The 57,671-nt window shown below is 39.4% G+C and carries 51 protein-coding genes and 6 pseudogenes (2 of these 57 running past the window's edge); 39 read left to right on the forward strand and 18 right to left on the reverse strand.

The annotated features are described in order from the left end of the window. From V8V91_RS17835 to V8V91_RS17865, 7 genes and pseudogenes are all read left to right on the forward strand, one after another. A protein-coding gene (locus V8V91_RS17835; protein WP_373400743.1) for a gliding motility-associated C-terminal domain-containing protein crosses the window boundary here: on the forward strand, nt 1-1,540 show its 3' portion. 302 nt of this gene lie to the left of the window's left edge; the window shows 1,540 of its 1,842 coding nt (coding positions 303-1,842); its start codon lies beyond the left edge, outside the window; the stop codon is at nt 1,538-1,540. Between the two features lie 63 nt (nt 1,541-1,603). Then, nucleotides 1,604-2,580: pseudogene (locus tag V8V91_RS17840) on the forward strand (type IX secretion system membrane protein PorP/SprF). A gap of 126 nt (nt 2,581-2,706) precedes the next feature. After that, the gene (locus V8V91_RS17845; protein WP_373396618.1) at nt 2,707-2,991 is read left to right on the forward strand and encodes a hypothetical protein; all 285 of its coding nucleotides are present in this window, start codon (nt 2,707-2,709) and stop codon (nt 2,989-2,991) included. A 132-nt stretch (nt 2,992-3,123) separates the two neighbouring features. Next, nucleotides 3,124-3,408 carry a hypothetical protein gene (locus V8V91_RS17850; protein ID WP_373396619.1) on the forward strand — a complete coding sequence of 95 codons (285 nt, stop codon included), beginning with the start codon at nt 3,124-3,126 and terminating at the stop codon, nt 3,406-3,408. A 71-nt stretch (nt 3,409-3,479) separates the two neighbouring features. Beyond that, entirely contained in the window at nt 3,480-3,989 is a 510-nt protein-coding gene (locus V8V91_RS17855; protein ID WP_373396620.1) for a hypothetical protein, read from the forward strand. A 292-nt stretch (nt 3,990-4,281) separates the two neighbouring features. Beyond that, on the forward strand, nt 4,282-4,470 hold the full coding sequence (locus V8V91_RS17860; protein ID WP_373396621.1) for an OmpA family protein: 189 nt from the start codon (nt 4,282-4,284) through the stop codon (nt 4,468-4,470). A gap of 176 nt (nt 4,471-4,646) precedes the next feature. Further along, nucleotides 4,647-5,030 carry an OmpA family protein gene (locus tag V8V91_RS17865; protein WP_373396622.1) on the forward strand — a complete coding sequence of 128 codons (384 nt, stop codon included), beginning with the start codon at nt 4,647-4,649 and terminating at the stop codon, nt 5,028-5,030. Nucleotides 5,031-5,188: 158 nt separating this feature from the next. Here the strand turns inward: V8V91_RS17865 and V8V91_RS17870 are convergent, their stop codons facing one another. After that, complete coding sequence (locus V8V91_RS17870; protein WP_373396623.1) at nt 5,189-6,496, reverse strand: peptidoglycan DD-metalloendopeptidase family protein; 1,308 nt, start codon at nt 6,494-6,496, stop codon at nt 5,189-5,191. A 328-nt stretch (nt 6,497-6,824) separates the two neighbouring features. Here V8V91_RS17870 and aspS point away from each other — a divergent pair. The 6 genes and pseudogenes from aspS (at nt 6,825) to V8V91_RS17900 (ending at nt 14,758) form a co-directional block, all read left to right on the forward strand. Further along, nucleotides 6,825-8,623 (forward strand): annotated as a pseudogene (gene aspS, locus V8V91_RS17875) (aspartate--tRNA ligase). Nucleotides 8,624-8,821: 198 nt separating this feature from the next. Continuing rightward, nucleotides 8,822-10,770: pseudogene (locus V8V91_RS17880) on the forward strand (glycoside hydrolase N-terminal domain-containing protein); the annotation flags it as partial. A gap of 54 nt (nt 10,771-10,824) precedes the next feature. Beyond that, nucleotides 10,825-11,145, forward strand: coding sequence for a glycoside hydrolase family 95-like protein (locus V8V91_RS17885; RefSeq protein ID WP_373400744.1), 321 nt, complete (start codon nt 10,825-10,827; stop codon nt 11,143-11,145). Between the two features lie 207 nt (nt 11,146-11,352). Continuing rightward, on the forward strand, nt 11,353-12,123 hold the full coding sequence (locus V8V91_RS17890) for a glucosamine-6-phosphate deaminase (RefSeq protein ID WP_373396624.1): 771 nt from the start codon (nt 11,353-11,355) through the stop codon (nt 12,121-12,123). 3 nt (nt 12,124-12,126) lie between these two features. Further along, the gene (locus V8V91_RS17895) at nt 12,127-13,599 is read left to right on the forward strand and encodes a sodium:solute symporter family protein (protein ID WP_373396625.1); all 1,473 of its coding nucleotides are present in this window, start codon (nt 12,127-12,129) and stop codon (nt 13,597-13,599) included. A gap of 10 nt (nt 13,600-13,609) precedes the next feature. Beyond that, nucleotides 13,610-14,758 carry an N-acetylglucosamine-6-phosphate deacetylase gene (locus tag V8V91_RS17900; protein ID WP_373396626.1) on the forward strand — a complete coding sequence of 383 codons (1,149 nt, stop codon included), beginning with the start codon at nt 13,610-13,612 and terminating at the stop codon, nt 14,756-14,758. Between the two features lie 18 nt (nt 14,759-14,776). On the opposite strand, the gene V8V91_RS17905 is transcribed toward V8V91_RS17900, so the two are convergent. Continuing rightward, nucleotides 14,777-14,998, reverse strand: a complete 222-nt coding sequence (locus V8V91_RS17905) for a DUF3820 family protein (protein WP_373396627.1) — start codon at nt 14,996-14,998, stop codon at nt 14,777-14,779. A 21-nt stretch (nt 14,999-15,019) separates the two neighbouring features. After that, nucleotides 15,020-15,709 (reverse strand): lysoplasmalogenase, encoded by a 690-nt coding sequence (locus V8V91_RS17910; protein WP_373396628.1) that lies wholly within the window; start codon nt 15,707-15,709, stop codon nt 15,020-15,022. Between the two features lie 334 nt (nt 15,710-16,043). Between V8V91_RS17910 and V8V91_RS17915 the strand changes: the two genes are divergently transcribed. The 11 genes and pseudogenes from V8V91_RS17915 to V8V91_RS17965 all read left to right on the forward strand — a co-directional run bounded on the left by V8V91_RS17915 (nt 16,044) and on the right by V8V91_RS17965 (nt 29,499). Then, a complete protein-coding gene (locus tag V8V91_RS17915) occupies nt 16,044-17,447 on the forward strand; it encodes a carboxypeptidase regulatory-like domain-containing protein (RefSeq protein ID WP_373396629.1) in 1,404 nt (467 codons plus the stop codon). Next, nucleotides 17,377-19,314, forward strand: a complete 1,938-nt coding sequence (locus V8V91_RS17920) for a TonB-dependent receptor domain-containing protein (protein WP_373396630.1) — start codon at nt 17,377-17,379, stop codon at nt 19,312-19,314. The genes V8V91_RS17915 and V8V91_RS17920 overlap by 71 nt, the downstream gene beginning before the upstream one ends. A gap of 86 nt (nt 19,315-19,400) precedes the next feature. Then, nucleotides 19,401-20,471, forward strand: a complete 1,071-nt coding sequence (locus V8V91_RS17925) for a DUF481 domain-containing protein (protein WP_373396631.1) — start codon at nt 19,401-19,403, stop codon at nt 20,469-20,471. 37 nt (nt 20,472-20,508) lie between these two features. Further along, entirely contained in the window at nt 20,509-21,531 is a 1,023-nt protein-coding gene (locus V8V91_RS17930) for a DUF481 domain-containing protein (protein WP_373396632.1), read from the forward strand. 148 nt (nt 21,532-21,679) lie between these two features. Further along, nucleotides 21,680-22,462 carry an alpha/beta fold hydrolase gene (locus tag V8V91_RS17935; protein ID WP_373396633.1) on the forward strand — a complete coding sequence of 261 codons (783 nt, stop codon included), beginning with the start codon at nt 21,680-21,682 and terminating at the stop codon, nt 22,460-22,462. Between the two features lie 21 nt (nt 22,463-22,483). Continuing rightward, nucleotides 22,484-23,566, forward strand: coding sequence for an efflux RND transporter periplasmic adaptor subunit (locus tag V8V91_RS17940; protein ID WP_373396634.1), 1,083 nt, complete (start codon nt 22,484-22,486; stop codon nt 23,564-23,566). A 1-nt stretch (nt 23,567) separates the two neighbouring features. Continuing rightward, nucleotides 23,568-26,629, forward strand: a pseudogene (locus V8V91_RS17945) (efflux RND transporter permease subunit). Next, a complete protein-coding gene (locus V8V91_RS17950) occupies nt 26,629-26,751 on the forward strand; it encodes a hypothetical protein (RefSeq protein ID WP_373396635.1) in 123 nt (40 codons plus the stop codon). The pseudogene V8V91_RS17945 and the gene V8V91_RS17950 overlap by 1 nt, the downstream one beginning before the upstream one ends. A 44-nt stretch (nt 26,752-26,795) precedes the next feature. Continuing rightward, complete coding sequence (locus V8V91_RS17955) at nt 26,796-27,575, forward strand: TolC family protein (RefSeq protein WP_373400746.1); 780 nt, start codon at nt 26,796-26,798, stop codon at nt 27,573-27,575. After that, a complete protein-coding gene (locus tag V8V91_RS17960; protein WP_373396636.1) occupies nt 27,572-27,973 on the forward strand; it encodes a TolC family protein in 402 nt (133 codons plus the stop codon). The genes V8V91_RS17955 and V8V91_RS17960 overlap by 4 nt, the downstream gene beginning before the upstream one ends. Before the next feature lie 131 nt (nt 27,974-28,104). Next, nucleotides 28,105-29,499, forward strand: coding sequence for a transglycosylase SLT domain-containing protein (locus V8V91_RS17965; protein WP_373396637.1), 1,395 nt, complete (start codon nt 28,105-28,107; stop codon nt 29,497-29,499). Here the strand turns inward: V8V91_RS17965 and V8V91_RS17970 are convergent. The 3 genes from V8V91_RS17970 to V8V91_RS17980 form a co-directional block, all read right to left on the reverse strand. Further along, nucleotides 29,496-29,969, reverse strand: a complete 474-nt coding sequence (locus V8V91_RS17970) for a RidA family protein (RefSeq protein ID WP_373400747.1) — start codon at nt 29,967-29,969, stop codon at nt 29,496-29,498. The genes V8V91_RS17965 and V8V91_RS17970 overlap by 4 nt on opposite strands. A 19-nt stretch (nt 29,970-29,988) precedes the next feature. Then, nucleotides 29,989-31,302: a gluconate:H+ symporter gene (locus tag V8V91_RS17975; RefSeq protein WP_373396638.1), complete on the reverse strand. Its 1,314-nt coding sequence runs from the start codon at nt 31,300-31,302 to the stop codon at nt 29,989-29,991. A 79-nt stretch (nt 31,303-31,381) separates the two neighbouring features. Next, nucleotides 31,382-33,385, reverse strand: a complete 2,004-nt coding sequence (locus V8V91_RS17980) for a T9SS type A sorting domain-containing protein (RefSeq protein ID WP_373396639.1) — start codon at nt 33,383-33,385, stop codon at nt 31,382-31,384. Between the two features lie 301 nt (nt 33,386-33,686). Here V8V91_RS17980 and V8V91_RS17985 point away from each other — a divergent pair, with 301 nt between their 5' ends. From V8V91_RS17985 to V8V91_RS18015, 7 genes and pseudogenes are all read left to right on the forward strand, one after another. Continuing rightward, nucleotides 33,687-34,574, forward strand: coding sequence for a DUF4105 domain-containing protein (locus V8V91_RS17985; RefSeq protein ID WP_373396640.1), 888 nt, complete (start codon nt 33,687-33,689; stop codon nt 34,572-34,574). A gap of 17 nt (nt 34,575-34,591) precedes the next feature. Beyond that, nucleotides 34,592-34,885, forward strand: a complete 294-nt coding sequence (locus V8V91_RS17990; RefSeq protein WP_373396641.1) for a hypothetical protein — start codon at nt 34,592-34,594, stop codon at nt 34,883-34,885. Nucleotides 34,886-34,946: 61 nt separating this feature from the next. Next, nucleotides 34,947-35,306 carry a DEAD/DEAH box helicase family protein gene (locus V8V91_RS17995; protein ID WP_373396642.1) on the forward strand — a complete coding sequence of 120 codons (360 nt, stop codon included), beginning with the start codon at nt 34,947-34,949 and terminating at the stop codon, nt 35,304-35,306. Nucleotides 35,307-35,470: 164 nt separating this feature from the next. After that, a pseudogene (locus V8V91_RS18000) lies at nt 35,471-35,625 on the forward strand (hypothetical protein); the annotation flags it as partial. 60 nt (nt 35,626-35,685) lie between these two features. Beyond that, nucleotides 35,686-36,525, forward strand: coding sequence for a helicase-related protein (locus tag V8V91_RS18005; RefSeq protein WP_373400748.1), 840 nt, complete (start codon nt 35,686-35,688; stop codon nt 36,523-36,525). Continuing rightward, nucleotides 36,522-36,986, forward strand: a complete 465-nt coding sequence (locus V8V91_RS18010) for a UvrB/UvrC motif-containing protein (protein WP_373396643.1) — start codon at nt 36,522-36,524, stop codon at nt 36,984-36,986. The genes V8V91_RS18005 and V8V91_RS18010 overlap by 4 nt, the downstream gene beginning before the upstream one ends. 18 nt (nt 36,987-37,004) lie before the next feature. Then, entirely contained in the window at nt 37,005-37,640 is a 636-nt protein-coding gene (locus V8V91_RS18015; protein WP_373400749.1) for a helix-turn-helix domain-containing protein, read from the forward strand. Here the strand turns inward: V8V91_RS18015 and V8V91_RS18020 are convergent. Continuing rightward, the gene (locus V8V91_RS18020) at nt 37,624-38,166 is read right to left on the reverse strand and encodes a 1-aminocyclopropane-1-carboxylate deaminase/D-cysteine desulfhydrase (RefSeq protein WP_373396644.1); all 543 of its coding nucleotides are present in this window, start codon (nt 38,164-38,166) and stop codon (nt 37,624-37,626) included. The two genes, V8V91_RS18015 and V8V91_RS18020, sit on opposite strands and share 17 nt — an antisense overlap. Beyond that, nucleotides 38,157-38,546, reverse strand: a complete 390-nt coding sequence (locus V8V91_RS18025) for a hypothetical protein (protein ID WP_373396645.1) — start codon at nt 38,544-38,546, stop codon at nt 38,157-38,159. The genes V8V91_RS18020 and V8V91_RS18025 overlap by 10 nt, the downstream gene beginning before the upstream one ends. A gap of 56 nt (nt 38,547-38,602) precedes the next feature. On the opposite strand from V8V91_RS18025, the gene V8V91_RS18030 reads away from it, so the two are divergent. The 7 genes from V8V91_RS18030 to V8V91_RS18060 all read left to right on the forward strand — a co-directional run bounded on the left by V8V91_RS18030 (nt 38,603) and on the right by V8V91_RS18060 (nt 45,059). Then, a complete protein-coding gene (locus V8V91_RS18030) occupies nt 38,603-39,637 on the forward strand; it encodes an RluA family pseudouridine synthase (RefSeq protein WP_373396646.1) in 1,035 nt (344 codons plus the stop codon). Nucleotides 39,638-40,975: 1,338 nt separating this feature from the next. Further along, nucleotides 40,976-41,284, forward strand: a complete 309-nt coding sequence (locus V8V91_RS18035; protein ID WP_373396647.1) for a hypothetical protein — start codon at nt 40,976-40,978, stop codon at nt 41,282-41,284. A 62-nt stretch (nt 41,285-41,346) separates the two neighbouring features. Further along, on the forward strand, nt 41,347-41,658 hold the full coding sequence (locus V8V91_RS18040; protein WP_373396648.1) for a hypothetical protein: 312 nt from the start codon (nt 41,347-41,349) through the stop codon (nt 41,656-41,658). A gap of 8 nt (nt 41,659-41,666) precedes the next feature. Further along, nucleotides 41,667-43,058: a hypothetical protein gene (locus tag V8V91_RS18045; RefSeq protein WP_373396649.1), complete on the forward strand. Its 1,392-nt coding sequence runs from the start codon at nt 41,667-41,669 to the stop codon at nt 43,056-43,058. 62 nt (nt 43,059-43,120) lie between these two features. Beyond that, nucleotides 43,121-43,330 (forward strand): hypothetical protein, encoded by a 210-nt coding sequence (locus V8V91_RS18050; protein ID WP_373396650.1) that lies wholly within the window; start codon nt 43,121-43,123, stop codon nt 43,328-43,330. Nucleotides 43,331-43,353: 23 nt separating this feature from the next. Then, a complete protein-coding gene (locus tag V8V91_RS18055; protein WP_373396651.1) occupies nt 43,354-44,664 on the forward strand; it encodes a hypothetical protein in 1,311 nt (436 codons plus the stop codon). Further along, complete coding sequence (locus V8V91_RS18060) at nt 44,628-45,059, forward strand: hypothetical protein (RefSeq protein ID WP_373396652.1); 432 nt, start codon at nt 44,628-44,630, stop codon at nt 45,057-45,059. The genes V8V91_RS18055 and V8V91_RS18060 overlap by 37 nt, the downstream gene beginning before the upstream one ends. Before the next feature lie 69 nt (nt 45,060-45,128). On the opposite strand, the gene V8V91_RS18065 is transcribed toward V8V91_RS18060, so the two are convergent. The 10 genes and pseudogenes from V8V91_RS18065 to V8V91_RS18110 form a co-directional block, all read right to left on the reverse strand. Further along, nucleotides 45,129-45,461, reverse strand: a complete 333-nt coding sequence (locus tag V8V91_RS18065) for a T9SS type A sorting domain-containing protein (RefSeq protein ID WP_373396653.1) — start codon at nt 45,459-45,461, stop codon at nt 45,129-45,131. 500 nt (nt 45,462-45,961) lie between these two features. Then, entirely contained in the window at nt 45,962-48,493 is a 2,532-nt protein-coding gene (locus V8V91_RS18070) for a glycine-rich domain-containing protein (RefSeq protein WP_373396654.1), read from the reverse strand. 1,644 nt (nt 48,494-50,137) lie between these two features. Continuing rightward, nucleotides 50,138-50,779, reverse strand: a complete 642-nt coding sequence (locus V8V91_RS18075; protein ID WP_373396655.1) for a hypothetical protein — start codon at nt 50,777-50,779, stop codon at nt 50,138-50,140. A gap of 842 nt (nt 50,780-51,621) precedes the next feature. After that, nucleotides 51,622-52,914 (reverse strand): T9SS type A sorting domain-containing protein, encoded by a 1,293-nt coding sequence (locus V8V91_RS18080; RefSeq protein WP_373396656.1) that lies wholly within the window; start codon nt 52,912-52,914, stop codon nt 51,622-51,624. Then, nucleotides 52,902-53,093, reverse strand: coding sequence for a hypothetical protein (locus tag V8V91_RS18085; protein ID WP_373396657.1), 192 nt, complete (start codon nt 53,091-53,093; stop codon nt 52,902-52,904). The genes V8V91_RS18080 and V8V91_RS18085 overlap by 13 nt, the downstream gene beginning before the upstream one ends. 375 nt (nt 53,094-53,468) lie before the next feature. Beyond that, nucleotides 53,469-55,222, reverse strand: a pseudogene (rho, locus tag V8V91_RS18090) (transcription termination factor Rho). Between the two features lie 205 nt (nt 55,223-55,427). Beyond that, nucleotides 55,428-55,709, reverse strand: coding sequence for a hypothetical protein (locus tag V8V91_RS18095; RefSeq protein ID WP_373396658.1), 282 nt, complete (start codon nt 55,707-55,709; stop codon nt 55,428-55,430). Nucleotides 55,710-55,836: 127 nt separating this feature from the next. Continuing rightward, nucleotides 55,837-56,115, reverse strand: a complete 279-nt coding sequence (locus V8V91_RS18100; RefSeq protein WP_373396659.1) for a recombination protein O N-terminal domain-containing protein — start codon at nt 56,113-56,115, stop codon at nt 55,837-55,839. Next, nucleotides 56,115-56,699 (reverse strand): thymidine kinase, encoded by a 585-nt coding sequence (locus V8V91_RS18105; protein ID WP_373396660.1) that lies wholly within the window; start codon nt 56,697-56,699, stop codon nt 56,115-56,117. Before V8V91_RS18105 ends, V8V91_RS18100 begins: the two co-directional genes overlap by 1 nt. A 4-nt stretch (nt 56,700-56,703) precedes the next feature. After that, nucleotides 56,704-57,030: a 2Fe-2S iron-sulfur cluster-binding protein gene (locus tag V8V91_RS18110; protein WP_373396661.1), complete on the reverse strand. Its 327-nt coding sequence runs from the start codon at nt 57,028-57,030 to the stop codon at nt 56,704-56,706. Between the two features lie 32 nt (nt 57,031-57,062). On the opposite strand from V8V91_RS18110, the gene V8V91_RS18115 reads away from it, so the two are divergent. Beyond that, nucleotides 57,063-57,671: the 5' portion of a hypothetical protein gene (locus V8V91_RS18115; protein ID WP_373396662.1), read on the forward strand. 123 nt of this gene lie beyond the right edge of the window; the window shows 609 of its 732 coding nt (coding positions 1-609); its start codon is at nt 57,063-57,065; its stop codon lies off the right edge, out of view.

Genomic DNA, 57,671 nt, shown 5'->3' on the forward strand with positions numbered 1-57,671 from the left:
AGTTTCTTGTAATGGAGAGACATTAGTTACTGGTCTCCTTTACAATATCGTTGGTCTGGAAGGTCTTCCTAACGTTCCAGTAATCCTTCTTCCGGGAGAAAACACCCAAGGAGATACCTTGATTGTCATTACGAATGCATCAGGCAGATATGAATTTAAAGGCATTGGGATTGGTGACTATACGATCAAAGTATTGGATGAAAATCTAGAAGTCACCAAAGGTCTGCGGGCTATTGATGGAGATTTGGCTTCAATCACTGTTGAGCCATGCGTTTATAATCCTGTTGACTTTAGATATGCAAGAGCAGGTTCTGCAACTGCTGTAGAAAATCCATCATTGAGAGGATTTATATGGTATGATCTCAATGGAGATGGAAAGGAAAATGAGTGGTTTGATGCCAATGATGATGGAGAGGTTACTAAAAACACTATTACATCAGGGCAATCTATAAGCATTTCCAATTGGGAATGGATTGATCTCAATGGAGATGGAAGCTATGAAGGAGATGAAAACCAAGGCGAGTTGAATAAAGCTGGCTTTGGAAATCCTGGAGGGGAAAATATCCTGATCAAAGGACCGAACGGATATGAGGCAAGAGAATCAGTTAATCAGTTTGGATACTGGAGACATATTCTGACCCAACCTCTTCCATACGGGGAATACGAAGTGACCTTGGTTCCTGATCCGGTATTCGATAGTGAGGCCTTGGCATTTGGTGCTTCTGGATTGGTGAAAGTTCTACCGGATCCATCTGGTAGAGTATTGGATACCCAAGATTTAGCTGCCTTGGTATGTGAAGTAACGACTCCTTTGGTTCAGACTGGTTCTGTGAGCAGAGAGAATCCAACCAAATTCAATTTTGATTATGGAGTAAGATGCTTCACTGTTCCTGATGATGTAGACCTATCAGTAGAAAAGACATCTTTTGAGGCAGAGATCTTCGAAGGAGATGAATTTGGATACCAGATAACGATTAAGAATATTGGTGGAGTGAATGCAACTGATGTTGTCGTGATAGATAATCTACCACAAAATGTTACTTATTTGAGTTACGAGGTAGTTTCCAATATCGGAAATACAGAGTTTACGTTTGATGCCATTGGTAGCCAATTGACTTGGAATATTCCAGCATTTGCAGCAGACAGTGAATTGGTTATTTCAGTTCAAGTGAGAGCTGGAGATGCTGGTTTGATAACAAACTTGGTTGAAGTCAATTCTTCTGAAACTGATACAGATGATTCAAATAACCAAGACGATGATGTAAATGAGATTTTACCATTCCGTATTCCAAATGTGATCACTCCGAACAAAGACGGGGACAATGACACTTTTGAGGTCCAGGGACTTGGCAAGTTTGTTAGCAACGAGATTGTTATCTTCAACAGGAACGGTGATCATGTTTTCGAAACGGAAAATTATCAAAATGATTGGGATGCCGAGGGTCAAACAGCAGGGACTTATTTCTACATATTGACCACGGTAGACAGAAACGGTGATACCCATGAGTATAAAGGATGGATCCAGGTCATAAAAAACTGAGACCTGTGAGCTGTCCTGTTATGGGTTTAACAAATGTTAAACTGGCCTTATGAGCTAATTGATATGAAAATGAATTTTAGAATCATATACATCTCTTTCCTTCTCACCTTAATATTTGGTGTGAGGGAGGTTATGTGCCAGCAGCTTCCCCAGTTCAGTCAATATATGTTCAATGGGTTGCATATCAATCCGGGGTATGCTGGATATAAGGGAGAACCCTATATACAGAGCACTTATCGAAGCCAGTGGATAAATTTTCCCGGAGCACCTGAGACATTTACAGTAACCGCTGACTTTGCAGCCAATGAAGGGACAATGGGATTTGGGGTTTCCTTTCTGAGTGACAATTTGGGTCCTGCCCGTACCACCGGAGGGCTTCTGACTTATGCCTACAGAATCCAGACCGGGCAAAAGAGTTGGTTGGGATTGGGTGCCAGCGCAGGATTTTCCCAGTATTCCATAGACGGGAGTTTATTGGATCCCAATGATTATCCCGATAGTGAGATTCCGGATGGCCGGATCAATTTGTTTGCCCCTAATTTAAATACGGGATTGTTTTTTCATAACGAGCGATTCTACGCAGGTTTTAGTATATACAATATGATAGGAAAGAAGTCTTTGGAGAAAGAGGATGTTGCTTTAGCATATCATGATTTTCACTATTATTTGACAGCAGGTTATTTGTTTGATCTAAGTACTGTGGTAAAATTAAAGCCCAGCTTTTTGATCAGGGAAGTCAAAGGGGCTCCGATGAATTATGACCTGAACGCAATGTTTCTATTCTATGATAGAATTTGGCTTGGAGGAGTTATCGATCGAACTTAAAAATTTGGACGGACAACCTTCCGGAAAACCTGAACAACCGAAATGCAGTTGCGGCGATAATTGAAATCTTTGCCACGGACAGGCTCAGACTGGGCTATGCTTATGACCATAACCTGAACGTGTTGAACAGCTACAACAATAACTCCCACGAGTTATCCGTAGGCTTTTATATGATACCGAGGAAAGCAATAATGAATAATCAAAGATGGTTCTGATGATGAAATCGAGCCAACATGAGCAAGGCAGCCCCAATATCATAGCTACACAAGAAAAGCTTATTTTGGATACGATTTTTGGTAGGCGAGATTCCATGTGGCCAATAAAAATCAACAGCAATCACAATGAAAAAGACATTGACGATATTGAGTATTGCCTCGGCAATGATATTTGGCACGATAGGGACCGTAGAGGCACAGAAGCGGAAGGTGCGATATGCCGATGAGCAGATGGACCTGATAGACTTCCAGCATGCCGTAGAGGTGTACCAGGAAGCCTACGCGAAGAAGCCGAACTACGAGACGGCAAAGAAGACGGCTCAGGCCTATGAGGTGCTGCGGGACTATGACAACACATTTGACTGGTGGAAGACGACGGTAGGGAGAATACGAGGAGGCGACACCGGGTGATTATATGCAGCTGTTGCGCTATGCGCAGCTGACCGACCGGATGTCCGAGGCCCGTGCGGTACTGGAATCGAAGGGCGTTGGAGCGGACAGCATCCAGGTCGCTGCCCTGCTGAAGCTACAGGAAAGCGGAAGGTGAAAGTGGAAGGCGTGGAAGGTCTGAACAGTTCGGGCTCTGACTTCACGCTGGCCAAGGACGGGAACGGGAACAGGTACTTCACCTCCGACCGTGGGGGGACGTATCCGAGCAAGATGCCGGGCATCCGTATCGACGGGAGGAACAAGATCTTCGGTGAGGAGAAACAGGACTATACGGACCGGGAGTACTTCAGTGTGTACAGACAGGACGGGGATGGGAACGTGAGCGAAGTGGTATCGAACGTTCCTGACACCTATAGTGCCGGATCGAGCCCGCGGTGAACAGGGACTGCTGTTCTATTCGGTGACCCGCGGGATCACCAAGGTGAGGAAGAGACTTTCGTGAGATCACAGTGCAGCCTGAGATCTACTACAGCAAGGTGAACGAAGACGGAACGCTGGAAGGGTTTACCCCGGTGCCGTTCAGCGACTCGATCGGCTATGCGGTGATGAACCCGTATGTGGACGAGGCGGCCAAGCGGCTGTACTTCACCTCTGATATGCCGGGCGGCCTTGGTGGCACGGACCTGTATTATTCGGAATACGACGAGAACATGAACTTCGGGACTCCTGTGAACCTGGGGGCGACGGTGAACACGCCGGGCAACGAGTCCCATGCGTTCCGTAACGGGGATAAATTCTACTTCAGTTCCACGGGCCACCGTGGGTTAGAGAGCATGGACATCTTCATGGCGGACTACAGTGCTACGGGGATGACGAACGTGGAGAACATGGGCTCCCCGATCAACTCGATGGCCGATGACTTCGGCTACCGTGAAGTGGAGCAGGAAGAGGGCAGACCGGAGGTCTACTATCCTCGAACCGAAAGGGAGGAATGGGACTGGATGACATCTACAGTGTGAAGGGTGTACAAGCAGTTTGTGGCGCGTGTGATCGACTGCGAGGGAGTGGTGATCAGCGACAGCTACCTGGCCACGCTCCGGGACAAGACCCATAACGGGAACGTGCAGACCCAAAGAAACCCCAAGGGGAACTGACTGGAACTGGAGCCGGACAGCAGCGATTTTGGGATCAAGATCAGCAAGCCGGGCTACTTCAGCATCACCGACGAGGAGATCACCACAAAAGGCTTTGGGGGGACACGCTGAAGCGAGAATACCAGCTGATCCGATCCATTACCAGTTGCCGGTATACGTGGACATCGTGTACTACGACCTGGACAGGTATGTGATCCGTGAGGATGCCAAGCCGGTGCTGGACAAGCTGGCCGAACTGATGGGCCGCTATCCGTTCCTGGACCTGTTGGTGGGCAGCCACACGGATTCCAGGGCGAGTGAGGAATACAACATCAAGCTGTCGAACAGCCGTGCGGAACAGCGGTGACCAATACATGGCACAGTACGAGATCCCTGCCGGGCGTGCCAGTGGATGGGACAAGGGGGCAGGAGCTGATCAACGACTGTGGGGACAGGGGTTCCCGTGTGCGGGTCAGCCCACCAGCTGAACCGAAGATCGGAACTGGTACTGGAGGCATTCCGGATCCGAGCAAGCAATATGAGATGCCCGAGGAGCTGAAGGGCAAGGACTTCTGTGATCCGGAGGACCTGTTCAGCCAGATCCAGGATGAGATCGCTCAGATCCCGACGATCTATTTTGACTTTGACAAGAGCATGCTGAGAAACGTGCACAAGAAGGAGCTGGAACGTACGGCGATCATGCTGAAGCGCATGCCGAACCTGATGCTGTACATCGAGGGTCATACTGACCAGCGGGGAGAGGATGCCTACAACCAGAAGCTGTCAGAAAGAAGGGCGGATGCGGTGAAGGCCTACCTGACCAACCGTGGGATCGAGGAGAACGGATGGAAGAGGCCTGGTTCGGGGAGACACGACCGGTTCAGGACTGCAGTGACGGGACCTGTACCCCTGCGATGCACCAGCTGAACAGAAGGACTGAGCTGAGGGTCGGAAAATCCCAGTTCACCTACTCAGGTAGACGAAAAAAGTGGATGTGCTGTAGCCTATGAACATAAAAAATGGGTTTCAGATAGCTGAAACCCATTTTTTAAAGGAAGAATGTAATAATCAATCCGTTTTGGCTTTTAAAGTAGTCTGATTTGGATTTCCTCAACTCCAGCTACTAATTTTGGAGTTTCTCCAGGGTAGGTAATGTTGGCCAATACTTTCAAAGCCTCGAATTTTGTGGATTCAAAAGCTGCTTTATTAGCCGCTAATATTGGTTCGGAAGGTGGTATTTTTTCTCTTAGCCAATCCACTTGCTTTCCATTTTTCCAGAACCTAAAACATAAATGTGGGCCTGTAGCAAGTCCTGTACTGCCTACATATCCGATTACTTGACCTTGTTTAATTCGAGTCCCTGGTTTCACGCCACTAGCAATCTTCGACATATGAAGATATTGCGTGGTATACGTTCCGTTATGTTTGATCTTTACATAATTACCATTGGCAGAAGTGTAGGTAGCATGGGTAACTACTCCATCTCCTACCGAACGAATTTCTGTGCCCCTACTTGCTGCATAATCAGTTCCTAAATGCGCTTTGTATCTTTTTTGCACAGGATGGAATCTTCTCAGGTTATAACGAGAACTGATTCTAGTGTATTTTACAGGATCCCGGAGGAATGCTTTCTTCAAGCTGTTTCCTTCCTGATCAAAGAAATTCATTTCTCCATTTTGCTCAAAAGGAATCGCATGGAAAGGTTCTCCCCTGTGTTCCATGTATGCCAATTTGATTTCACCAGCACCGATTACATTTCCATCAATCATTTTGACATCAAAAACTACTTTGAATTTGTCACCTGGCTGAAGTGCTCCAAAATCCACGGACCAGCCATATAAATCTGCAAATTGATCGACAATGTCGTAGCTAACATCCTGCTTCAACATTTCCACAGCCAAATTACTTCGATCTTCTATTACCCCGGCTATTTCCTTTTCAACATATTCTACTGGCTTTTCTGCCTTATAAATATCTACCGAATCCAAGTTAAAAACCACGTATTCAGCAGGATTAGGCTCATAGATAAAAAATTGAGCTTGGGCAGAATCGGAAGGGGTAATTACAGTAAATTTTTTGTTGGTAGCGATTCCTCTAACATCAAAGACCTCTTTTGACTTTTTGGCAATTTCATCAATGATTTGATAAGGAACATTGAAAGGAGCCAAAATGGTGGCCAATGTTTGGTTTTTACTGACTGTTCCTTCCACTATATTAAGACCTGTCACATTGATACCATACAAATAGACCTCATTGGAGACCTCCTCTACAGGAACCTCATCTAAAGGTTCTTGCATGATATTAGATTCAGGCGAATTGCCATACTGCTGGAAAATAGCTGCTGCACCAAGTGTTAAAACCACAGATGCGACAACGATCCATCTTTTGTTCATTTATTTTGAAATCTTATGGGATGATTGAATAACCTTAAAGCAAGGAAAAAAGAGCCTTTAATCCAAGTTTTGAGGGAACTTCCTTAAGTTAAAACAAATCCAACTTTAATGCCAACGCTGATAGGAGTTGAAAAATTTTATCAAGAAATCTGAAAGTTTTTTGGAAGGAATGGAAAAAACGCTCTTCTCAATTAAGGATAATTTAATGATTACTGCAATTTGAAGTAAAATCTACAAAGTTTTATTCAATATGGTAAGGAATCTTAAAAAGAGGGTGGTGTTCTAGAACTCAATTCTTTATCTTTGACCTCCCAAAAAAACTAATATCATGCTGAGGACGCATACTTGTGGCGAATTACGCCTAGACCATACTGACCAAGAAGTAACACTAGCTGGCTGGGTTCAGCGAGTTCGAAATAAAGGAGGGTTGATCTGGGTTGACTTGAGAGATAGATACGGAATTACCCAATTGATTTTTGAAGAGGAATCTTCCGAAAAGGAATTGTTGGAAAAAGCTGCTGAATTAGGAAGAGAATTTGTCGTTCAAGCTTCAGGTAAAGTGATCGAAAGAACTTCCAAAAATGATAAAATCCCAACTGGATCCATTGAAATCAAAGTGAGCAAGTTGGAGGTTTTAAATGCCGCAAAAGTTCCCCCTTTTATTATAGAGGATGAGACTGATGGAGGAGAAGAACTTCGAATGAAATATCGATACCTTGATTTGAGAAGAAATGTGGTAAGGGAGAAGCTTCAATTGCGTCACAAAATGATGCAGGAGACCAGAAAATACATGGATGCTCAGCACTTCATGGAAGTGGAGACTCCTGTTTTAATCAAATCTACTCCTGAAGGAGCCCGTGATTTTGTGGTACCAAGCAGAGTGAACCCAGGAGAATTTTATGCACTTCTCAATCCCCTCAAACCTTTAAGCAATTATTGATGGTATCTGGTTTTGACAGATACTTCCAAATTGTAAAATGTTTTAGGGATGAAGATTTGAGAGCAGATCGCCAACCGGAATTTACACAGATAGATTGCGAAATGGCCTTTGTGGAGCAAGAAGATATTTTGTCCACTTTCGAAGGTCTTACCAAACATTTGTTCGCAAATGTTAAGGGGGTGGATCTGGAGGAAGTTCAAAGAATGACTTTTGCAGATGCCATGAAATATTTTGGCAATGACAAGCCTGACCTTCGATTTGATATGAAGTTTGTGGAGTTGAATGAGGTAGCTCAAGGAAAAGGGTTTGGAATCTTTGATAGTGCTGAACTAGTAGTAGGAATCTGTGCCAAAGGAGCAGCTGAGTATACCAGAAAGCAGTTGGATGCCTTGACAGAATGGGTAAAAAGGCCTCAAATTGGAGCTAAAGGCATGGTTTATGCCAAATACAATGAAGATGGCAGCATCAAGTCAACGGTAGATAAGTTTTATACACAAGAAGATCTTCAAGCTTGGGCCACTGAATTCGGTGCAGAACCTGGAGATTTGATGTTGATTTTGAGTGGTGATACAGCTATTGTTAGAAAACAACTTTCTGAGCTTCGACTTAAAATGGGCGAAGATCTTGGTCTAAGAGATAGAAATGTGTTCAAGCCACTTTGGGTAGTAGATTTTCCTTTATTAGAATGGGATGAGGAAACGAAGAGATATCATGCCATGCACCATCCATTTACCTCACCTAAAACGGAGGACATTCCTTTGTTAGATTCCGACCCCGGAGCTGTTCGAGCCAATGCTTATGATTTGGTAATTAATGGAGTGGAAATCGGAGGAGGATCAATTCGTATCCATGATAGGGCTACGCAGCAATTGATGTTCAAGCATCTAGGATTCACAGAGGAAGAAGCACAAAAGCAATTTGGTTTCTTAATGGAGGCATTTGAGTATGGAGCGCCACCTCATGGAGGAATCGCCTTTGGATTTGACCGTCTTTGTGCAATTTTCGGAGGTTCTGACTCCATCAGAGATTACATCGCCTTCCCGAAAAACAATTCTGGTAGGGATGTGATGATTGATTCACCAAGTACCATTGCAGACGAGCAACTCAAAGAGCTCTCCATCTTGGTCAATCTAAAAATAGGGGAAGAGGCTTCGGCCTCTTTTTTTGTTTACGGTATTATTTTTTAGCAATCGGGTAGGATACCTAAGCGGAAGGGGATTATTTAGTATTTTCAATAGAACCACCCTTTCAATGATTGCAATAAGTTTTTTACAAAGATACTTTTTAAGTATCTTTTTTTAGTTGGAATCTCCCAATTTTCAAAAGCCCAAAGTGCAGATTTAGCTCTCAAATTTGATCAGCCTGCGATCAATTTTCTAGAATCTTTGCCCATAGGTAATGGACACTTAGGGGGAATGATCTTCGGAAACCCCAATCGGGATCGAATAGTATTAAATGAGAAAACACTTTGGTCTGGAGGGGTACAGGATGCGGATCGGGAAAATGCAAACCAATACCTCAAGCAAATACAGCAGCTATTGTTGGAAGGAAAGAACCAGGAGGCTGAAGCATTATTGCAAGAGCATTTTGTCAGTAAAGGAGTTGGTTCTGGGTTTGGAAATGGAGCCAATGAACATTATGGTAGCTACCAAACTCTTGGAGATTTATGGATTACTTGGAAGGATACGACCGAGGCATATACTGATTATTTACGAATTCTTGATCTGGAAAATGCTATCGCCACTACTAGCTGGAAGCGAGATGGTGTGGAATTCGAGCAAATCGCATTTTCCAGTATTCCAGATGACGTGATGATCATCAAACTAACCAGTTCAAAAAAGGAAAACTTAACTTTGATCTTGGGCTATCCAGAAAGGAATATGCAACTGTTTCCGTGTTGAATGAAAGGGAACTTCTACTAAGCGGGCAATTGCCTAATAAAGATCTTCCGGGGATGAAGTATGCAGCTATTCTTAGCGTGATTCCTATTAATGGGACTGTTTGGAAAGGTGATCAAAATCTAACAGTAAAAGCAGCCGATACTTGTTATTTGGTTATTGCCTCTGCTACAGATTATAACATTGATTTACCAGAAAAGCCACTAGGGGATCCTGTCGGAAAAGTGAAGGCACTGGTAGCCGAAGTAGATTACAGAAATGCAAATGAAAAGCATATACAATCTTTCCAGTCATTTTTTAATCGTAATAGCTTTAAATTGACAAAGCAAAATCCAGAGATACAGGGTTTATCTACACCGGAGCGATTGGCCAGGTTTGCCGAAGGCAATGAAGATGCTCAGCTTCCGGTGCTCTATTATAATTATGGGAAGTATTTATTGATTTCATCTTCACAGCCTGGTCAACTCCCGGCTAATTTACAAGGTATTTGGGCTACTGAATATCAGGCACCTTGGAATGGAGACTATCACTTGGATATCAATATTCAGATGAATTATTGGTTGGCAGAGCCGATGGGTTTGGGAGATTTGGCTGAACCCATCAGAAAGTTCACTTCCAATTTGACCCAAAATGGTGAAAAAACTGCCAAGGCGTATTACAATGCAGATGGCTGGGTAGCACATGTGATCAGTAATCCTTGGTATTACACTTCCCCCGGAGAAGGAGCAAACTGGGGATCGACCATGACAGGAGGAGCTTGGATGACAGAGCATATCTGGGAACATTTCAGGTATACCAGAGACACTGCATTTTTAAGGGAATATTATCCAGTCTTAAAGGGAGCTGCAGAGTTCCTTTCCTCAGTGTTGATTGAGGAGCCAGAAAATCATTACTTGGTTACTGCACCTTCTAATTCACCGGAAAATACCTACCTAAAACCGGATGGCTACAAAGGACATACTGTCATGGGGCCTACCATGGATATGCAGATCACCAGAGAGGTTTTTGGGAATACGATTGCAGCTGCAACTATTTTAGGGATTGATGAGACATTTGCCAATCAATTGAAGGATAAAAAGAAACGATTAGCTCCTAACCAAGTAGGAAAGAATGGGGATTTAAATGAATGGTTGGAAGATTGGGAAGATGCGGATCCAAATCATCGACATGTTTCGCATTTGTATGGGCTGCACCCCTATGATGAAATCACCCAATGGGGCACACCAAAGTTGGCAGCTGCAGCTAAGGAAACTTTAATTCAGCGTGGCGATGGGGGAACGGGTTGGAGCAGAGCCTGGAAAATCAATTTTTGGGCAAGATTAGGAGATGGAGATCATGCACTTTTATTATTGAAAAAATTACTGCAGCCTGCAGGAGGAGATGGGACCAAAATCGTCATGAGTAATGGAGGGACTTATGCGAATTTATTTTGTGCACATCCACCTTTTCAAATTGACGGGAATTTTGGTGGAGCTGCCGGCATTTCAGAAATGCTTCTACAAAGTCATGGTAAAGATGAGGTAATTCGCTTATTGCCTGCCCTTCCTACTGACCATGCCTGGGAAAAGGGTTCTGTAAAAGGGATGAGAGCCCGAGGTGGATTTAGTGTAGATTTTGAATGGGATTTTGGAAAAATAATCAAGGCCACCATTTTATCAGAAAAAGGAGGAGAATGCAAAGTTTTACTTCCTAGAGGAGGAAGTGTAGAAAATGAGAACGGGCAAGAATTAGTTAGAAATTCTGATGATAAGCCAAGGGTAGTTAGTTTCAATACGGAAAAAGGTGCTACCTACTTAGTGAATATAAAATAAGGATAGTTTAGCTAGAGAAATCCAATTTATTAAAGAGAAAAGTGATTTGAGAGGTATCTAATAGTATAGCTATTTATAATTCAGCCAACTTTTAAAATCATAGGATGATGAATTTGCTTCCGAACTAATAAGGATATCTTATATTTAAGTGATAGCCCCAAATAATCTTTTAGGTCTGTTTGGGGAAAGTACCGATATCTCAATTAGATGGAAGAAATTCAACAGGAAATTCATGTGTTTTCTACAAGAGACTTAGCTTGGAAGGCTGCGGGAAAAGCAGTGGAAAAGTGTATAGAAGATCTTCAGGAAACACAAGAAGAAATCAGGATGATATTTGCTGCGGCACCTTCCCAAACTGGGATGTTGAACTATCTAGCCGCCTCCTCCAAAATCAAATGGGAAAAAATAGTGGCAATGCATATGGATGAATACATCGGTCTACCCATTGATGCTACACAATTTTTTTCCAAGTATTTGGAGGAGAATTTGTTCTCCAAAGTTCCTTTTAAAGAAGTGCATTTAATACAAACCCAAGTAAATCATGAGTTGGAGATTAATCGGTATTCAGATTTGTTAATGAAAGCCCCAATTGACATTGTTTGCTTGGGAATAGGGGAGAATGGTCATATTGCCTTTAATGATCCTCCCGTAGCAAATTTTAAGGATCCTGTATTAATCAAAAAAGTACAGTTGGACCAGGCATGTAGAGCCCAACAAGTGCATGATGGGTGCTTTGAAAGTGTAGATGATGTTCCTAAAACAGCGCTTACTTTGACGATTCCAGCCTTGATGTTTGGAGATCATTTATTTTGTGTGGTTTTGGGTGAAAATAAAAGCGAAGCAGTGAAAAATACGTTGACCGGACCACTTTCTGAAGCTTGTCCTGCCACTATCTTGAGGACGCACCCACGATGCAAATTTTATTTCGATACTGCTGCCGTAAGTAAACTTCCTCCTACTCGTTTCGACACCAATTGATACATGGAATTACTGGATTGGATTATTCTTGCTCTATATTTTCTGATGCTTTTATCCATTGGGGTATGGGCTTATTTTAAAGTGAACAATTCGGCTGATTTTTTTACGGCAGGAGGAAAATTGCCTTGGTGGTTATCTGGTATTTCCCACCATGTTTCAGGTTATAGCGGAGCAGTTTTTGTTGCCTATGCAGGCATAGCCTACACCCATGGATTTACAATTTATGTATGGTGGGCCTTTACGGTAGGTATTTCAGTTTTGGTGGCAGCGTTTTACATCGCACCTCGTTGGTCACGACTCAGAATTCTTTCGGGAATCCAATCCCCAACAGAGTACCTTTTAGTGAGATACAATTTACCTACGCAACAATTAATTGCTTGGGTTGGGACTTTGATCAAAGTATTTGACACTGGAGGGAAATTGGCAGCCATTGCCATTTTATTGAATGTATTCTCTGGTGCTTCCATCACTTTTGGAGTGCTCTTGGTAGGGTTTGTATCTCTGATTTATATTACGATTGGTGGGCTTTGGGCAGATGTTTGGAATGATTTGGGACAATTTGTAATCCAAGTATTGGCTGGGCTGACCATGTTCGTCATGATCCTTATTCAATTGGGTGATGGAATAGAAGGGATAGTTACATTATGGGATAAGCTACCTCAAGAAAATGCGCAGTTTTTCCATGATCCCTATACCTTGGGTTTTGCATTAGTGATGTTGGTCATTAATTTTTTCAGTTATAGCGGAGGAACCTGGAATTTAGCGACCAGATTCATTTCTACTTCCTCGGGAGCAGTTGCGAAAAAGGCGGCAATTTTATCCTCCTTTTTGTATTTCATATGGCCTTTGATATTGTTCTATCCCATGTTTGCTGCTCCAATATTTTTTGAAAATCTTGCAGATCCCACTCTTTCTTATGGGAAATTGGTCCTAGAATTTTTACCCGTGGGGCTAGTAGGGTTGATTTTGGCGTCCCTCTTTGCAAATACACTTTCTATGACTGCATCAGATTCCAATACTATTTCAGCAGTCATCAGTAGAGACATCCTTCCAATATTATTTCCTCGATTAAAACATTTATCCAAAAAGAATGGATTGAAATTGGCCAGAATTACGACTTTTTGTTTTACCCTGCTCACCATTCTTACCGCACTGAATTCATCTCATTTTGGGGGAGTTATCGGTTTGATTATTTCTTGGTTTGCAGCCTTATTGGGACCAATTGCAATTCCAATGATATTAGGATTATTGCCTTCATTTAAACGAAGTGATGGAAAAATTGCTGTGATTTCTATTCTCGGAGGATTGTTGACATTTGTACTTCTCAAATTGTTCCCTGTAGATTCCTTAGCCATTACAATTGGTGCACCTACCATCGTTTCGTTTTTACTATTTACCCTAACTGGTTGGCTTAGTAAGAAGGAACCATCCTTAGAGGTTGAACAACTTTTAAAAAATCTGAGCGCGAAAGAATAGAAATAACCATATGAAATACAGCTTAGAAGGGATTCATTTTCAAACTGGGAAGCCAATCCAAGTGATCATAATGGATGGAATCATCCAAGAAATCATGGAATTGGAATCATCCGAATCAAACAATCTGATTGCTCCCGGTTTTGTTGACATACAGGTAAATGGTTTTCAGGGGATAGATTTTAATGATACAAATCTAAAGGAGCAAGATGTTCTAAAGGTAACTCGTGCAATGTTTGAAAGTGGGGTAACTACTTATTTCCCTACTGTTATCACCAATAGTGAAGATTCTATTCGAAAATCTTTAAAAACCATTTCCTTGGCTTGTGCTTCCAATGGACTGATTCAAAGTACTGTCCAAGGAATTCATTTGGAAGGTCCTTTCCTCTCCAAAGAAGAGGGGCCTAGAGGAGCTCATCCTTTAAAATATATTCAGGCTCCAAACTGGGAAAAATTCAGTGCTTGGCAAGACGCAGCAGAAGGAAGAATTAAATTGATTACGGTATCTCCTGAATGGGAAGGGGCAGTTGGGTTTATTGAAAAATGCGTGGAATCTGAGGTAAAAGTAGCCATTGGACATACCGCTGCGAATACATCCCAGATTGAAGCTGCGATAGATGCTGGTGCTACTTTATCAACCCATCTTGGAAATGCGGCTCATCTAATGCTGCCAAGACATCCCAACTATCTTTGGGACCAACTGGCCTCTGAAAAACTTTGGACAAGTTTGATTGCTGATGGATTTCATCTTCCTGATGCTGTCCTCAAAGTTTTTTTGAAAGTGAAACCAAAAACCACTTTCCTCATCAGCGATTCCACACGTTTTGCTGGGCTTCCTCCCGGAAATTATCAAAGCCCGATTGGAGGAGATGTGGTGTTGAGCAAAAATGGAAGACTGTATATGGAAAAGAATCCAGGGTTATTGGCTGGGTCGGCTTCTTCTTTACTTCAATGTATCAACTACCTGGTAGATCATCAATTAACTTCTATTTCGGAGGCAATTGAAATGGCTTCGGTCAGACCCTTACAATTTTTGGATATGGGTTTTTCTGGTGGATTGAGAAGTGGAAGTAAAGCTGATTTGTTAGAATTAAATATCAATGGGAAGGATTTGGAAATCCTGCAGACGATAAAAACAGGGGAAGTTGTTTATTCAAAGTAGTTGGTGAATGATGGGTTTTTAATCCAAATAATTCTTTTTCAACTCTCTCAAAATATCTTCCAATCCATTCAGTCTGATTTCATACAAGGTATGTAGCCACATACCCAGTTTGCCTTCGGGGAATCCTTGTCCATGCATCCAGACTAAATAATGCTCTGGAATATCGCATAATAGCCGACCTTTATATTTTCCAAAAGGCATTTTTTTGGTGACAAGATCAATGAGGATTTGCTTATCCATTAGAAGTAGGTGTTGAATAAATCATTGGGGTTGAATAATGAAGCTTCGAATTCCCATAATTATTAAAAGTTGACCTACCGCATAGGTGCCCATCACTAGGATTCCTGCTTCAGGAAACTCTAGGTAAAACCGGTTAATAGCAAGGATTCCGTCTGAAATAAAAAATAAAGTTGCTCCAATCATTACCTGCCAAAAGCTAGGGGCATGCACTTTTCCATATCTTTCTCTTGCCATGGTAACCATGGAAATAATGGCAATCACATAAACGATTACGGGGATTTTCAATACTCCAAGATTGGGTTGAATCAGGTAATAGACAAAAGCAGCAAGGATATAGAAAGGAAGATTAAATAAAAAGGTCTTGACAAAATTTACATTGCCTATTTCTCCTGGATTTTTTTGGGCCACTTTAAACCCAATAATGTAGCAGATATGTGCCATCAAAAAAGAGCCTAATCCAAAGGCAAATAATTCTGGCCACAATAGGAAGATATCACCTATCCAAGAGAAGATCAATGCTCCCATAATTGTTCTGGAAAGCAAAGTTCGGGCTATCGGTTTGGAAATAAGGTAGAAATAGATGATTAACCCCAATATTATCAGGGGTTTAGAGAAAATTCGTAGGTCTGACTTATTCTCTAAAATAAAGAAAAGGTCTGCCAACGTAGCAAACAAAAACAAGTATAACCAAGCAAAATCTTTATTTCTCAATTGGAAGAATATTTTGTAATAACTATATGATTAAATTTAATTAACTGCAAAAGTCGGTGTTCTCAAAATCTGATTTTGAAATTGTGAGAACATTAAGGGTTCAATTTATCGGAAAGCTTGTCAAAATTGACTCAAATTAATTTTCTATTCAATAAAGAATTGAAAGATTTTTTAGAAATAAGAAAACATTATTCGCTTTTGGATATTAATTTATTGTTAAAATTTGTGAAATTTGGAATGTGAATCTTAACAATTCCTACCCCAAAATACCGCATCTCGATTTTACTTTTGTAGAGAATTATTTAAAACCAACTTATATCAAAACCAATTTATTATGAGGCAAAATTTACTGAGAAATTTGTTGTCATTGCTACTCCTTTTTGCGGGTACAGGTATAGCCTTTTCACAGGGTGTTACCACAGCCAGCATTCAAGGAAATGTAATTGACGAAACTGGTGAGTCCCTTCCAGGGGCAAATATCGTGGCAACGCATGAACCATCAGGGACACGTTATGGTGCAGTAAGTAACTTAGAGGGAAGATTTGTACTTCCAAATATGAGGGTCGGTGGACCTTATACAGTTGTGGTATCATTTGTAGGGTTTGAAGAGCGAACGTTTGATGGGATTGTTCTTGGCCTAGGTGCTACTTACACCTTGAATGTACAACTATCTGATGGAATGGAATTAGATCTAGTAGAGGTGGTAGCAAGTAAAGATGCTATCATGAACTCTGATCGTACGGGTGCTTCTTTGAACCTAAACAATGAAAAAATAAATTCATTGCCTACCGTAAACAGAAGTATCAATGATTTCACCCGATTAACACCACAATCGAATGGGACTTCCTTTGCAGGTACTTCGAGCAGGTTCAATAACTATACAATTGATGGTAACATTTATAACAATAACTTCGGATTAGGTTCTGGTCAATTTGCTGGTGCAAACCCAATTTCATTGGATGCTATCGAGGAAGTACAGGTAAACTTGGCTCCATTTGATGTTCGTCAAGCTGGTTTTACAGGAGCTTCTGTAAATGCGATTACCAAATCAGGAACCAATGATTTCTCTGGTTCTGCTTATTATTTCTTGAGAAATGACCAAATGATTGGTGATAAAGTAGGAGATACTCGCTTAAATGTAGGAGACTCTAAAAATGAAATTGTAGGTTTTAGATTAGGTGGACCAATCCTAAAAAATAAATTGTTCTTCTTCGTTTCATATGAAAAAGAGACCGAAGCGGTACCAAGTTTTACAAAAGTTGCATCAAGACCAGGCTTAGAGCCTGATGGTTTGACAGTTTCTAGAGTACCTGCGTCCCAACTGGATTTTGTAAGAGAGAGCCTTTCTCAAATATATGGCTACGAGGCAGGTCCTTATGAGAATTATTCATTTGCTTCAGAGCAGGAAAGATTTAATGCTCGATTGGATTGGAACATCAATGACAATCACAAAGTATCATTACGATATAACAACTACACAGCATTTACTGATGTACCAACCAATGGAAACTCTGTAAGATACATTTCTACCAGATATAGAAATACAAGCAGAACTGGGATCGAAGCAATGAATTTCAGAAATGCGAATTACACGAATGATAGAAAAGTACAGTCTTGGGTTGCTGAAGTAAACTCCAGAATCGGTCTGAATATGTCCAATCAAATCAATGTTGGGTATACCTCAATTACGGATCCAAAAAGAGGAAATCCCTGGAGGACAGGATTTTCCATTTATTGAGGTAATGGAGCCAGATGCCTCTGGTAACTTACTTTACTACATGTCCATGGGTAATGAGCTATTTACCGTGGGTAACTTATTGGAGAATAATATTTTCAATTTCACGGACAATTTCTCTATTTACAAAGGAAATCATACGTATACTTTTGGGGTGAACTTTGAATACATGACGTTCAAAAATGCTTTCAACCCGGTATTTAATGGTTTTTATCGATTCAATTCCTATGATGATTTTGTAGCAACTGTTATTGATCGTACACCAGGTTCCTATCCAGAGGCATTTGCAAAAGGATATGCATTAGATGGTTCAACAACTCCTCCAGTAGATAATACCAAATTTGGTCAAATCGGTTTTTATGTCCAGGATGAATATCAAGTGACTCCGAACTTGAAATTGACTGGTGGTTTGAGAATTGATTTTCCTTTTTACCCAATTGATATTCCGACCAATGAATTGTTGGATGACTTAAACAAAACCTTTGAAACTCCAGATGGCACGATTACACCGGATGTAAGTCAGTTCCCGAAAGTGAACCCTCTTTGGTCTCCAAGAGTAGGTGTGAACTGGGATGTACATGGTGATCGTACTACTCAAATACGTGGAGGTACAGGTATATTCTCAGGAAGAATTCCTTTTGTATGGTTGTCAAATCAAGTGAATGGTTCTGGTGTGGTAAGAGGTGGACTTGGTTATGAAGGAGAAGATGTAGTAGATGCCTTAGGCCCTAATTACGTGTTTAATCCAGACGTAACTTTTGGGAATCCGGAAAATCCTGGACAATCCCTTTCCAACGAGCTAAATCTGACAGATAGAAACTTCAAACTTCCTCAAGTATGGAGATCTAACCTTGCAGTAGATCAAGTATTACCATTTGGAATCATTGGAACCCTAGAGTTTATTTATTCTAAAGATGTTTCTACTCCTATTGCATACAACCCAGTGGTAAGAACTCCAGATGGAACGTTCTCAGGTCCTGATCAGAGACCTTATTGGGAAGGAAGTAACTATTCCAATGATGATGATTTTAGAAATGTATTTTATTTGACTAATGCTCAGAGAAAGGCAGACTACTACTCCATTACGGCACAATTGCAAAAGCAATTCGATAATGGATTTTCTACCATGGTAGCCTATACGAGATCTAGATCTCGTGATTTGGATGCTTCCAGCGGTGCTCAAGCGATCTCACTTTGGCCTGCTACTGTTCAAACAGACAGAAATGATCCAGAATTGAGTTTTGCTGGATTTGATATTCCTAATAGAGTAATTGCAAATATTGCCTATCAAACAGATAATACCACGATTTCATTATTCTATGAAGGTTCTGACGCTGGTAGATTCTCCTATACTTACTCTGGAAACTTTGGCGATGCCTCAAACCGATTGATGTATATACCAAACAATGCAAGTGAATTGGCTTTCCAGGAATTTACATTAAATGGAACTACTATTACTGCTGCTGAACAAGCGCAGTTATTGGATGATTATATTGATCAGGATAAGTATTTGAGTGAGAACAGAGGATCTATTGCAGAGAGAAACGGAGCAGTTAGACCCTTTGTAAATAGATTTGATTTAAGAATCACTGAAGACATCGTGTTATCGAAAGATCAAAAAAATAGACTTCAATTATCCATTGATATTTTGAATATTGGAAACATGTTTAATTCATCATGGGGAATTCAAAAGTTTGCGTATCAAGATAACTTGCTGAATTATAGAGGGGTTAATAGTGCTGGACAACCAGAATATCGATTGAATACTATCCCTGGTACTAGTGAGTTCCCGACTGATACATTTAGAAATACTACTTCAATTGGAGATACATGGAGAATGCAGGTAGGCGTTCGTTATATCTTTAATTAAAAATTGAAAATTTGGTAAAAAATGCACCCATATTAGGGTGCATTTTTTATTTTTAACAATTCTAAGTTTTTAATGGTTAATCGTTTATGAAAAATCTAATAACCTTAATTTTTGCTTTTGGAATTACTTTTTCCATGTATGCACAGACGGATTCTTTAATTCTAAAGAATAAAGACGTCATTATCGGTGAGATAAAAAGTATGGATCGTGGAGTCCTTACTATTGAAACCGATTACAGTGATTCTGACTTTAAAATTTCTTGGGACGGAATTGCGCAATTGTATTCCAATGCTAAATATTTGATTACCCTTTCTAATGGAAAGAGGTATAATGGTAAAGTGAATAGTGTAGGAGATGGAGTTATATCCATTGATACCTATGATCCTGATAATCTTCTTCCTTTACGGAAAAAAAGGAGAAACACAGATACAGAAGATATCGGTGGGGGGACAATTGAGGTTGATATAGATGATATAGTTTATTTAAATGCGCTAGATGAAGGGTTTTGGAGTAGACTTTCTGCCAATATTGATTTGGGATGGAGTTTAACCAAAGCCAATAACCTGAGGCAATTTAATGTGCGAAGTGGATTAGGATATTTAGCAGACCGTTGGAAAGCAAACGCAACCTACAACTCTCTAAGATCCACGCAGGATGAAATAGATCCAGTGAAAAGGACAGATGCCGATTTCTCCTATAACTATTTTCTCCCTAAAGATTGGTTTTTACTGTATAACATAACCTTTCTTTCCAATACAGAGCAGTTGATTAAACTAAGAACCGGTAATAAAGTTGGTATTGGTAAATACTTGGTTCATAATAATCAGACCTACTTTGGTTTTCAAGCAGGGGTCAACTATAACAATGAAAGATACTTTGATGACACCCCGTCAAGGAGAACAGGGGAAGGTTTCATAGGCGCCGAACTCAATATGTATGATATAGGTGATTTATCGCTTTATTCTCAAGTAGTGGCCTATCCAAGTTTTTCAGAATCAGGAAGATTCAGAACGGATTTTAAAATGGATGTGAAGTATGAGTTCTTCTCTGATTTCTATGTGAAGCTTGGTACAACCATGAACTACGATAACCGACCGATTGAAGGAGCCACCACCCTCGATTATATTTTCCAAACCACCGTTGGATGGGAGTTGTAAATTTCCTAAAAAAATAATATTACTTGGAGCCCTACTAATGGTAGGGTTTCCTCATTTAAGTCAAGCTCAAAAAGATACTTTAAGGCTATCCAATGAAGATGTTTTGGTTGGTGAAATCAAATATATGGATCGGGGTATCCTCTACATCAAAACAGTATATTCCAATGCTGATATACAGGTCAAATGGAAAGAAGTAAACACTATCCATTCTGATAACCTATTTTTGATTACGCTAGAAAATGGTGAGCGACTTGAAGGAAACTTAAAATCGATATCCAATGACTCCCTATTGATTCATGTGATTAAACCAACGAAAAGAACTCTGAGCCATATTGAATTAGATGAGCAGGAAAATTTTCAAATCAATAAAGACCAGGTGGTATTATTGAATGAAATAAATACCTCTTTTTCAAGTCGATTTAATGGAGATATAAGTGTTGGCTTCAACTTGGCAAAAGCAAACAAACTGAGACAGTTTTCTGTCAAGTCAAACTTGGGTTATTCAGGAGATATCTGGGGAGGTGCATTGGACTTAAACATGATTAGATCCATTCAATCTTCTACTGCCGCTATTGAGCGTTATCAAGGTAGCGGGTCAATTTTATTATTTCTTCCTAAGGATTTCTTTTTAGTAGGGGTGGTCAGCTTACTAAGCAACACACAACAATTGTTGGAATTAAGGGTGAATTCCATCCTTGGAGCTGGAATGTATTTAATTCATACCAATCATTCTTATTGGACCCTACAAGTAGGAGTTAATAACAACAATGAAAGATTTCAAGGAGACTTGCCCTCTGAAAATTCATTTGAGGCAATAATTGGGACCGATATTAATTTTTATGATGTGGGTGTTTTTAATTTTTCAGGTTCAGTTGCAGGGTATAGAAGCTTCGTGGATGAGGGGAGATATAGATCAGATGCGAGGTTTGATGTAACCTATAAATTTGTAGATGATTTTTTCCTAAAACTTGGATTGGCATTCAATTATGATAGTCAACCCACAGAAGGAGCCACTGATTTTGATTATGTGGTGCAAAGTACCTTGGGGTGGAAATTTTAGGTTTATTGGAGAATTACAGAATAAAACATCCTCTTTTTTTCCATTGATAAGGAACATTTGCCACGAGTATCTTTTTTACCATTAATCAAAAATTATCAATTTACTTTTATTGTTTACAACCTTTGTGTGGCATGAGGGTTTAATCTATATGTTATATAATAAAAGGTATATTCATCCCAACAGTTCTGAGTGGGTTGTGTTTATCCATGGTGCTGGAGGTTCTTCAGTGGTGTGGTATAAACAGTTGAAAGAATTTAAAGCCCATTTTAATCTACTGATGATTGATCTTCGAGGACATGGTAAGTCCATCGATCTATCCGAAGCGATTTGGAAAGACGAATATACCTTTCAGGAAATAACCATGGATATCATTGAAGTATTGGATTTTCATGCTATTCCACCTGCTCATTTTGCTGGCGTTTCATTAGGGACCATTATAGCCAGAAATCTCGCTGAGATGGAACCATCACGTGTAAAATCAATGGTGTTGGCAGGGGCAGTGACTAGGTTGAATATACAATCTAGGGTATTGGTATTTCTTGGCAATACATTTAAAAAAGGCATTCCCTATATGTGGCTTTATAGTTTGTTTGCATTCATTATCATGCCGAGGAAGCAGCATGAAGAATCAAGAAACTTATTTATTAATGAGGCAAAGAAGCTTTGCCAAAAAGAGTTTATCAGGTGGTTTAAATTAACAAAAGATATCAATCCTCTTTTAAAATATTTTAAAGAGAAAGCGATAAATATTCCTACCCTTTATGTGATGGGTGATCAGGATTTGATGTTTTTAGAACCTGTAAAAAATATTGTTGAAAAGCAGAGCAATTCTATTTTGAAAATTGTAGAAAAATGTGGGCATGTAGTCAACGTAGAACAACCAAAGCTATTTAATCAGTACGCATTAACATTTATTCAAGGTCAAACCTAAAACGGAGTACTTTCATTATTTATGAAAAACCAGACAAAGATCATCCTGATAGTAGGGATTATCCTCATTATTATCGCAGCTTTTTTATATCCAAGGCTGGACAGTCGTAAATCCAATGATGCAAGCGTTGCTTCTTCAGGTGCGGGCCCAGGTGCACCTGCTAATTTGCCCGTAAAAGTAGTGAAGCTACAAAGGGAGACACTCCGGAATCAGCTTTCCGTCACTGGTACTATTTTGCCAAATGAATCAGTTGACCTTAGACCAGAAGTTTCAGGGTTGGTTACCAAGATCACATTCAATGAAGGACAATATGTTTCTAAGGGTACTCCGCTTTTGTATTTAAATGACGATGAGCTTCAAGCTCAATTTCAAAGATTACAGTACACGCAAAAATTATTTGAAAGTCAAGAAAATAGGCAAAAGCAATTGCTTGCAAGAGAGGCGATTAGCCAGGAAGAATATGATATTGTTTTGAACCAGTATAATACAACCTTATCTGATTTGAAATTAGTGGAGGCTCAATTGGCTAAAACCGTAGTGAGGGCTCCATTCAATGGAATATTAGGTTTGAGGCAGGTATCTGAAGGAAGCGTGATAGGAACGAGCGATGTGATAGCTAATTTCGTAAATATTGATCCTGTAAAAATCGAGTTTTCTATCCCTGAAAGATATGCCAGCCAAGTTGAGGTAGGTTCTGAGATTTACTTTACCAATGAGTCTTCCCCTGAAGAGGTAGTTGGAAAAGTGTATGCATATGAACCTCAAATAGACGCTGCCACCCGTACTTTAAAGCTAAGAGCAGAGAGTCCCAATAAGGACAGGAAGTTTTTACCGGGAATGTTTGTGAGAATTCGTTTTGTTTTGGGTGAAACTGAAAATGCCTTAATGGTTCCTTCAGAATCCGTAATCCCAGAACTCCAAGGATATAAAGTTTTTGTTGTTGGTGCTGATAATAAGGCTGAAGAGCGTACAGTAGAAATAGGCACTCGTACAGACACCCATGTTCAAATCATCAGTGGTTTGGAAGTAGGCGATCTGGTGTTCACCACAGGTGTATTACAAGCAAGACAGGGATCCCCTGTAGAGTATACTCAAATCAATTAATATGTCGAGCTTATCAAATGTAAGTATCAACAGGCCTGTATTGGCAATTGTGATGTCTTTGGTCATCATACTTTTTGGAGCCATAGGGATTTCTTTATTGGGGATTCGTGAATTTCCAAGTGTGGACCCGCCTGTCATTAATGTTAGGACCACCTACGTTGGAGCCAATGCAGATGTAATTGAAGCCCAGATTACCGAACCATTGGAAGAAGCCATCAACGGGATCCAGGGAATTAAATCATTGACTTCAACAAGTAATGATGGAGGTAGCAGCATTACAGTGGAATTTGATGTGGGAGCAGATCTGGAAGCAGCTGCTAACGACGTTCGAGATAAAGTATCCGGAGCGCAAAGAAATTTGCCTCCAGATGCAGAGCCTCCTGTAGTATCCAAAGCAGATGCTGATTCTCAGCCCATTGTCTTTTTGAATGTAAAAAGTGACGAACGAAGCCTTCTCGACTTATCAGATATTGCTGAAAATATTTTCAAAGAAAGACTTCAGACCATTCCGGGGTAAGTAGAGTTCAGATTTGGGGAGAAAAAGAATATGCCATTCGTTTAAGAATGGACCCCTTGAAAATGGCTTCCTATGGGGTGACTCCGTTGGATGTACTTTCAAAAGTTCAAAGTGAAAACGTGGAACTTCCTTCAGGTAGGATTGAAGGAGAGACCATTGAACTTTCGGTGAGAACCAAAAGTAGGTTGAGTACTCCTCAGGAATTTAATAGTTTGATCATCAAAGAAGATCAAAATAATATTGTCAGATTTCAGGATGTGGGTAAGGCAGAATTGGCTGCTTTAAACGAGCGAACCGTTCTGAAGCGCGATGGGGTACCGATGGTAGGGGTTGTTTTAGTACCTCTTCCGGGTTCCAATAACATTGAAATCGTAGATGAATTTTACAGAAGATTAGAATTCATTAAAAAGGATCTACCAGATGACGTAGGCCTTGAGATTGGATTTGACTCTACTGACTATATCAGAAGCTCTATCGCAGAGGTTCAGGAAACAATTATTACTGCGTTTATCCTTGTAGTAGCGATTATCTTTCTCTTTTTAAGAGATTGGAGAACAACGTTTATTCCTGTATTGACGATTCCAATTTCCTTAATTGGGGTCTTCTTTATCATGTATTTGATGGACTTCTCCATCAATGTTTTGACGCTACTTGGTATTGTACTTTCCATCGGTCTGGTAGTGGATGATGCCATTGTGGTATTGGAGAATATATATACCCGAATTGAAAAAGGAGAAAAACCATTGGCAGCTGCCGAAAAAGGAGCAGAGGAAATTTTCTTCGCGGTTATTGCAACAACAGTTGCTCTAGCAGCAGTATTCCTTCCGGTAATCTTCTTGACAGGAACTACAGGTAGACTTTTCAGGGAGTTTGGTATTGTAGTAGCAGGATCAGTAATTATTTCATCCTTCGTGGCTTTGACCATGACTCCAATGCTTAGTTCGCGATTATTAAAACGTAGAGAGAAGCACAATAGATTCTACAATGCGACAGAACCGATTTTTGTCTGGTTAAATGATGGTTACGATAAGATGTTAAGTGGATTTATGAAATTCCGCTGGGTTTCATTCGTACTAATCGCATTTATGGGTTTTGGGATTTATTGGCTGTTTAATCAAATTCCAAGTGAATTAGCGCCAGTAGAGGATAGAGGAGAAATCAGAATTCAATTGAGTGGACCTGAAGGAGCGACGTTTGGTTACATGGATCGAGTAATTGACCAAATGGTGGCTGACTTTAAAGAGAAATTCCCACCTGAGGAAGTAACAGGTCTAATTTCCGTGACTTCCCCAGGATTTGGTACATCTAGCACAAACTCCGGATTTGTCAGATTTATTTTGACTGACTCGGAGAATAGGGAGCGCACTCAGCATGATTATTTCAATGAAATCAATGCCATGCTTAAAAACTATACTGAAGTTAGGGCATTTGCTTCCGAACCCCAGTCTATTGGGAATAGAAGAGGTGGTCTTCCTGTTCAGTATGTATTGCAAGCACCCAACATGGAAAAGCTAAAAGAAGCTATTCCAACCTTTATGGAAGAAGTGGGGAAAAGCCCAATATTTATTTTCTCTGACATCAACCTTAAGTTTACCAAACCTGAATTAGAGATTGAAATAGATCGAGCAAAGGCAAGAAATATTGGTGTATCCATTCAAGAAATTGCCAGAACCTTACAGCTTTCTTATTCCGGACAGCGCTTTGCCTATTTTATCAAGAATGGAAAACAATACCAAGTGGTAGGTGAAATGAGATTAGAGGACAGAAATGAGCCTATTAATCTAAGAATGCTTTATGTACGTGCTGAAAATGGAAGCTTGGTTCAATTGGATAATTTAGTTACGGTAACAGAAAGAAGTACACCTCCTCAATTGTATCGATTCAACAGATTCGTAAGTGGCACCGTTTCTGCAAACTTGGCTCCTGGGTATACCATTGGGGATGGTTTGGAAGAAATGGATCGTATTGCTGCAGAGGTATTGGATGAATCTTTCACGACAGATGTTTCAGGTCCATCCAAAGAATTTAGGGAAAGTTCTAACAGTTTGCTGTTTGCATTCCTATTTGCTCTGGTGTTAATTTATTTGGTACTGTCTGCTCAGTTTGAAAGCTTCATGGATCCTTTAACAATTATGTTTACTGTTCCATTGGCAATTTTTGGTGCTTTGTTTACCCTTTGGGCCATGGGCTTTACTCTAAATATTTTCAGCCAGATCGGTATAATTATGTTGATAGGTTTGGTGACTAAAAACGGTATTCTTATCGTGGAATTTGCAAACCAGAGGAAAGCTACGGGAATGTCAATTCATGAAGCAATTTATGGAGCAGCGGTAGCTCGTTTCCGTCCTATTTTGATGACTAGTTTATCGACCATCCTAGGGATTTTGCCTATTGCATTGGGATTAGGCGCTGGTGCTGAAAGCCGCGTACCAATGGGGGCAGCTGTAATTGGAGGGTTGACATTTGCAACCATCCTAACCTTATTTGTGATCCCTGCTATTTATACTTATCTCACTTCCAAAGAAGGAAGATTAGCCAGAATTTAATGAAAAAATTAATTGCCACGCTCTTGATGAGCAGCTTAGGTTCCGTAATTTTTGCTCAAAGTCAAGAAGCTTTAGATCTTGAAAAAGCAATCCAAATTGGATTGGAAAAAATCTGGATATAAAAATTGCGGTAGAGAATATCACAATTAATGAGATCAACCAAAGAATTGGTACGGGAGATTATTTTATGCCCACGATCGATGCGACCTACGCACGAAATTTTAGTACTGAGGATGTTGAGCAACGCTTTGTGAATGATCCAGAGCCCAGAACAATTGATGGAGCAAAGTCCCGAACAGAAAACTTTTCGGTAGTTGGTATTTACGGGTTTCAGCCTGAAAATATTATTGTTATGAAAAGGCTGGGACAATTGACTGAAATCTCCGAGTTAGATGCCAAAGTGGCAGTAGAAAATACGGTAGCTTCCATCTCAACCGCCTATTACCGATTAGTTTTAGAACTTCAAAGGTATCAAGTACTAGAAAGAACCTTGGAGCTCAGTCAATCAAGATTGGATATCGCGGAAGCACAATATGAATTGGGTGGTGCGGGAAAACGAGATTTTCTAACCGCAGAAGTTGATTATAATTCAGATCTGACGCTATTAGTCAATCAAGAGCAAATCATTAAAGCAGCCAGAATTAACTTAAATGAATTAATGGCGTTGGCTCCTGATACGCAATTCGCTGTGAATGATACGATTTTGATAGAGGAGCCTTTGAGGTTAATAGATTTAGAGGAGAATGCTTTTATCGATAATAAGCAATTATTGATTACGCAAAGACAGCAGAATGTAGCTTTTCTACAGATGAAGGAACTCCAAATGCAAAGGCTTCCTCAAATAAATTTGAATGGTAGTTATGTGAATAACACTTCTAATTCAGATGCTGGTTTCCTTTTACAAAATCAAAGGCAAGGTTTCAATTATGGGGGAATATCACATTGAATTTATTTAGTGGATTTACTTTGAACCGAAGAATTCAAAATGCAAAGGTCCAACAAAAAGTGCAGGCCTATGCTTTGGATCAATATGAGATACAATTGCAATCTGACATTCATCGAGCTTTTAATACTTATGAGACCAACCGCAACTTGTTAGAGATTGAAAAGAAGAATTACGAAGTAGCCAAGGAGAGTTCGGATATTGCTTTAGAGAGATTTAGACTAGGGATTTCTTCCTATTTAGAATTTAGAGACGCCCAGGTAAATTTGCTTACCGCTGAGAACAGGCTCATCACATCCATTTATAATATTAAAGAGATGGAGATTGAGTTGATGAGGCTTTCAGGAAAAATATTTTTCCAAAACAGCTATGAAGAACTCAACTTACCAACAGAAGATTAAAATATATTGAGCCTGATTGAATCAGGCTCATTTTTTATTTGCTTTTTTAAGAATTGCCTATTTTTCTTTTGGCATAGCATTTGCCAAAATATGTTTTCGAAAATCATTTGGTCTATTAATAGACCCTGTGTATGAAGAAAACAGCCATACTTCTTTTTACCATTTTAACTGTTTTGACCTTTGGAGTACAATGTACTTTTCTGGAAAAACAGTTTGGAGATGAAAGTAAACAAGAAGAGTATATTCTAGATTTGCCAGGGATAAAGACCCGTGGTTTTATACGGGCTGCAGTAGATAATAATTCTACTGGCTACTACATCTATCGTGGTCGTAGAATGGGTTACGAGTATGAATTGTTGAGAGACCTGGCCAAAAGACTGGATATTCAACTTCATCTGGTTTTGATTTCTGATATAGAAAAAGCATTTGATTACCTGGAAAATGGTAAAGTGGATTTGGTTGCTATGAATTTGGAGGAAAATCCAGAAAGGAAAAGCAGAGCAAACTTTTCTTTACCTTTGGGTAAAATGAGTACGGTTCTGATAGGTAGAAAATCCAATCAAAAAATATCTTCTTGGGATCAATTACAAGGTGATACCATCATGGTAAGGCAGGGATCCGTTTACAAATCCCAATTATGTGCAATCAAGGACTCACTTCAAGTCCAATTCACAGTCCTGGAAAAACCGGATCATGAAGAAACCTTAATTGATCAAGTAGTGAAAGGGGAAATTAAATGGACAGTTTCAGATCAGAATATTGCTCAGGCAAATGCCACATATTATGATGGTTTAGATATTTCTTGGAAGGTAAAAAAGGAAGGTGAAGTCTCTTGGGTAGTCAGAAAAAATTCGCCGAAACTTCTTTCTTCATTGGATGGCTGGCTGGAGGATAAACAGAAACGATTTATACCAGATCTTTATGCGAAGTATTTTTTGAATTCCAAAAACAGTTACTTTCGTTCGAATAGTCCATTTTCCTCCCTTGCGGGGAACAGAATTTCTCAGTTTGATGAGATTATCCAAGATGGGGCCGAGCAATTGGGTTGGGATTGGCGGCTTTTGGCTTCTCTTGTATATAAGGAGTCTCGTTTTGATACCACTGCCACTTCTTACGCGGGAGCTTCAGGCTTGTTGCAACTTATGCCAGTCACCTTGGAACGATTTGGAGTCAACAATCCCCATGATCCCATCGAATCATTGACTGGAGGTGTTCGCTATCTTCGATATTTGGATAAATTTTGGTTAGAAAGAGTTCCAGAAACAAATGAGAGGATCAAGTTTATCCTTGCTTCTTATAACATAGGTCATGGTCACGTGGAAGATGCTTGGAGACTTGCCATGAAATATGGAAGTAATACACAAAGTTGGGAGGCTATTTCTGAATTTCTGGAACTAAAGTCCGATCCTAAATACTATAAAGATCCCGTAGTAAAGAGTGGATTTGCCAAAGGACATCTGGCTGTAAACTACGTCAAAGACATTATGAGTATTTTCGACTCTTATAAAGCTTTGGTACAGCCTTAAGCACCTTCATGCAATTCAAACATCGCTTCTACCTCTACCGGAATATTGTCGGGAAGAGATCCCATGCCTACAGCTGATCTAACACCTATTCCATTTTCTTGCCCCCAAACTTCTGCGAAAAGTTCACTACATCCATTGATGACATAAGGATGTCGAAGAAAATTCTCGGTACAATTGACCATACCCAATACTTTAATCACCCTTTTCACTCGGTTTAGGGATCCTAAATTGGCTTTGATTGTGGAGAGCATGGCTAATCCAACTTGTCTTGCAGCAAGTTTTCCAGCTTCGATGTCTAGATCTACACCAATTCTTCCGATAATCAAGCTGCCATCAGTTTGTACTGTGCCATGTCCAGATAAATACAAATATTTGCCGTCTATTAGGCAAGGTTTATAAACCCCCAGTGGCTTTGGAGCCGGAGGTAATACAAGGTTTAATTTAGAGAAGTTACTTTCTGGAGTTTCCATCATATTATTTTCAGTGAAATTAGACAAAAACATCTAAAATCAGAACGCCTATTAATCCTATAATTGCGACTAAAGTTTCCATAAGAGACCAGGTTTTTATGGTGTCTTTAATGCTGACGTTGAAGAATTCTTTATACATCCAAAACCCTCCGTCATTAAAGTGAGAAAACATGAGGCTTCCTGCTCCAATGGAAAGTACTAATAAGTTGGGGTCAACATTCATAGTCGTGACCAGAGGGGCTATGATTCCAGCAGTCGTCAGCCCGGCAACAGTGGCAGAACCAACGCAGACACGGATAATGGCAGTTATGATCCATGCCAAAAGTAAGGGAGGAATATCCCAAGTACTTAAACCATCCGCAATGACTTGACTGACACCGGTGTCAGTAAAAATTTGTTTTAATGCCCCCGCTCCTGCTACAATCAATAAGATCATGGCAATATCTTTCGTGGCAATGGTGTAGATATCCATTAACTGGGTCATTTTAAAACCCCTTTTTAAGCCTAGAGTAAAGGTGGCCACTAATACTGAAATCAACATGACGATTCCAGGATTTGCAATGAAGCGAATAATGGGTCCAAGGCTGCTTTCAAGTGCAATATTGAGGTTCAAAGCAGTGGTGCTAACTAATAAAAATACGGGCAGTAAAGCGGTGAAAAAGCTGTTAAAAGTGCCCGGAAGTTCAGATTCCGGTCTGATTTCGGCCTGGAAAGTACTTAGGGGATTGGCATGAACATTTTTTAAAGTTTTGGCAAATATAGGCCCCGCGATAATAATGGTAGGGATGGCAATTAAAAAGCCATAAAATAGAGTTAAGCCCATATTGGCATCAAACTGGGCTACCAAAGCAGCAGGGGAAGGGTGAGGTGGCAAAAAGCCATGTGTCACAGATAAGGCTGCCAATAGTGGAATTCCCACGTAAACTGCAGAAATTTTGTACTGATAAGCTACTGTAAAAGCCAATGGTACAAGTAGCACAAATCCTACATTATAAAACAAAGGGATTCCTACCACCAGACCTGTTATAGACATGGCCCAAGTAATATTTTTTTCTCCAAAAATGCCCATTAAAAAACCAGCGATTTTCTGGGCAGCACCACTTTCAGCAACTAGCTTTCCTAGCATTGCCCCCATTACAATCACGATGACTAAATCACCTAATAAATTCCCCATTCCCGACTGGATTGAGCCTGCAATTTGATCCGCAGGAAGCCCAAGAAGTAATCCTGCAGAGATAGAGGAGATGATAAATGCTAAAAAGGGATTGAGCTTAGCCCAAACGATTAGTAAAACAAGGATTGCAATACTAAGCAGGACAAGAAGTATGGTCATGGGTCTACAATGGGTTTAACGAACAAGATAAAAAAATGAGCGAAAGACCTTTTACTCAAACTTAATAAAGGTATTGGATTTAGTTCTTGATGAGTTTGAACAAATAAGATTCATTTTTCCCTATTATTTTGATTAAATAGATGCCAGGGGGAAGAGGAGAGGTATATTCGGTGATAATATGATGTTTATAAACCCCTTCGGATACCAATTTACCATAGGAATCTGTAATAAAAATAGGTGCATTCAGTAACCTAATGGGCAAGTTTAAATAAACATTTTCTGGCCCTTGAATCGGATTTGGGAATAGGGAAGCAGTTTCATTGGATTGTTTTTCAATTCTAATTACCGGACTCCAACTTGATTTTCCTTGGGAGTTGGTGTATTTGAGTTGGTAATAAACCTCGCCTATAGGAAGAGGGTCGATGTCAAAGTATTCATTGGCTAGGGTTGAAAAGGTAAAAAGATGGCAAAGCTTAGGATTAGAGCTAGAAAACCTAAAAATCGAAATCTCAGAATGTGCTTCATCATTTGCTAATTCCCAAGATATCCTTGGTAAATTTTCTTTCCATTCGGCTTGGACTTCTTTCCAGATGATTGGAAGAATGCTCAATGTTCTGTAGCTGCCTACTGTAAAATTAACTCCCGATAAATCATTGATTGAAATATCTCTTCTTGCCCATAATCCAGGGTCTAATCCGGGTAAGTGAGTACCAGGAGCAGCATATCCGGTCCCTACTATTCTCAAATCGTCAACTTGATCAACGATGAGTTTATCTGCTGAGATTTTTAATTCAATTGAGTTGGTGGAAGCATTCATTCCTGAAAATTGAAAATAACTATAAAGCCTATATAAAATAGGAGTGCTATCCAAATCTGAGAATGAGGCATTATACTCTGCTCCTTTATATTCTGTAAACCTAATTTGAAGGTTGCCTCCCGCTGAGTTTCCAAGGAGTTGTACTTTCCTGATTCCTCCCTGAAAGGTATCTTCAAATGGGAAAGTGGCATTGCTGGAAGTTAAATTTAGAGGAGAGCCATAATAGGTGAATTGGTTAATATGCTTCCAAGATCCATCAGTATAAGAAAGAGAACCTGTCAAAGAGGTATTTATTGAAAAATTATTTCCCGATAAATCCAAGGTGCCTGAAACCATTTTGAGGTCATTGAGAACAGAAAGGTCTTCTTCAAAGATTACTTCCCCAGAAGCCTTGTTTAATTTAAGCTCTCCTACGTCCATTGAAAACCCTGAAACGCGCTGACTTTCATTTCCAGTAAACTCTATTTCAGTAGTACTCATTAAGAAGGATCCGGTTCCAGAACGTTCAATATCTCCTGATAATGAAATTTCGAGTGGCATGAGCAAGTCCTGTGTTCCCTGCAATTCCAAATCATGGATGAGAGCAGGTGTAGAAGAGTCAGTATATGAGCTAGAAAGAAAAGTCTGGGCCGTAGAGTTATTCTTAAAAATGATTTTTCCATCTAGTTGAATAGTGGAAGCTTCGATGAGTGGGCTTACCCCTTCAAGTATTAAAGAGCCTCCATCTTGCACTTCAAATAGTGAAGCACTTGTTGAACTTGATCGAAACAAGATTGCTTCGTTGCAATTAGAAATTAAAGTTCCACCCGCTTCAATTACAAAGTCACCATATGAACCTGTTCCATTGATAGTTTCATTGTTAAATGAAAAAGTGGAGCAAGAACTTGGAAGAGTAGAATTATCAAGGGTTTGGATGACAATTCCTGATTTGATGGTAAATTTGGAGGCTTTCAAAGGTTCTTCCACGGTTAGTTGAATACCAGGGCCTGGGTCGAATTCTACGGAATATCTACTATTGGTGGAAAATCCACTCCAAGCCCCTCTAGGAATAATAACTCTTGAGTCTCCTTTGAAAATGATCTTACTTGAAGTAGAATTTCCAATCCAGTTTTGACTATTCCAAGCCCCTGAAGGAGTGCCAGGAGCAGGTCCAGAAAATGCATTCATACTTCCATAGACTTCCAGACTAAATCCATTTAAGTTTAATTTTTGACCAGCGGTGGCTTCAGAGTTTATATATACATTTTTGACAGATTCGTTTTCCAATAGCTTTAAAGTATGGGATTGGTCAATGTAGATATCATGGCTTGAATTAGGTTTTGTGGAAGGAATACTCCATGAGGAACCGTCGAAAATATTCCACGTACTTAAGTTGGAAAAATTACCGGATTGAACAGTTTTATAGGCGCCAATTTCTTGTGAGAATAGCTCGAACCATGGGGCATTAAGAAATACAACTGCCAGAAGAAACCTGTATATTCGGCAGACTAAAAAATCCACTTTGGATGATATGTAGCCTTTGCTAACATGTATCAACTATTAAAAAAGTGTAACTAATATACTAAAAATGAAATTGAAAAAGAAGTTATTCTTCTACTTAATTCTTGGGTGGTTATTTCTATTTGTTGGAAATTTACAAGGTGTTGGCCAGCAGTATCGTGTCAGTTTGCTTACTTGCGATCCTGGTGAGGAGATTTATAGTTCTTTTGGTCACAGTGCAATTCGTGTAGTTAATTTAGAGACGGGCAGGGATCAAGTTTATAATTATGGAACCTTTGATTTTAGAGCTCCTAACTTCGTATTAAAATTTGCAGGAGGTAGGTTGGATTATTTTTTATCCGTTTCAACCTTTGATCGGTTTTTGGCAGAGTATAATTATTTTCAAAGATCCATGCGGGAATTGGAGCTCGATTTGAATCAGCAACAGAAGGCCGCCTTAGTTGAATTTTTAGAGATCAATTACCTTCCTCAAAACCGTAATTACCGATACGATTTTTTCTATGATAACTGTGGTACTCGGATTCGAGATGTCCTAGAGAATATTGTGGGAGATCAGTTGGTTTGGCATGATGAAGAACAGGAGCCTATTGAGAAGACGTTCCGGCAATTGATTGATGAAAAAGTTTTCTATATGCCTTGGTCTGATTTGGGGATAGATCTTGCTTTAGGATCGCGTCTCGATGTAGATGCGACTCCACGAGAGGAGCAATTTCTTCCAGATTACATGGAGCAGGCATTTTCCAGAGCAGAAATACAAGGTGATGGGCCTACACGACCCCTGGTAAAAAATGAACGAGTAATTCTTGATTTTGCTCCAAAGGAAAATTCTTTAGGGCTATTGAATCCCTATCTTCTCTTTTGGATTATCGCCATACTATTTACCGCAACTACGTTCATTGGGTTTAAGAAGAAAAAGCTATTTATTGGTTTTGACTTAGTCTTTTTGGAATCTTAGGGATTCTTGGATTAGTCATGAGTTTACTTTGGATTGGATCAGATATCCCATCTACCAAATGGAATTGGAATATTTTATGGGCTTTCCCTGGGCATTTAGTTTTAATTCAAGGTTTACTTTCAAAGTCTTTGAAACCATGGCTCAGAAATTATCTCTTGACAGCGTTGATATTGGCCGATGCTGCTGTGGTGTTTTGGATTTTAGGCTGGCAATCTTTTCATCCTAGTTTGATTCCGATTATGTTGGTCATCATACTTAGGACCAATTATCTTTATTATAATATAGCGCGTTATAAGACACCACTTGTCTGAAATATTCCAGCTGGAAAACTTTTAAGGGGTTATTAACTGTTATTAGACTTAAGATTGAGCTATGGAATTTAAATTGACATCAGATTACCAACCCACGGGAGACCAACCGAAGGCAATTGAAAAGCTAACCGAAGGGGTGAATTCCGGTGAAAAGTCTCAAGTGCTATTAGGTGTAACAGGTTCAGGAAAAACATTTACGATTGCTAACCTCATCCAACAAGTACAAAAGCCCACGCTTATACTCAGCCATAATAAGACATTGGCGGCACAGTTGTATGGAGAATTCAAGCAGTTTTTTCAGACAATGCAGTTGAATATTTTATTTCCTATTACGATTACTACCAGCCAGAAGCCTTCATCCCAAGCTCGGGTACTTATATTGAGAAAGATCTTTCTATCAATGATGAAATTGAAAAGCTAAGATTAAGTGCTACCTCCAGTTTGCTTTCTGGAAGAAGAGATGTCATTGTCGTTGCTTCCGTTTCCTGTATTTATGGTATTGGTAATCCAGAGGAATTTGGCAAGAATGTGATTCGCCTACAAGAAGGTGACCGCATACCAAGAAACCAATTGTTGTTTAAATTGGTGGATATTCTCTATAGTAGAACTCAGCAAGATTTGACGCATGGTACCTTTCGCGTCAAAGGAGATACTGTTGATATTTTTGTAGCCTATGCTGATTTCGGTTATCGAATTTTTTCTGGGGTGATGAAATTGAAGCGATTCAAAGAATTGATCCTGCTTCAGGGAAAAAGCTTTCTGATGAAAAAATCATTTCCATATTTCCGGCAAATTTATTTGTGACAGGAAAAGACACGATCAATACTGCCATTCATGAAATACAGCATGATATGGTGGATCAGGTGAATTTCTTTGAAAAAGAAGGGAAATTCTTGGAGGCAAAACGACTTCAAGAGCGGACAGAATTTGATCTGGAAATGATTAGGGAACTAGGCTACTGTTCTGGGGTAGAAAATTACTCAAGATATTTTGATCGGAGATTACCAGGTACAAGGCCTTTCTGTTTGATCGATTATTTCCCTGATGATTTCTTGTTAGTGGTGGATGAAAGCCATGTCACTATCCCCCAGGTAAGAGCGATGTGGGGAGGAGATAGATCCCGTAAGGTAAATTTGGTGGATTTTGGATTTAGGTTACCTTCTGCCTTGGATAATAGACCACTCAAATTTGATGAATTTGAGGACTTGACCAATCAAATAGTTTATGTGTCTGCAACCCCGGCAGATTATGAATTGTCGCAAACAGAAGGGGTAGTGGTAGAACAGATCATTAGACCAACTGGTTTGCTGGATCCAACTATTGATGTGAGGCCAAGCCAAAATCAAATTGATGATCTATTGGAGGAAATTGATCAAACCATTAAGAAAGAAGCGCGTGTCTTGGTTACCACTTTGACCAAAAGGATGGCTGAAGAGCTTCAAAAATACCTTGAAAAAGCTGGTGTGAAATCCAGGTATATCCATTCTGAAGTTAAAACATTGGACCGAGTAGAAATTCTAAGAGAATTACGCCTTGGGGTTTTTGATGTTTTGGTAGGAGTAAATTTGCTTAGAGAAGGACTGGATTTGCCTGAAGTATCTTTAGTCGCAATTTTGGATGCCGATAAAGAAGGTTTTTGAGAAACGAAAGAAGTTTGGTGCAAACAATTGGTAGAGCTGCGAGAAATCAAGAAGGTCGAGTAATCATGTATGCGGATAAAATTACTCCTTCTATGCAAATGGCCATTGATGAAACGAAGAGAAGGAGAGCTCTTCAAATTGAGTATAACGAGAAAAATGGAATTACTCCAACTACCGTTATAAAATCAAGGGATAAGATCATGGGTCAGACAAAAGTAGCTGATTCGAAAAAGAATGCTAAAATCTATGTGGAGCCAATGCCTGGTGAAGGTACTATGGCAGCTGATCCAGTAGTTCAATATTTAAGTAAGGACAAGCTTGAAAAGTTGATTCTGCAAACACAAAAGCAAATGGAAAAAGCAGCCAAAGAACTTAACTTCATGGAGGCTGCAAGATTAAGGGACGAGTGGCAATCTCAAAAGAAGAGATTGGAAGAGCTATCAAGAGGTCCTGGAAATTGAAAATTACAGAAATAAATGATGACCCTTCAAGAGGTGAAAAGTCTTGCTGCAAAAGGGGAGGGCTTAAAAATAGAATTTAAAAAGAAGGCTGCTTTTCCAGAAAAGATAGTCAGGGAATTTATTGCCTTGGCGAATACTGCTGGTGGGGTGGTGATGATAGGAGTGGATGATGACGGAACCGTTTCAGGCCAGCGGTTTATAGAGGAAGAAGTTTATGTGATGGAAAAAGCAATTAAGGAATTGATTTTTCCAGCCCTTCATTATGAATTGTTTGTTCTACCTATTAATTCTAAAAAAGGAGTTGCTGTTTTTAAATTAGAACAAAGTCAAAATCGGCCCCATTACCTAAAAATTGATAAAAAAAGACAGTCTTTTATCAGAGTTGCAGATAGGAGCGTACAAGCGAGTATTGAAGTTTGGGAGATTTTGAAAAAGAGTAAAAACCCAAGGGATGTCGTTTTTACTTATGGTAGAAAAGAGGAGATTCTACTTAAATCTCTGGAAGAAAAACAAAGGATTTCAGTTCGTGAATTTTCTAAAATTGCCAAAATTCCAAAATTTCTAGCTTCCAAAACATTGGTGAGGTTGGTTTTGGCAAATGTGCTGTTAATTCATCCCCAAGAGTCTGATGATTATTTTACTTTGAAAGAGTAGGAAGGTTGATCCCCGTTCTTTCGATGAATCCGAGATTCCCTTGAATGCCTCCAGTATGAATTAATAAGATGGAGGAGCCCTTTTGAAAGTAATTGTTTTGGATTAAATCCCACATAGCAAAAGCGGCCTTTCCTGTATAAATTGGATCCAAGACCACTCCAAATTCCTGATAGAACATCCATATAAAATCGAGTAACCCGGGCTTGTATTTTGCATATCCCCCGAAATGGTATTGGTCAAAAATAGTAAGTGAACCTTTTGGTTCGATTTTATAAAATTCAAATAAGCTCTGAATTTCTCCATGGATAAAAGTTCCCTTTAGTGAAGAGATTCCAATAAGGGATTGATGCTCCTTTATTGTTGCAGCCAACCCAGCAAGAGTTCCGCCTGTTCCAATGGCAGTCACGATTTGTGAAAAGCCATCATCTTCGGGAGTTAGAATTTCTTGAGTTCCTTTTATAGCAAGTTGATTCGTACCTCCTTCTGGGACTAAATAGAAATCTCCGAATTTTCTTGTCAGATCCAATTGAAATTGCTCTTCTGTTTTTTTCTATACTCTTCTCTTGAAATAAAATGAAGAATCATTCCAAGTGATTGAGCTAATTCCAGCGTAGGGTTCAATGGTTGAATCTTTTCTCCTCTGATAATTCCAATAGCTTTGAGCCCGGCTTTTTGGGCAGCAAATGCAGTGGCCGCGATATGATTGGAATAGGCACCTCCAAAGGTGATTAAGGTTTGATGGCGTTTTGAAAGCGCTTCTTCGATGTTGTATTTTAGTTTAAAAAATTTATTTCCAGATACTTGAGGATGAACTATATCTAATCTTTTAATGGAAAGTGTAACTCCTTTTTCCCTTAAAAGGGGATGGTGAATAGTCTGGTTCACTACTTCTTTTGGAGTAAGCATTGGGTTCATTTTAGAGATATTGGCAAAGTTAAGCTTGATCCTCCTATTTTTGCATTATGAATACAAATCCAGAAGAAGACTTCGAAGATGAGGAAGTTGAAATGTTTGAGCATTATCGGATTATTATTGACAAGGGACAAACTCTTACTAGGATAGATAAATTCTTAAGTGAGAAGATAGCTAATGCGACAAGGAATAAAGTTCAACAAGCCATCGATGCTGGTTCCGTACTAGTGAATGGAAGTCCAACTAAGGCCAATTATAAAATAAAGCCTTTGGATGATATTCGTGTAATGTTAGAAAAACCTCCAAAGGAAACAGAAGTATATTCTGAAAATATTCCATTGGATATCATCTATGAAGATCCTTATTTATTACTGGTAAATAAGCCTCCTGGGATGGTGGTGCATCCTGCACATGGAAATTGGTCTGGAACACTCGTGAATGGGCTCGTTTACTATTTCGAGAATCTTCCTGAAATGAAAGGGAATACCGGTAGGCCTGGGTTGGTTCATCGGATTGATAAGGATACTTCTGGTCTTTTGGTAATAGCCAAAACCGAAGAAGCAATGACCCACCTTGCCAGCCAGTTTTTTCATCATACCATAGATAGAACCTATATAGCCTTGGTTTGGGGAGAGCCGAATGAAGATGAAGGTACGATTACAGGGAATGTAGGAAGAAGTGCTAAAAACAGAAAGGTGATGGATGTGTTCCCTGAAGGAGATCAAGGAAAGCATGCCGTAACTCATTGGAAGGTTTTGAAGCGCTTACGTTATGTCACCTTAATCCAATGCAATTTAGAAACCGGAAGAACCCATCAGATTAGAGCCCATATGAAGTATCTGGGACATCCACTCTTTAATGATGCTATGTATGGAGGAGATAAAATTCGAAAAGGGACCCAATTTTCTAAATACAAAACCTTTGTCCAGAACTGTTTTGACTTAATGCCAAGACAGGCACTTCATGCTCAGTCTCTGGGTTTTATCCATCCTACCACCAAAGAAAAGCTCTTTTTTGAGGTTCCACTTCCTTCAGATTTTCAGTCTGTTTTAGACAAATGGGAATCATATGTGAATTTTGAATGAGATTAATTGGGCTAATGTTCAATAAAAACGTCAAAATGTTGCTAAATCAGCAATAAAAACGTGTTTTTCAATCATAAATGATAATACGGTTTCTAATGATTGAAAAATCGTTAAAATCACACCTCATTTCACTTCATTAATTTCCATATTTATATATTTCAATCGTTATCATTAAAAATACTGTAAAAATTCAGTTTATTTTTTATATAATTTGCAAAAACAAGCGAAGTGTGCCTATATTTGAATCATCAACAGAGATAAAAGATCTCTAACGACACATACTGTAGGATGTTGAAATTGGCAGACAAGCCCTCCTGTCTCGGGGGTGGAGGTCATGGGATAAAGCATTTAGCGAGCTCGTAAATTTGCCTAACTACTCCGTGGAGGTTCGAATCCTTCTCCTACAGCAGGTTATTTTGGGTTTATTGTTAATTGACTAAAACCATGAAATTTTGTTTCATGGTTTTTTTATGCCTTATTTTTTACAGCATAGAATATCTTTGGTCAATGTATGTTTATACAATAGATAAAATTGTATAGCCTAGGTCTAATAGAACATTGTCAAATTGATAAAAAAGCCTTAAAATAAAACTCAATAATTTTCGATTTATCAAAAAAAATAACATTTAAATTAATTTAATGTAAAAAATAAAATAAATTTTTGTCAAAATTTTAATAAACCAATGGTATTTCTAATTTTGAGCAGTCAATTAAAAGAATTGAACAAAAAACCCAAAAAGTCACATTAAGCATAGATGAATTTTTTTCACTTTTGCTTCCTATTTGCTGGGTTCTTAAAACATAAAGTATATATACTTATCTGTTCTCAAACCTATTTTACCTATTTAATTATTGTAGGATGTTGAAATTGGCAGACAAGCCCTCCTGTCTCGAGGGTGAGGAATCCAGTATAAAGCGTAATTCAACCGGACTATTGCCTAACTGCCTCGTGGAGGTTCGAATCCTTCTCCTACAGCAACTAAAAGCAACACATTGTGTTGCTTTTTCATTTAATAGAAAAAATATGAATGGTGTAATATCATTCATAATGGCTATTTTAGGTCTAAATTACCTTGAATGTCAGAAAAAGTCCATCATACAAAATCAGCTCACCCTTTTCGGAAAAAATTACTGAAATGGGTTATGATTGCTTTTTTAGGGCTCCTTTTTTAGAGTTTATATTCTATTTCGGATCCAATCTAGTGTTGTCTAATTGGGCAAGAAACAAGATTAATGATGCCACGGATGATGTTTATCAAATTGAATTCAACCGAATAAATTTTTCCCTCATTAGAAGGGGGTTTTTTTGGATGGAATAATAATGAAGCCTGTGGAGGGGTGGTTGCTAAACCGGGGCAGACTTTATTTGACTTTACGCTGGATGAACTCGCGTTTAAAGGACTTTGGTATAGTTTCTCGGAAAACATTTTTTACATAGGCAAATTAGAGTTTGATAATCCAAATATTAGCATGGATTTACCAGAAGATAAGACTGGAAATCCTAAACAAGTGGATTCATTAAAAATCGATAAAGTATCTCCTGTCAAGGAATTGGAGCAAGAAGTCAAAAAAAGTATTGAAAAAATGAAGTTAAATGCGTTGGTGGTTCGTTCACTGGAAATCAACCATGCGGATTTGTTTTTCTAAATTTTTTAAGTCCAAGTTCTTTAGAGGCAAATAACACCAAATTACTTGTCAGGGATATTAATTTGACCACACAAGAGGAGTGGGAAACACCTTTTAATGCAAGGGGATTTGAATTTGATTTAGAGAATGTATTATTTCCTTTGCCTGATAATGTTCATAAGATTACTGCAGATAAGGTCTTTATCAGTTCTTTGACCAATCAGGTTGACCTTAGGAATTTTGAATTGTCGGGAGATAAAAAGAAGGAAAGCAAGGCATACTACTCAGCAAAGCTAAATGCTTTGCGGATCGGAAATGTAGATTTAAATCAAGCGTTCATGACCTCAAGACTTTTAGTGGATGAGATTATCATGGAGGATCCTTTTTTAAGGTAGAGAGGTTGATGAAGGCAGAAAAAGACAGTACTTCTACAGGTAATCTGAATGAGCTGATTGACGGAGTGTTAGAATCAATTTATGTAAAGGAGCTTTCGATCAATGATGGCAAGTTCGTTACCTCCAATGCGATTGACACCTTAAAAAATAGGATTGACATTGAAGGTCTGGACTTTAAAATGATTGAGTTCTATTTAGGAGATGATGAATCGAAAAAGCAGAACCAATTTTTTTATGGAGAGGATGCTGCGATGGAAATCAGAGATGCAAGCTTGTATTTGTCTGATGAGGTTCATTTGATCAAAGGTGAAAAAATTAGTGTTTCTTCATTCAAAGATGAAATTGAGGTTGAAAATGTTAGTTTTGAGCCAAGGGAAGGAGCTCTTCAAGAAAAAGATCCAGACCATATTATTCGAATTTTTCTTCCTAAAGTAGCTTTAACCAAAGCTAACTTGAAATTATTATATAATGAAAGGAAGTTTGAAATGGATGAATTAATGCTCAATTCTCCTCAAGTGGAGTTTGTTGAGCGTCGAAAAAAGAAAAACCAACCTTCCCAAAACCTTTCAATAAAGGATTTATTGGAAGGGTACCTTACTGATGTAAAAATCGGAAAGTTTGATTTAAATGATGGAGAGGTTCAATTTAAAAATGAAGCTGGAGAAAGAACCAATGATATTGGATTTGAAAGATTTAGCTTAGAATTAGATGAGGTTTTCTTCCAACCTAACTCCACCAAATCAATCAGTGATTTCCTTTTTGCAAAAGATGTAGTCCTCAGTTTGGAGAAATATCGTTTAAAACTTCGTGATAACCTTCATGAGTTTAAGGCTGATCATGTGACCATTGATTCTAAAGATTCCCTTTTGTCAATCAGTGGCTTAAGCATAAGTCCCGAAAACCCAAATCAAGTTCAGCAAGTATTGGATGCCTACGGCAAAAGTGTGATTCTGGATATCCAAATTCCTGAGTTTAGGGCGGAAGGATTTAATATGAGAGCCGCATTCGAAGAGGAAAAGTTAGAAATCCAACAAATTTTGATTCCGGAACCTGAACTGTTCATGTCTAGGTTTAGAAAAAAACGTAGCTCAAATTCATCAGCATCTTTGGAGTCGAGTGTGGAAATTAAAAGCTTACTAACTTCCTATTTTAGTGTAATTGAAATTGATTCTCTGAGCTTTTCGGAAGGAAAAATTAAATATGAGAATTTCTCTGGCCCCAAGGATATCGCATTTCAAGAGGATAATTTATCCTTAAAGCTGAAAGGGTTTTATGTTGATAATACGGGCTATGAAAGAGAAGGCGATAGAACGTTTTTCTCTGAAGAAATCGATCTTAAGTTAAAAAATTATGCTTTTAATCTAGCGGGGGAAATTACCGGGCTACCACAAATAATTTAAGTTTCAACTCAATTGAGCAATCGATCATTATTGATAGTTTGGAGTTAGTTCCTGGTCCTGAATTGGAAAATAAACTTGCGCTTTCTTTAAACCTGCCACAAGTGTCATTCAACGGGGTAGATATTGAATCTTTTCTTTTTGAAAACGTTCTTGATCTGAATAAATTAAAAGTGACAGGGGGAGGATCAATATTGAAATTGATAAGGATTATGAACAGGAGGAGAAGGAGGAAAGTGAGCAGAGAAAATCTCTCCCAAAATCCATTGAATTAATTAAGATCGATTCAATTGAAGCCGTGAATTCCACTTTGGGAATCAACTTTCGATCAGGTACCAATGAGGCTCAGTCTATCCAAACAAATTTTGATTTAGGAATTCTAGGATTCAATTTTGATTCTACAGCGAATACAAAAGAAGATTTATCGGGTCTTTTTTCACAAATAAATCTATCTCTGCAGGATTTTTCTTTTGCGCTACCAGATAGTATTCATACCATCCAGTTTTCTAGTGTCAATGTAGATAATTCTGTCGATGCCACTATTTTTTCCAATTTTCAAGTGATTCCAAAAAGCACTACAATAGCTCCTGGATCTCCCATTATATCAGCAAGAATTGAAAGTCTATCTCTTCAAAATAATACGTTAAAGGAAATTCAAGAGACTGGGGTTTTTGACATGACTAAATTATCCTTAGTCAACCCTGTAATTGACATTTTCTTGGATTCTGCGGAAAAAGAAGTAAAGGCTAAGCCTGGAAAACCAAAAAATAAAGAAGGATTAATTCAAACGATACTTTTGCAGGATATCCTCGTTCAAAATGGCAAGTTTACTTTATATAATAAGGAATTAGGCCCCATTGAGCATTTGGCTTTTGATGGGGTAAATGTGGAATTGGCTGAACTGAATTTTAATTTGATAGGGAAGGATCAAAAAATAAGTCCACAGTTCCTATTGGAGAAAGACCATAGTTTATCCTTGACAAACTACGTGTATTATAGTTCCGATAGTCTCAATAGAGTTGATATAGGAAAGCTTAGTTTGCTAGATGATGATCTAATAGTAGAGGATGTCAAAGTGGGTCCGACAATTGGGAGATATAATTATTTAAACCAACAAGGTTTTCAATCCGATGCGATCGATGCAGAAATAAAAAAGGTCACTTTATTGAATATTGATTTTAATGAGTATTTCCTGAATAATAAAGTAAGAGCTCAGGGCTTATTTTTGGATAGCTTGAGTTTAGATGTGTTTAGAGATAAGCGTTTGCCCATAAAAGAAGGTGTCTACAAACCCATGCCACAAGCCTTGATGAGAAATTCACCAATTGATTTGGAGGTGGATTCTGTGAAAGTGAATGGTGGTCTAATCAGGTATGAGGAATTCGGTCCCAAATCCATGTTGCCAGGGATGATTACTTTCAATCAGGTTGATGTAAAACTGGCCCCTTTTATTCTAACCAAGAGTGATCAAGATTATCCTGTAAAAAATTCGGAATTACATGCCACCAGTAAGTTGATGGGGCAAGGTGATGTTCAGCTAGAGGCGACCTTATTTTATGAGGATCCTATCCGATGGAAGTGGATATCTCATTGGGTGAATTGGATTTGACCACTCTAAACAATATTCTTTCAAGAGGTGTATTTGTAAGGGTATTAGATGGGAGGGTTACTGATGGGAAATGGAATTTCAAGGTAAATGATGATGTAGCACAAGGGAAGATGAATTTCCATTATGAAGATTTGAAAATCGAATTCTTGGATAGTTTGACCTTGGAGCGGGGTACAGGGAAGCTTAACTTAATGACTTTTTTAGCAAATACCATTACCAAGAACTCTAATCCTCGTAGTTTTTTGAATAGACGAGTAACTGCTACGATTTATAGTGAGCGAGATAAATCTAAATTCATTTTCGGTGGTTGGTGGCGAGCTACCTTTAGTGGGCTGAAAGGGAGTCTAGGTTTAGGACAGCCAAAGGTGCCAAAAAGAAGGGAAGAAGAAGAGTAATACTCTATTCAAGACAAATAAAAATCCCCCTTTTATCAAGTAGATCAAAGAGGGATTTTTTGGATGTTTTTATTTCCGAATTAATTTGAGTTGTTCATTTTGATCTCCCCAAATAAGTTGGACGATATGCATTCCAGAGATGGCTGTTTCCAGATAGGAATTTACGGCCTGGTTTACCTCTTCGACAGAATTAGCGGAATAGCTAACATTTATCCCTCTTACATCTGAAATTCGAACGATAATTGGTTCATCATGATAGTTGGATGGATTGATTAAACCAACGGTTACATTTGATCTCAGTTCACTAGGGTTAGGATAGATGATCCAATTGGACTTACCTTTCAAACTTGGAACCTGAATAGCTCTAGTAACACTATAAGTAAACGTGTCTTCAAAATCCACTTGCTTTAATCGATAGAAAACATTTCCTCCATAAGCTGGGAGTTGAGTATCTGTAAAGGTATAATCAGTTTGGCTGTCCTTATATCCTTGGCCTGCAACTTCACCTATTTTTTCCCAATTGTTGGCGTTTCCTATGGATCTTTCTATATCGAATTTGGCATTTGCCCATTCTTTAGAGGTTGCCCAAGATAGTAGCCCATTACGATTGAATTCATCAAATTTCGCTTCAAAATAGAGGTATTCTACTTGTAGGATTTGGAAGTTGTAATAGGAAACAACAACGATTCCATCTCCACCTTTTCCGCCTCCTATATAACCTGCTCCTCCACCTGAACCGGTTTTATCTCTTCCAGGATATCCTACTGGACTTGGTGCAGTTAAATTGCCATCACCTCCAATTTTTATTCCATTAACAGATCCTCCTAATCCAACTTTATCCGTACCATTGAAGAATTCGCCAATTCCTCCTCCACCTGCGCCATATAATAATGTATAATCTTCTATTTGAATAGAAATTCCTTCTCCTCCAGCACCTCCTTCTCCTTGCCCATTTCCAGCAGCTTTGCCTTTTTTCCAATACCAGCAGGAAGGTTATTTGTTCCAATTTCTTGGGAAAGGCCCGACCCCCCTCCAGCGACGGAGTTTTGGCTATTACTGAAATCACCTTCACCACCGATATTTCCTAGATAGACATTTACATTAGTTCCTGTATAAGTATAGGCATCAACTGTTCCACCATTTCCAAACTCCCCAGAAGCACCTGTATTGGGGTCGTTTGGTTTAGCTCCACCTCCACCTCCAGCAGCACCAGAGCCCCCATGAGGATTATTAAAGGACCCACCTCCACCTCCACCTGGGACAATAATTTCTATAGGGCTCCCATTGATTGATCCTGTAAATGAAGATTCTTCTCCTGGCTGTCCAATTTGGTTTACACCACTAGCTCCTGGTCCACCTTCACCTACAACGATTCCATATGAAGTTCCAGCAGGTAGTCCATTGGGGTCGTTTGTACTGAAAACTTGAGATACTAAGCCTCCTGCTCCTCCTCCACCGGATCCTTCTCCACCGCCGCCGCCGCCGCCACCGCCGCCTACCAGTACTGTAAAGTCAATTAATCCTTGAGGAGCATTCCATTGAGTATCACAAATGAACTCAATAATGGTAGTTCCTGTAGAGGCACCATCATCGATTACTTCAATACAATCAAATTTATTTGCATCAGTACAGGAATAGGAGATCAAGACAAAGCCATCAGCTCCATTTCCTCCATCAGCATTTCCTTTTGCGCCACCGCCACCACCGCCAGGTCCTGAACCATTTAAACCTTTAGCATTTCCTGAACCACTTCCTCCCGCACCTCCGGTTCCTCCATTTCCGCCATCACCTCCTTTTCCTCCTGTTAGTGATGTTTCAATAAACCCGTTTTGACCATTCGAAGTGGTACCAACTCCTCCAATACCCGGTCCGGAAATAGTCGGGGCAGAACCTCCATAAGCATATGCGATGCTTGTTGTTTGAGGATTTGGATCCGATGAATTTTTTGTCACATAAGAATCACCACCCTTGATTGCGGAATTTCCGTTTGTAACGCCTCCAGCACCTCCTTTTCCAACAAAAACACCAATTGGATCACCTGGATTAACTGAAACAGTGACACTTGAGAATCCTCCTCCGCCACCGCCTGCACCTTTTGTCTTTTTGGAACCTCCTCCAGCTCCAGCTCCCCAAACTTGTACAGTAATTTCAGTGATTCCAGCTGGCACATAAAATGTTCCATCAGCTGTAAATGTTGCTCCACAGACACTAAAATAGGTAGTATTATCAGGTGAGGTTTGATCTAAATTAACCGGACAAACAGGGTTTCCATCAATAATTTTGGATATGCTTTGAATGGTTAATTGATATACTTCAGCATCGTCTTCTGGTAAGTCAACTGTTCTAAACACTCCTTTTCCATTGGTGACAGTAACTGGACTTGCTATTTCAGGTCCAATGGTATTTGGAACATCACTTTCCATGATATAAGTGACTTCATATTCACCATTCGTTAAAATAGATGGATCTCCGTTAATTGTGACAGTTGCAGCTCCACCTACAGATGAGGCAGATATAGAGGATACGGAAGTCAATGCTAATTGAGGAACAACTTCAATCGTACCCGTAGCCTCTAATCCATTAATACAATCTCCAATTAGAGGAATACTATAAGTTTGTGCGCCTATTGTTGGAGTGGTGGCCGTACCAGAAAAAGTGATCAATCCAGTAGAAGCATCAAATGTGGCGCTGATTCCATCTGGTAAGCCAACGGGAGTTCCTATTGCAGTAACTCCTGTAGTAGCTTGAGTAAATGGTGTCAATGTTGGACTGCTTATACAAACACTAGGATATGCGACAGAAGTTGGACCGACAGAGGCAAATGGTTCTACTTCTGTAGTTGAACTAGCTGTTGATGATGCTATACATCCATTAACGGAATCTGTATAGCTGACAGTTACTGTTTCGGATCCTGTAGTTAGCCATTGAATGGTGACACTTTCATTTGTATCTCCAATTCCTCCAGCTGTGATTACATAATCGGTTCCCTCTATTCCAGGTATATTCCAAATGTAATCGGATTGTCCGGCTTTGGTGGTATAGGTAACAGCATCCTGCTCACAGATTTCAATCCCAGGTTCCTCATCAAATGTAGGGACTGGCAAAGGATTTACGGTGATGTTATTATAAGCAGAATTGATTGGCGTACAATTATTTGAATTGGAATAATAGACATAAACATCTTTTGAGCCTTCAGTTAACCAAGTAAGTGTAACTGTTGGATCTGTAGTGCTAGTGCCGCCTGAAGTAACAGTATAATCCGTTCCAGGGACCCCTTGGATAGACCAAACATAATTTGATTCACCAGATCCTGATTGAGTGGTATATGTGACGGAGGTTCCAACACAAACATTTGCTAAAGGTTCCTCTTCAAATGTTGGTATTGGTAGAGGGTCAACAGTAACTGTCGTAAAATCTGAAAAATTCCTCGACAAGTTCCGCTTTGAACAACGGCTCTGAACTGTGTTGTTTCGGAAAGGGTTCCTGATGTGTAGGTGTCAGAGGTATTAGCGATATCCGTCCAGGACGAGAACGGGCTTACGGCACTTTGCCAACGTACCACATCCCCGACATGACCGGCGAGTGTCAAATCCGCTGGTGGAACCTTCACAAATGATTGTTCCTCCTGACACGAACCGCCCCTCTGTAGAAATAACGGTAACTGTCGTAAAATCTGAAAATTCGGGACAAGTTCCGTTTTTGAACAACGGCTCTGAACTGTGTTGTTTCGGAAAGGGTCTCTGAAGTGTAGGTGTCAGAGGTATTAGCGATATCCGTCCAGGACGAGAACGGGCTTACGGCACTTTGCCAACGTACCACATCCCCGACATGACCGGCGAGGTCAACTGGGCGCTGGTGGAACCTTCACAAATGATTGTTCCTCCTGACACCGAACCACCCTCTGTGGTAGGGTCAACGGTAACTGTCGTAAAATCTGAAAATTCCTCGGGACAAGTTCCGCTTTGAACAACGGCTCTGAACTGTGTTGTTTCGAAAGGGTTCCTGAAGTGTAGGTGTCAGAGGAATTAGCGATATCCGTCCAGGACGAGAACGGGCTTACGGCACTTTGCCAACGTACCACATCCCCGACATGACCGGCGAGTGTCAACTGGGCGCTGGTGGAACCTTCACAAATGATTGTTCCTCCTGACACCGAAGAACCCACCCTCTGTGGTAGGGTCAACGGTAACTGTCGTAAAATCTGAAAATTCCTCGGGACAAGTTCCAAGCTTTGAACAACGGCTCTGAACTGTGTTGTTTCGGAAAGGGTTCCTGAAGTGTGTAGGTGTCAGAGGTATTAGCGATATCCGTCCAGGACGAGAACGGGCTTACGGCACTTTGCCAACGTACCACATCCCCGACATGACCGGCGAGTGTCAACTGGGCGCTGGTGGAACCTTCACAAATGATTGTTCCTCCTGACACCGAACCACCTCTGTGGTAGGGTCAACGGTAACTGTCGTAAAATCTGAAAATTCCTCGGGACAAGTTCCGCTTTGAACAACGGCTCTGAACTGTGTTGTTTCGGAAAGGGTTCCTGAAGTGTAGGTGTCAGGGAGGTATTAGCGATATCCGTCCAGGACGAGAACGGGCTTACGGCACTTTGCCAACGTACCACATCCCCGACATGACCGGCGAGTGTCAACTGGGCGCTGGTGGAACCTTCACAAATGATTGTTCCTCCTGACACCGAACCACCCCTCTGTGGTAGGGTCAACGGTAACTGTCGCAAAAACCGAAAATTCCTCGGGACAAGTTCCGCTTTGAACAACGGCTCTGAACTGTGTTGTTTCGAAAGCGGTTCCTGAAGTGTAGGTGTCAGAGGTATTAGCGATATCCGTCCAGGACGAGAACGGCTTACGGCACTTTGCCAACGTACCACATCCCCGACATGACCGGCGAGTGTCAACTGGGCGCTGGTGGAACCTTCACAAATGATTGTTCCTCCTGACACCGAACCACCCTCTGTAGTAGGGTCAACAGTAACTGTCGTAAAATCTGAAAATTCTCGACAAGTTCCGCTTTGAACAACGGCTCTGAACTGTGTTGTTTCGGAAAGGGTTCCTGAAGTGTAGGTGTCAGAGGTATTTAGCGATATCCGTCCAGGACGAGAACGGGCTTACGGCACTTTGCCAACGTACCACATCCCCGACATGACCGGCGAGTGTCAACTGGGCGCTGGTGGAACCTTCACAAATGATTGTTCCTCCTGACACCGAACCACCCTCTGTGGTAGGGTCAACGGTTATAGTCCCCGTAACCTCCTCAGTTCCTACACATGTTCCTCCTGTAGCTGAAATTGTATATATCCCAGATTCTGTGGGGATTCCAATAATTGTAATGGCATCACCATCAAACGATGGAATAACAAAAAGGCCATTTGGTAAATTTGAAACTGCAATGGTCCCACCACCATCTACTGAATAATCTATTTGGTCGATTGTTCCACCAGGACAAACAGTTTGATTATCTGTTCCTGAATCTGAATCCAAAGTAATATTACAAGCAAAAGTCTCTTCAACCTTTAAAACCTCCTTTCGAATTTCTTTTGGAGTCGAATTGATTTCAGGTACTATTTCTTCTTCAACTGTAGTCGCTTCAAAAAATGCTGAAATGGGCTTTAAATCAGATAGTTTTATTCCTTTAGTTTGGGCATAGAAATTCCAACTGATAAAAATCAGACCTGTAAAAAGTATGGCTTTAAGTAGCTGTTTACCCATGTATATTGCTAATTAAGACAGGTGTATTTCGAATCCATTAAAATGTATTTCAAATATACTATGTTGCTTTTTAGTTTAAAAGAAATTGAACATAAATTATTGAATTACAATTAGTAAAGCTTCATTCTTGCTAGTACTAAAGAGTTAAATTGACAAAAATAAATTTTTGTCTTCCTACCCTGATTTTTGGTAAGGATTCAAATAGGCAATAGAAATTTTTAACTATTATTTTAAAATACAAATATATGCATTTAAGATTCACTTATATGAGTATATATAAAACATTGTTTTGAATATTAGTAGAAATGGTGCCTAATCTATCTATAATTATATAAAAAACAAATAATGTTCTATTTTAACTAAAACACATGCAAATAATATTTAAATATTAGTTTTATAATGTTTTGAAAATTTAGTAGACTCAAAAGGGGTCAAAAATTCAATCAGGATATAAATGCCTTCCTTATTTTTTAAAATTAAGTAGAAGTAAAAATTCCTTTTTTATTCTTGGAAATCTTCCTTATACCCGAAGCCTTGTGTCCACTGCCTAATTGAATAACACACTTGTTGGCCTAACATTTTTTAGACAATGACCAATGAATTAGGAGTTAAAGGAAGAAAATGGAATATGATTATAGGAATCCTGATCTAGTATAGGGAAAAAATTAATGGATATAGTTATTACAATTAGTTCTTAAGGATGATTTGGTAACTTTTTATGAGTTTACATCTGAAAAAGCATCCTACTTTTTGAGTTAACTTAATGAACCTTTAATCTTCCTCCTCTTAATCTTCCATTTATTGATTTGTTGTTCTGATAAAATTGGAAGAGCTAACTAGTTTTATTTCTTAAGGATTTTATGAGATTCTTGATGTGATCCCCAATTAATTTTTATGGTGTATAACCCATTTTTGGAACGAAGAAGATATTCCCGAATAATACTTGTTAGTTCGTCAGGGGTATAGCTCGAAAAAGTATCTGTTACCCCATTTATTTGAATAATTGAGACAGTTATTAACTCGTCAAAAATAGATGATGGGTCATTTAGTATTAGATTTAAATTGGCTCCATTGGTTGGGTTAGGATAAAGCTTCCATTTTTTGGAAGATAACAGAGGGTCTACCTGGATGGCTTTGGTTTTGCTATAGCTAAAATTTCCATCTTCATCTATTTGTTTTAACCTATAAAAAATATTTCCTCCTGAATGTGGAAGATGTTCATCCTGATATGAATAGGTAGAAATTTCCTGGCTAAAACCCTCTCCATCTACTTTCCCAATAGTTTCCCAATAATCGATTGTATTTACTGCTCGCTCAATTTCAAAATGAGAATTTTGCCACTCCTTGCCAGTCGCCCAATCCAAAATGCCTTTGCGATCTCTTGAGTTATAAACAGCATTAAAATAAAGGAACTCAACTGGTAAGATTCTATAGATTATATTTACCACAACCACTCCATCAGTACCTCTACTTCCCCTTGAAGGTCCAGCATTTCCTCCTGATCCGTACGAACCGTATCCATTTCCACCTACTCCATCGGCAGTAGTGCCTGTTCCGCCTCCTCCAGCTCCAAAAATTCCTGTAAAACCATTCGGAGTAATTCCATCTCCTCCATTTCCACCCTGCCCAATAGAAGCAGACGATATTCCAGAAGACCCTGTTCCATTTGCACCTCCTCCTCCAGCCCCGGCTGCTAAAACACTCGTAGTATAACTTCCGTTTCCCCCAGAATTTAAATAAATTATTCCTGATCCAGCTCCCGAACTTGTTCCACCTCCCGAACCTGGACCAGCTTGAGATGCGGGCGTTTTCCTAGAACCTGCACCACCACCCGAACCTCCAATACCACCATCTCTATTTGAGCCGGAACCTCCTCCATATCCACCTCCATTAGCTCTAAACGAACTGGTTGTAATTCCAGAATTTAAAACAACGATTGTATTTCCTCCTACAGTTCCTCTATTGCTTGAGTTTACTGAACCATTCCCTCCAGCCCCAATTGTTATAACTAATTCAGCTCCTAAGTTCAAATCCAAGTTGATGACTTTAACTTCTCCACCACCACCGCCACCGGCTGAAGTGCCACCTCCTCCGCCACCTCCTCCGCCGACTAATAAGATATCTACATTTGCCACTGCAAAATCTCATTTGTTGGGTCGTATCCTGTGATATCAGTCAGGTCTGTAATAGTGAAAGTTCCATTGGTGGTGTAGGTCTTAGTTGCACTAACTGACCTGGCATATTGAGCTGAAGAATCTAATACACTCCATAGAAAAGTGATTGAAAGCAATGAAAATCGTAATAGAGCATTCAAATTCAAATAAAACTTGAAGCCCCAAAGAGCAAATCTTAGATGCATTCTTTAGACTTAAAATCTAATCTTTATCAGGGTGAGATAAAAGACCAAATTCTTTCAGAATTAATTAAAACAACTAGCTAATAGGATATCCACTGACATTCAATGAAATATGCCTTTTTATTTAAGTCATATTTCATTGAATGTCAGTGGATATGGTGTACTTTCATAGGGTTTTCAAATGTAAAAAGTCTATATCAATTTTTTACATTTACCTCCAAAAAAATATCGAATAACTACTGAAAAATCTATTTGGAATTTTTATTCCTCAAAAAATAAAAGCCTTTGATTTAATTAAATCAAAGGCTTTAAAATCGATCCGGAATTGAGAAGTTAACCGTTCATGCTGATCAAAAACTCAGCATTATCTCGGGTTCCTTTCATTCTTTGTAACAAGAATTCCATGGACTCCTGAGCAGTCATATCACTCATGAGTTTACGCAGAATCCATACTCGCTGCATTTCTTCTTTGTCCATCAAGAGATCTTCTCTTCTTGTTCCAGAACTCAATACATCGATAGATGGATAGATTCTTCTGTTGGCAAGTTTTCTGTCCAAGGCCAGTTCCATGTTGCCTGTTCCTTTGAATTCTTCAAAGATCACTTCATCCATCTTAGATCCTGTTTCTACCAAGGCGGTTGCGATGATGGTTAATGAACCACCATTCTCAACATTTCTCGCAGCTCCAAAGAATCTTTTTGGTTTATGAAGCGCATTGGCATCCACACCACCAGAAAGGATTTTTCCTGAACTAGGGACAACAGTGTTATGGGCTCTGGCAAGTCTGGTAATCGAATCTAATAAGATCACTACATCATGACCAACTTCCACCATTCTCTTTGCTTTCTCCAATACAATATTGGCCACTTTTACGTGACGGTCTGCAGTCTCATCAAATGTGGAAGAGATCACCTCAGCATTCACTGATCTTGCCATATCCGTTACTTCTTCTGGTCTTTCGTCAATTAGAAGAATCATCAAATGCACTTCAGGATGGTTTTTGGTGATCGCGTTTGCAATCTGCTGTAAAAGTACAGTTTTACCAGTTTTTGGCTGTGCTACAATCATCCCTCTTTGCCCTTTACCTATCGGTGCAAATAAATCCAGGATTCTTGTAGACATTTTATCAGGTGTAGTAGAAAGATTTAATCTTTCTTCCGGGAAAAGAGGAGTTAAATACTCAAAAGGTACTCTATCTCTAATCTCATCTGTGGTTTTACCATTGACTGTCTCAATTTTTAACAGGGCAAAATACTTTTCCCCTTCTTTTGGAGGTCGAATAGACCCTTTGATATGGTCTCCGGTTTTTAAGCCAAATAGCTTGACTTGACTTGGTGACACATAGATGTCATCTGGAGAAGCTAGGTAATTGTAGTCCAAAGACCTTAAGAAACCATAACCTTCCTGCATCATTTCCAGAACACCTTCATTGACAATGACACCGTCAAATTCCCGGGCATTGACAAAAGGCCTTTTTCTATTCGAATGAGGAGTTGTTTCAGCAGCTGGTGCCATCACCTCATCCTGAGATTTGAAATTTTTCCTTCTTGGAAGTTCTACCTCTGGCTCTGGTTTATCATTGGATTTTGGAGCGGGGGCAGCAGATTTTGGATTTTCTTCTTTGCTCTTCTCGTCAAAAACCTTTCTTCTTGGTCTAAAAGTTTTGGCATCTTCAGCCTTGGCCGAATCCTCTTTAGGAGCTTCAGCTTTAGCAGGAGTTTCTTTCTTTGGTGCTCTTTCAGATTTTGCTTCTACTTTCTTAGGTTCTTCCGAAGAGGAGGTCTCAGCAGGTTTTTCTTTTGGGATCTCCGTTACATTTTGCCTTTTAAACTTAGGCTTGTATTCAGGTTCTTCGGCAGCAGGTTTTGAACTAGGTGCTGCTTTTTCTCTTCCTCTGGAGCTTTGGTTTCAGCAACAGACGGTTTCTTTTTAGGCAATGCTTTTTCTGGGGTGATAGCTTGCTGGTCAAGGATCGCGTAGACTAGATCGTCTTTCTTTAGAGTCTTGTGGTTTTTAACTCCCAGTTCCTCTGCGATTTCCTTCAGTTCAGACAGTAGTCTGATTCTGAGTTCTTCTATGTTGTACATAAAGAGGGTATGAAATAATAATATTTTGTAAAATGCGGTATTTGGGATCGTAATTGATTTTCTGAGCAAAAATGGTCTGCAGGAAAAACTTAAGTCAAAGTGGGCTGACTTAGACAACTACGCTACGTCACAATATTAAAGGATCGGTTTGGATTTAGCAAATTTTTATTCTTTTACTGTCATTTTCTTTCTAATTGTTTTTAGATCAGTCTAAAAGCTGACGAAGTATTGCCATGGATTTCCAGGTTTGATTGTTTTCCAATTGTTGATTATAAAATTCAAGTAAGTGATCCATCAATTTCCTTCTCAAAGACAAAGGCACCATGACATCACAAGCATATTTTGAAGTAATTAACTCGTTAATGAAGTTTTCGGCTGACTCTAGCTCTTCTAATTTAAAGGGTTGGCCTTGATTCTCTGTTAATAATTCTTTGGCACTTTCGGGAGCAAAGCCTAGATATTTTGCATGCTCAATTAAAAATACCAAAGGAAAATGAGTTAAGGAACATTTTTGGCGATCCAATTCGACGATGCTTTTTCCAGAAAATCAAATAGGTACTCATTCTGATAGTTCTCATAAATGGATCTCGAAAGTACCTCGGTCATGAATAAGGCTATTCGGTTCGGTTAAAATCAAAAGGGATTAATTGATTGGCACGTGTGAGTTTGACTTCAGATATCCGTTGAAGGCCTGTACTTTCTTTATTATAAACAACCATATCCAATAAGGTCATGGGTTGGTATAATGCAATCTTGGATTTACTATTCTGACTTCTTACTCCATTGATTAGATACGACTTCAACCCCAGCTCTCTAGTGAAAACTTTGCAAATGATGCTACTCTCTTTGTAACGGATATAGCTTAATACGATTCCCGATGTTTTGTGAAGCATTAGTTTTTATCCTCGAAGAAACATTTCCTACACCTCGCTTCATAGGCTTCTTTTTCTCCCAACATCACTTTTTGTTTGGAGTCTGAAAGTCTTAAAGAAAAGGCAGCTAGATCACCGCATTTCATACAAATTGCATGCACCTTCGTGACATATTCAGCTATAGCCATTAAGCTGGGCATGGGTTCAAATGGGTTGCCTTCAAAGTCCATATCCAAGCCCGCCAAAATCACCCTTTTGCCTTGTCTTGAAAGTTTTTGTGCAACAGACACAATTTCATTGTCGAAAAACTGAACCTCATCTATTCCCACTACATCACAATCCCCACTGAGCAAAAGGATGTCACCTGCAAAATCGACAGGAGTGGAGCGGATCGTATTTTCATTATGTGAAACAACCTCTGAATCACTGTACCTTTTATCGATCGATGGTTTGAAAATCTCTACTTTTTGCCGGGCTATTTTTGCTCTGTTTAATCTTCGGATCAACTCTTCAGTTTTGCCAGAAAACATAGAGCCACAAATAACTTCTATTTGGCCTTTTCTTTCAGGAGATTTGTTCCTTCCAATTGAAGGTTCGATAAACATACCTTTATTTACTATATTCTATATGAGGAAATTTATTGATTTCAGCTACTCTAACCACTACTTCACCCGAGATCAATTCTGCTTGACAAGATAAGCGTTCATTGGTTTTTAACCTTCCAAGATTCGCAAATTTCTCTTCTGCTGGAGTTTTAGGACTCAAATTTTCACCACCAGATAGGACAATGATCTTACAAGTAGTACATCGTCCCTTTTTACCACAGGCATGCATCCAATCAATACCATTTTCATGAATTAATTCAATAACTTTACAATGAGCTGCATTAGAATTAATTTCTCGATTAAATAGGTTTTGAATGACTATTCGGGACATTTATTCGTTGCTTTTTTAAACAGGACTAACCAATGACTATTCAAATTAACAGCAATTATTTAGAAAAATACGGCAAGGAATACGCCAGCATCGTATGCGAAGGGTTTTTTGCTTCTAAAAAATACATGACGGGGCAGGATATTATTCAATTGACCAGCAGTACTCAAGTAAACTTTTTTATTATAAAAAGACTATTTGAGCTATGGCAGGATGAATTGGCCAAATTGAAAAGCAATCCTTATTTTGATTATCGAGATATTGCTGTTCATGAAGCACTTACCCAATTTATGAATGTATTGTCAAGAAGGATAAAAGTGGAACGAACCCATATAGAACCTTTGATAGAAACGGCTGTCATTCAATCTATCCAATTAGCAACTGATCCTGTCAGGTATTATCAATCAGAAATAGAGCGTGCTCCGGAAGGAAAAATTAATGAGTATTTGAAAGAGAATAAAAAATACTATAAATGGCATGATAGGGTAATTACATTTCTGATTGATAAGGCAGGATTTGGACATGATAAAAGTGAATACCTAAGAGCAATTAGTGCCAACTATCAAGTGGTAAAGGATTCTTTAGAGTCAGAAAATCTTTTGCTAGCCACCTTTGGCGATATTAAAGCCTTTAACCTGGATGCA

This window comes from Algoriphagus halophilus (genome assembly GCF_041729275.1).
Classification (GTDB): Bacteria; Bacteroidota; Bacteroidia; order Cytophagales; family Cyclobacteriaceae; genus Algoriphagus; species Algoriphagus halophilus_A.

Bases quoted from the DNA above. Each gene is read 5' to 3' on its own strand.
- V8V91_RS17975 (WP_373396638.1), bottom strand. From the start codon at position 31,302: ATGACCATACTTCTTGTCCTGCTTAGTATTGCAATCCTTGTTTTACTA.
- V8V91_RS18015 (WP_373400749.1), top strand. From the start codon at position 37,005: ATGACCCTTCAAGAGGTGAAAAGTCTTGCTGCAAAAGGGGAGGGCTTA.
- V8V91_RS18075 (WP_373396655.1), bottom strand. From the start codon at position 50,779: ATGGGTAAACAGCTACTTAAAGCCATACTTTTTACAGGTCTGATTTTT.
- V8V91_RS17935 (WP_373396633.1), top strand. From the start codon at position 21,680: ATGTTATATAATAAAAGGTATATTCATCCCAACAGTTCTGAGTGGGTT.
- V8V91_RS17925 (WP_373396631.1), top strand. From the start codon at position 19,401: ATGAAAAATCTAATAACCTTAATTTTTGCTTTTGGAATTACTTTTTCC.
- V8V91_RS17885 (WP_373400744.1), top strand. From the start codon at position 10,825: ATGCTTCTACAAAGTCATGGTAAAGATGAGGTAATTCGCTTATTGCCT.
- V8V91_RS18060 (WP_373396652.1), top strand. From the start codon at position 44,628: ATGGAAGTGGATATCTCATTGGGTGAATTGGATTTGACCACTCTAAAC.
- V8V91_RS17920 (WP_373396630.1), top strand. From the start codon at position 17,377: ATGTTGGGTATACCTCAATTACGGATCCAAAAAGAGGAAATCCCTGGA.
- V8V91_RS17965 (WP_373396637.1), top strand. From the start codon at position 28,105: ATGAAGAAAACAGCCATACTTCTTTTTACCATTTTAACTGTTTTGACC.
- V8V91_RS17870 (WP_373396623.1), bottom strand. From the start codon at position 6,496: ATGAACAAAAGATGGATCGTTGTCGCATCTGTGGTTTTAACACTTGGT.
- V8V91_RS17970 (WP_373400747.1), bottom strand. From the start codon at position 29,969: ATGGAAACTCCAGAAAGTAACTTCTCTAAATTAAACCTTGTATTACCT.
- V8V91_RS17995 (WP_373396642.1), top strand. From the start codon at position 34,947: ATGGAATTTAAATTGACATCAGATTACCAACCCACGGGAGACCAACCG.
- V8V91_RS17950 (WP_373396635.1), top strand. From the start codon at position 26,629: ATGAAAAAATTAATTGCCACGCTCTTGATGAGCAGCTTAGGTTCCGTA.
- V8V91_RS17900 (WP_373396626.1), top strand. From the start codon at position 13,610: ATGAAATACAGCTTAGAAGGGATTCATTTTCAAACTGGGAAGCCAATC.
- V8V91_RS17930 (WP_373396632.1), top strand. From the start codon at position 20,509: ATGGTAGGGTTTCCTCATTTAAGTCAAGCTCAAAAAGATACTTTAAGG.
- V8V91_RS17905 (WP_373396627.1), bottom strand. From the start codon at position 14,998: ATGGATAAGCAAATCCTCATTGATCTTGTCACCAAAAAAATGCCTTTT.
- V8V91_RS17865 (WP_373396622.1), top strand. From the start codon at position 4,647: ATGCCCGAGGAGCTGAAGGGCAAGGACTTCTGTGATCCGGAGGACCTG.
- V8V91_RS18100 (WP_373396659.1), bottom strand. From the start codon at position 56,115: ATGCTTCACAAAACATCGGGAATCGTATTAAGCTATATCCGTTACAAA.
- V8V91_RS18030 (WP_373396646.1), top strand. From the start codon at position 38,603: ATGAATACAAATCCAGAAGAAGACTTCGAAGATGAGGAAGTTGAAATG.
- V8V91_RS17845 (WP_373396618.1), top strand. From the start codon at position 2,707: ATGAAAAAGACATTGACGATATTGAGTATTGCCTCGGCAATGATATTT.
- V8V91_RS17890 (WP_373396624.1), top strand. From the start codon at position 11,353: ATGGAAGAAATTCAACAGGAAATTCATGTGTTTTCTACAAGAGACTTA.
- V8V91_RS17990 (WP_373396641.1), top strand. From the start codon at position 34,592: ATGAGTTTACTTTGGATTGGATCAGATATCCCATCTACCAAATGGAAT.
- V8V91_RS17895 (WP_373396625.1), top strand. From the start codon at position 12,127: ATGGAATTACTGGATTGGATTATTCTTGCTCTATATTTTCTGATGCTT.
- V8V91_RS17985 (WP_373396640.1), top strand. From the start codon at position 33,687: ATGAAATTGAAAAAGAAGTTATTCTTCTACTTAATTCTTGGGTGGTTA.
- V8V91_RS18045 (WP_373396649.1), top strand. From the start codon at position 41,667: ATGAAGGCAGAAAAAGACAGTACTTCTACAGGTAATCTGAATGAGCTG.
- V8V91_RS18110 (WP_373396661.1), bottom strand. From the start codon at position 57,030: ATGTCCCGAATAGTCATTCAAAACCTATTTAATCGAGAAATTAATTCT.
- V8V91_RS17915 (WP_373396629.1), top strand. From the start codon at position 16,044: ATGAGGCAAAATTTACTGAGAAATTTGTTGTCATTGCTACTCCTTTTT.
- V8V91_RS18025 (WP_373396645.1), bottom strand. From the start codon at position 38,546: ATGCTTACTCCAAAAGAAGTAGTGAACCAGACTATTCACCATCCCCTT.
- V8V91_RS18105 (WP_373396660.1), bottom strand. From the start codon at position 56,699: ATGTTTATCGAACCTTCAATTGGAAGGAACAAATCTCCTGAAAGAAAA.
- V8V91_RS17940 (WP_373396634.1), top strand. From the start codon at position 22,484: ATGAAAAACCAGACAAAGATCATCCTGATAGTAGGGATTATCCTCATT.